The organism is Pseudolabrys taiwanensis (assembly GCF_003367395.1).
Taxonomy (GTDB): Bacteria; Pseudomonadota; Alphaproteobacteria; order Rhizobiales; family Xanthobacteraceae; genus Pseudolabrys; species Pseudolabrys taiwanensis.
This window is the reverse complement of sequence record NZ_CP031417.1, coordinates 1526471-1582445: the sequence shown is the minus strand read 5'-3', so window position 1 is coordinate 1582445 and position 55975 is coordinate 1526471. Positions and strand designations below refer to the sequence as shown.

Here is a 55975-nt window from a genome sequence, read left to right as displayed (position 1 = left end):
GCCAACGCGCCGGGGCGATCGGCGAGCATGATCGTCTACGAATACAAGCTCGATGAGCACAACACGCTCGCCGCCGGCCTGGAGGCGAACCTGCCGACCACGCCGCAGACCTACACCGGCATCCAAAGCTTCGACTTGTCCGATCCGGTCTACACCTTGCGCTGGCGCCATGAGCGCGACGACTTCACGCTCCACCTCTCCGGCGTCCTGCGCCGGGCGAATTTCACGCAGTCGCCGCTGGCGCCGTTCTTCCCCGACACGGCGACCGTGCGCACCGGCTGGGGCGTCAGCGCCGGTGTGAAGCTGCCGTTCAAGTTTGTCGGCGAGGACGATGAATTCAACACGCAGTGGACCTACACGTCCGACGCCTCGTCTTATCTCGGCATCAGTACCGATCTGACGATGTACCAACACACGGTGCGCAGCCTCGCGCCCACCACCGGTTGGAGCGCGGTGGGCGGCTATCATCACGTCTGGTCGGATCAGTTCGAGTCGAACGCCTTCGCCAGCTTCGTGTCGCTGGAGGCGAACCTGCTGCTCGCCAGCCCGCGGGCGCGCAGCCTGCGCACCGGCATCAACCTGTTCTGGAAGCCGATCGACCACCTCAAATTCGGTATCGAATTCGGCACCGTCGACATGCAGCTCGAGCCGAATGGCATCCGCGGCATTTTCGATGGCGGTGGCGGGCGGGCTTATATCGGCGTGTTTTCGGTCGCGGCCGAGCTGTAGCGCTCAGGCTACCTGGGCCGAGACCGCGCCGGCGACCTCGGGATCGGTCTCGCACATCACGCGGTTGCGGCCGTGCCGCTTGGCGGAATAGAGGCAGTTGTCGGTCCGTTCGATCAGCGACTGGATCGTGTCGCCTTTGCGCAAAGTGGCGACGCCGATCGAAATGGTGACGCGGCCGAGATGCTCGCCGGTCGAGCGCTTCATCAGTTCCTTGGTCATCACCGCGCGGCGGATGTGATCGGCGACGGTGATCGCCGAACGCAGCACCGTGTTGGGTAAGATGATGGCAAACTCCTCGCCGCCGTAACGGGCCGCGGTATCCTGGCCTTTGACGTTCTGCTTCACCGACATGGCCACGAGCCGCAGCACCTGGTCGCCGGTCAGATGGCCGAAGTTGTCGTTGAACGTCTTGAAGTGATCGATGTCCGTCATCATCAACGACAGCGGCTCGTTCTTGGTGTGCGCGTCGACAATGGCGCGATCGAGCGAGGTGTCGAAGAATTTGCGGTTGGCGAGCTGGGTGAGGGGGTCGGTCAGGCTCTCGGTGCGTACCGCCTCAAGATTCTCCTGCAACTCGTTGATTTCCTGCTTGGAAGCGTTGAGGCGCTCTTCCAGCTTCTGGTTGGAGACTTCCATCTCCTTCGCCGTCTGCACCAGGCTTTCCACGATCGCGCGCAGACCCTCGCGATCCTTGGAGTTGCCGATCTTCTCGCTCATGTCGACGAGGCTCTCGGTGTAGCTGTTGGCCGAGCCGGCGGCGGCGTCAATCATCGCCATCACTTGCTCGATCTCACCCATCACCTGATTGCCGACGGTATCGATCCGATCGGTGAGGCGCGTCGGCGACAAATAGTCGTTGTAAATGCGCTCGAGATCGGCGTCTGACAAAGCGCCGTTCTGCTGCAGCAGTTCGTTGATCTGATGGTTCAACGACGGGTGATAACCCGTGGCATAAGCATACCAAATTTCGTAATTGCGGGGTGTTGCCGCTTGCCGCAAGGCCTTGATCTGGCCGAGAGCAATATCAGCGAACGCCATCGTGCGCTCGTGCTCGTCGGCATGACCGGCCATTGCAGACCCCCAAAACTTAGGCGGCAGCTGGAAACGTGTTTAGGCGCGCGCCACCCCCGTTGGCAGCGTCGCGTCCAGCTACGTCAACGGTAGGTGAGGGAAGTGAACGACCGGTAAACTCGGAACCGGCTGCGCCCGAAACATTGTTCTTAGTTGCAAGCGCCCCGGTTTTCGGCGGTGTCGTCAGGCTTTGATCGACACCGGCCGCAGCAGGAAGGCCGGCAGATGGCTCATGTCCGGCTCGTCGTGATCGCGTTGCGGACGCGAGCGCGGTGCGCGCGCCGGATCCGGATGCTGACGTCGCGGTTGCGGCGTGCGGTCGCGCCGGTGTTCGCCGCGGGAGCGCTCTTCGCGCGGCGGGCGAGCTTCGACGGGCGCGTCCCCCTCGGTCGCGACGGTCGCACTCTTTTCCATCCAGGGGATGGTCATATTGGTCAGTTTTTCGATGGCGGCGACCGACTTGCTGTCGGCGGGAGCGACAATGGTGATCGCCGTGCCGAGCTTGCCGGCGCGACCGGTGCGGCCGATACGGTGAACGTAGTCGTCCGCATGATGCGGCACATCGAAGTTGAAGACGTGGCTCACGTCCGGAATGTCGAGGCCACGCGCGGCAACGTCGGACGCGATCAGGAGCTTGGCTTCGCCCTTGCGGAAGGCGTCGAGCGCGGCGGTGCGGGCGGATTGGTCCAGATCGCCGTGCAGTGCCACCGCGTTGAACTTGTGGCGGACCAAGGACTTGTGCAGCAGCGCGACCTCGCGCTTGCGATTGCAGAAAATGATCGCGTTCTTGAAGTTCTCGGCGCCACGGATCAGGCGGCGCAGCGTCTCGCGCTTTTCGTGCGGATCGCGGCCCGTGTGGCACAACAGCTGCGTGATGGTCGCCGCGGCGGTGGCCGGGCGGGACACTTCCACACGCACCGGATTGTGCAGGAAGGTGTCGGCGATACGTTGGATTTCCGGCGGCATGGTCGCCGTGAAGAACAAGGTCTGGCGCGTGAAAGGCACCAGCTTGCCGATGCGCTCGATGTCAGGGATGAAGCCCATGTCGAGCATGCGGTCGGCTTCGTCGATGATCAGCAATTCGCAGGCCGACAGCAAAAGGCGTCCACGCTCGAAATGATCGAGCAGGCGCCCGGGCGTTGCGATCAGCACGTCGACGCCGCGCAACAGCTTGGCATCCTGATCGTCGAAGGAGACGCCGCCGATGATGAGGGCGACGTTGAGCTTGCTGTTTTTGCCGTATTTTTCGAAGTTCTCGGCGACCTGCGCCGCGAGTTCGCGCGTCGGTTCGAGGATCAGCGTGCGCGGCATGCGGGCGCGGGCACGGCCCTGTTCGAGCTGCGTAAGCATCGGCAGGACGAACGCGGCGGTCTTGCCGGTGCCGGTCTGCGCAATGCCGAGCACATCGCGGCGCGCGAGAACGTGCGGGATGGCTTGTTCTTGGATCGGAGTGGGCTGCTTGTAGCCGGCCGCTTCGATGGCGGCGAGAACCTTGGCGGATAGGCCGAGTTGAGAAAAGGACATAAAGCCTCAGGGCGAGACCGTTCCGGGTCACCGCGCCGGACGAATGAAAACCAGTTGCTTTGCGCGGGGGACGGTCGAATCTTTGTCGTCTGACCGGTTGCCTGGAACATAGGCCCGATAGCTCCAAAGTCAACCTTCCGCAGTGCAATAAGCCGTATTAATTCTTAATCTTTTCGCGCGTGAGGAGAGAAAATGCCGCTTCCAGTACCACTTTTGCTCGTTCCCGGCCTGCTGTGCAGCGCGCGTCTCTATGCGCCGCAGGTCGCAGCCCTCTGGCCGCGCGGCCCGGTCATGGTCGCCGATCATCTGCGTGACGCCGATGTGACGGCGATCGCCGCGCGTATTCTCGCGCATGCGCCGCCGCGCTTCGCGCTCGCCGGGCTTTCGATGGGTGGCTACATCGCCTTCGCCATGATGCGGCAAGCGCCGGAGCGCATCGTCAAACTGGCGCTGCTCGACACCTCGGCGCGACCCGACACACCGGAGCAAAGCGCCGTGCGCGAGAAGTTCATCGCCATGGCGGAGGCGGGCAGACTATCCGAGGTCGTGGATACGCTGGCGCCGCGGCTCGTGCACAAGAGCCGGCACGGCGATGCGGCCTTGGTGCGCGTGATACGGGACATGGCGGATGACACCGGCGTGACGGCCTTCGTGCAGCAGGAGCGGGCGATCATCACGCGGCCTGACTCGCGGCCGCTGTTGGCGTCGATCGCGTGCGCGACCTTGGTGCTGGTCGGAGAGGGCGACGAACTGACGCCGCCGGCGCTGGCGCAAGAGATGGCCGCCGGCATCGGCGGCTCGCGGTTGGTCGTTGTTCCAGGCAGCGGCCATCTCTCGACGCTGGAACAGCCGGATGCGGTGAACGCGGCGCTGGGAGAGTGGCTCGACCAATAGGGCACTGCGGAGGGAATATCCGGCGCTTGCTGGTGCGAGGCTCACCTCGGCGCTTTCCGCCGCCTTTCAAAACGCTGCGCCGTTGTCGATAATGCGCCCATGAATCAGCCGATGAATCAGACGCGTGACACCGCCGGCGTTATTGCGCCGCCGCCGCTCTTGGCGCTTGCCGCCATTGTCCTTGGGCTCCTGCTCGATTGGATCGCGCCGGCCTATGTGCTGACCATCATGCTGTCGTGGGGCACGCGGCTGCTGCTCGGCCTTGAATTGATGGCCGCGGGTGTGGCGCTCATCTATGCCGCGCAGAAAGCCTTCCGCGCCGCGCATACCCATGTCGAGCCGTGGAAGCCGTCGACCGCGATCGTGACGACCGGCATTTTCGCCTGGCTGCGGAACCCGATGTATGTGGGGGGCCTGGCCGTGCTGCTCGGCCTCGCGGTGCTGCTCGCGTCGGACTGGATGGTGGTGATGACGGTCGTCACCGGGCTCATTCTGCATTTCGGCGTCGTTAAACGCGAAGAGCGCTATCTTGCGGCCAAATTTGGCGACGTCTATCGCCGTTACTGCGCCGCGGTGCCGCGTTACGGCTGGCCCGGCTGAAAACGTTCCAGGCTTTCCCGGCTTTGTCCCTTGGCTGCTTCCCGGGCTGCTCCCTATAGAGCGCAAAGAAACGTTCTGGGAGGAACATCGGATGCGCACGCAAGTCGGCATCGTCGGCGCGGGCCCGTCGGGCCTGATGCTGTCTCATCTTCTGAGTCTGGCGGGTATCGAGTCGATCGTCATCGAAGATCGTTCGCGCAGTTACTGCGAGAACCGCGTACGCGCCGGCCTGATGGAAAACTGGGTCGCGCAGATGCTGATCGATACCGGCGTCGGCGAGCGCCTCAAGCGCGAGGCGATGGTGCATGACGGCATTTTCCTCGCCTTCAACAACGAAGCGCACAAGCTCGATTTCACCAAGCTGATCGACAAGCACGTCTACATCTACGACCAGAAGGAAGTGGTGACCGACCTGATCGCGCATCGGCTGGCGCATGGCGGGCAGATCCTGTTCGAGGTGCAGAACGTCAGTGTGCACGATTTCGCCGGCGCGAGCGGCAAGCCGACGATCCGTTTCACGCATCAGGGCAAGGCCGAGACGATCGAGTGCGATTTCATCGCCGGCTGCGACGGCTTCCACGGCATCTGCCGCCCGAGCCTGCCGGAAGGCTCCTGGACTGGCTACGACCGCGTCTATCCGTTCGGCTGGCTCGGCATCCTGTCGGAATCGCCGCCGCCGGAGAAGGAACTGATCTACGCCTACCACGAGAACGGCTTCGCGCTGTTCTCGATGCGCGGACCCGACCTGTCGCGGCTCTATCTGCAGGTCAAGCCGGACGAGGACATCGAGGCTTGGTCCGAGGACCGCATCTGGGAGGAACTCGATACGCGGCTGCAGGGCGTACGGCCGCTCAAGCGCGGCAAGATCCTGCAGAAGGGCATCACGCCGATGCGCAGCTATGTCGCCGAGCCGATGCAATACGGCCGCATGTTCCTCGCGGGCGACGCCGCGCACATCGTGCCGCCGACCGGCGCCAAGGGCATGAACCTCGCGATGGCGGACGTGCGTGTTCTGGCGCGCGCCTTCGAGGCGTTCTTCCGCAAGCACGAGACGGCGCTGCTGGAGCGCTATTCCACCACGGTGCTCAAGCGCGTGTGGAAGGGACAGCGGTTCTCCTGGTGGATGACGCAGATGCTGCACCGGGTGCATGGCGGCGAGTACGCCGCCTTCGACATGAAGCGCCAACTCGCCGAGCTCGATTATGTGGCGAGCTCGGAGGCGGCTTCGACATCGCTCGCGGAAAACTACGCCGGCCTGCCGATCGATTGACTGCGCTTTTCAACGCTTGTTCGGAACGGTCGGCCGACGTTAAGTTGGCCGGCCGTTTTCGTTCCAGAGGTCGCATGCCCAAACGTTCCGCCCCCTTGCCCAAGCGTGCGCCGCGCCGCACGCAGGAAGAGCGCCGGCGCGAGACCCGCGAGGCCGTTCTCAAGGCCGCGATGACCGTGCTGATCGAGGACGGCTATGAGAAGTTCACGGCGACGCGCGTCGCCAAGGCCGCCGGCGTGTCGCGCGGCGCGCAGGAAAACTATTTCCGCACCAAGAACGATCTCATCGTCGCCGCCACGCGCTACACGCTGATGCAGGCGGCGGAGCAGGCGCGGGTGCTCGCCGCGCGCAAGGCGCGGTCCGCCGATCCGATCGCCGCGTTTCTCGCCAATTCGAAGTCATTCTGTTTCAGCCCGACCTATTTGGCGCTGATGGAGATGGTCACGGTGTCGCGGCGCAATCCGGCGCTGGCGAAGATGAACACGCCGGTGGTGCGCGAGTTCCGCAACGTCCTCGACACGATCTGGATCGATGCGCTGTGCGAGGCGGGATACGAGCGGCAGAGCGTCCAGTCCTTCGTCAAGGCGACGCACTATCTGCTGCGCGGCATGGCCTTCGCGTCGATGTGGCAGTCGCCGAAATCCGAATATCCCGCCATTCTCGAGGATTGGCACAGCATCGGCCGGCAGCAGCTGAAACGGGCCTAGCGGCGGGCTTTTCTGTCCATCTAACAAATAAGCATCGCTGCTTATTTCTGCCTTGCCTCGGGTGGACAGCGCGGCTAGTGTCCGCGGCCAAGAAACACCGGCCGCGCGATAACGGGCGAGAGCGCCGGCGGCCGCAGGGAGACGGATCATGGCGGCAGGCACCGAAGGCAAATTGCGCACGCAGGTGGGCATCATCGGGGCGGGGCCGGCCGGGCTCATGCTGGCGCGCCTGTTGCGCCTCGCCGGCATCGACTCGATCATCATCGAGAACCGCAGCGAAGAGTACATCTACAATCGCATCCGCGCCGGGCTCCTGGAGCACTGGTCGGCCGATGTGTTGACCGAGATCGGCGTCGGCGAGCGCATGGCGCGCGAGGGCGTGCTGCACTGGGGCAACTACATCGGCATCAACGGCGAGCTGCACCGGCTCGATTTCCAGAAGCTCGTCAACAAGCGCGTCACCATCTACGGCCAGCAGGAGGTGGTGAAGGATCTCGTGGCGCGCCGCCGCGCCGACGGCGGCGACCTGTTGTTCGAGGTCGACGATGTCAGCGTGCACGACATCACCTCGGAGCGGCCGACGATCCGCTTCACGCACGAGGGCAAGGCGAAGGAGATCGCATGCGATTTCATCGCCGGCTGCGACGGTTTCCACGGCATCTGCCGGCCGAGCTTCCCGGAAGGCGTGCTCAAGGTGTTCGAGCGGGAATATCCGTTCGGCTGGGTCGGCATCCTTACCGAGAGCCCGCCGCCGGACCACGAACTGATCTACAACTACACCGACCGCGGCTTCGCGCTTTACACCATGCGCTCGATGTCCGTGGCGCGGCTGTATCTGCAGTGCGACCACGACGACGACATCGCCAACTGGCCGGACAACCGCATCTGGGACGAACTGCACACGCGGCTCGGCGGCGCGCGCGAACTCAAGGAAGGCAAGATGCTGCAGAAGGGCATCACGCCGATGCGCAGCTTCGTCGCCGAACCGATGCAGTACGGCCGCCTGTTCCTGGCCGGCGACGCCGCGCATATCGTGCCGCCGACCGGCGCCAAGGGCATGAACCTCGCCTTCGCCGACGTCGTGTTCATGTCGCGCGCCTTGTCGGCCTTCTACAAGAACAAGCGCACCGATCTGATCGAGAATTATTCCGCGACGTGCCTGCGGCGCGTGTGGAAGGCGCAGCGCTTCTCCTGGTGGATGACGCAGATCATGCACCGCTTCCCGGACGAGACCGCGTTCGACCATCGCCGCCAATTGGCCGAGCTCGATTACCTGACGAGTTCGGAGGCCGCCTCGACGTCGCTGGCCGAGCAGTATGTCGGCCTGCCGATGGACTAAGAAGCCATCTGAATTGGAGTGTAGGCTTCTCCGCCGTCATGGCCGGGCTTGTCCCGGCCATCCACGTTCTTGTTCCGGCCTTAAGACGTGGATGCCCGGCACAAGGCCGGGCATGACGACAAGAGTGGCGATGGACTAACCCTTCAGCACGTCGCGCAGGGGGCGGGTAAGTAGGGCGATGACGAGGCCGGCGGCGCCGGAGAGCGCGGCGAGCAGCAGGAAAAAGCTGCCGTGGGTCATGCTCGACCACAACGTGCCGAGATAACCGGCGAGAAAATTGCCGGCGAAGCTGGTCGCCAGCCACACGCCCATCAGCATCGATAGCAGCGAAGTGGGCGCGACCTTGGTCACCAGCGACAGGCTGGTGGGCGAGAGATAGATCTCGCCGACGGTGAGGACCGCGAAGAAGCCCAGAAGCCAGAGCCAGCTCGCCTGGCCGCCGCCCGTATCGGTGGCCGCGGCGTACATGACCAGCCAGGACGCCGCGTTGAGCAGACAGCCGATGGCGAGCTTCGTCACCGTCGAGGGCTCGCGCGCGCCCTGGCGCCGCCAAAGAGCGAGGATGAACGGCGTGAACACGAAGATCATCAGCGGATTGAAGGATTGAAACCAGGTGACTGGAATGTCGAAAGCCAACAGCAGCAGATCGATGTGGCGGTCGGTCTGCTGGTCCGCCCACAAGGTGATCGTGTTGCCCTGCTGTTCGTAGGTCGCCCAGAAGAGGCTGACCGGCAGGAACAGGATGAGCAGCGCAATGATAGCCCGCCATGACTGCGCGTCCAGCGGCGGCGATGCATCGCGCTTGGCAAAGGCGTCGGGCGGCAGGTAGGGCGTGGCGAAGAGATAGATGACCAGCGAGAGCGTCATGCCGACGCCCGCGGCGGCGAAGCCGTAGTGCCAGCCGTAAAGCTCGCCGAGCGTGCCGCAGATGAAGGGCGTGAGGAATGCGCCGAGATTGATGCCGACGTAGAAGATGGAGAAGGCGCGGTCGCGGCGCGGATCGCCTTGCGCGTAGAGGGCGCCGACCTGCGTCGAGATGTTCGGCTTGAACGCGCCATTGCCGAGGATCAGCACGCCGAGCGCGAACAGAAACAGAGGCTCGAAGGCCATCATGAAATGGCCGACCGCCATCAAGGCCGCGCCGGCGAGCACCATGCGGCGCTGGCCGAAGACGCGGTCGGCCAAAAGCCCGCCGGCGATCGGCGTCAGGTAAACGAGGCCGGCGTAGAAGCCGTAGATCTGCGAGGCGAAAGGTTGGGCAGCGAGTGGGCCGAAGACGACTTCGAGCGCCTGCTTGAAGGCGGCCAGGCCCCAGACCTGCGCCATGCGCTCAGGATCGAGCAGATGCTTGAGCATGTAGAGTACGAGCAGCGAGCGCATCCCGTAATACGAGAACCGCTCCCACATCTCGGTGGCGAACAGGTAGGGCAGGGCACGCGGATGGCCCAGCACCTCTCGGGCAACCGCGGTCGGCTGATTTGCGCGCATTGAAAACGACGTCGGCAGCATGGGGCTAACCCGGCCCTGCGGCGAGATTAGCATTTCCGCCGGCTGCGTCATCGGTGTAGTCTCCCCGCCAAGTCCGACACAGGACGCAAAGGTGGAAACGACAATGACGAGACGACGTATTTTGGCCTGCGCGCTGGGTGGCCTGCTGCTGGCCGCCACGGGGGCTGCGGCGCAGGATTATCCGACCCGGCCGATTCGCTTTATCGTGGGGTTCGCCGCGGGCGGCGGCAACGACTTGTTCGCCCGGCTGGTCGTGGCCAAGTTTCAGGAACAGACCGGCTACACCGCCGTGGTCGAAAATAAGGCCGGCGCTGGCGGCCGCATTTCGTCCGAATACGTCGCCAAGCAGGCGCCGGATGGCTACACGGTGCTCGTCGGCGCCACAGGGCAGATGTCGATCGCCTCGGCGATTTATCCGAACCTCAATTATAACGCGGTCACGAGCTTCATCCCGCTCAACATGATCGCGTCATTCCCCCTGGTTATGACGGTGCCGGCCAATCATCCCGCCAAGACCGTGAAGGAACTGGTGGAGTGGGCGAAGGCGCATCCGGACAAGGCGAATTATGGTTCGTCGTCGCCGGCCTTCACGATCACCACCGAGTTGTTCAAGCTCAAGACCGGCGCGCCGGCGGTGGCGATTCCGTTCAAGAGCAGCAATGCCTCTGTGCTGTGCGTGATGGCAGGCGACTGTCTGCTGACCATCGGCGACGGCCCGCCGGCGATTCCGTTGATCACGAGCGGTAAGGTTCGTGCGCTCGCCGTGACCGGCAGCGAGCGTTCGCCGGAACTGCCCGACGTGCCGAGCATGGCGGAGGCGGGCTATCCGGACGTGAACATCAAGTTGTGGAGCGGCTTCTTCGTCCCGGCCGGGACGCCTGCGCCGATCGTGCAGAAGCTCACCGCCGATCTTGGTCGGGCGCTGGCGGATCCGGCGGTCCAGAACGGCCTCAAGAAAATGGCGACGACGCCCGGCGGACCGACCGGCGATGCGTTCAAGAAGGTCATCGAGGCCGACATCAAGTCGTTCTCCGATGTCGTGAAGGCGGCCAATCTGAAGTTCGACGAATAGTCTCATACAATTGTCTTAGGGACAGCGCCGCGTACCGATTGCCGGTACGCGGCGCGCTGCTATGGTGCTCCCCGTTCTTGCCGCAGGGGAGTAAGTGAGTGCGTCTGCTGGTTGCGGTATTGCTGTGTTGTGCTGCGTTCGTTTCGCCTGCCGCTGCCCAGACGGAGCAGCAAACCGAGTCCTCCGAAGCCGCCAAGGCCCAGCCGGAAACGCTGGAGGAACTCTATAAGCAGCTCGATTTGTTCGGTGCCTGGGCGGCCGATTGCACGCAGGCGCCATCGCCCGCCAATCCGCACGTCAACATCGCATCGCCTGCCGAAGGCCTCGTGATCGAGTTGCACGATCTCGGGCCGGGCTACGCCGCGAACCAATACAGCGTCCTTACCGCCAATCCGCAGAGCGGCAATCGTCTGACCGTCGAGATGTTGTTCCAGCCGGGCGCGCCGAACGAGGAGCGTCAGACGCTGGTCTTCCAGTTGGGCAACGGGACCCGCCGCACCATGTTCAACCAGCCGCAGGGTGGGGCACCGCGGGTGAAGGACGGTGTCGTCGTCGGCCGTAACATCAAGACGCCGACGCTGAAGAAGTGCCTGTAGGATATGCAAAGGCGCGCTAACGTGCGCCGCACTTGCTCCAGTTTTCCCCACGGTCATTGCCGGGCTCGACCCGGCAATCCACGACGCCGTGCATCGCGGCACAACCGAACGTACGGCTCCTATGCATGGAGACTCGTCATGGATGCCCGGGTCAAGCCCGGGCATGACACTGTGCGCGTGGTGTCGCCGAAGCCACGTGCTCGATCTCCGCGACGTGCCGGCGGGGACCCAGACGCTGCCGTCTAGCGAGAGGCCACGGCGTACGGTCCCGGGCGTGAAGCCTACACGTCCAGCAGTTCTTCCGCCGCGAACTCTGCCTTTTCCTGGATGAATTCGAAGCGCGCTTCGGCCTTGTTGCCCATCAGCCGCTCGACCGCGGTATCGGTCGGTTTGCGCTCTTCCTCGACGAGCTTGACGCGGAGCAGTGTGCGCTTGCTCGGATCCATGGTCGTCTCTTTGAGCTGCGCCGCCATCATCTCGCCGAGGCCTTTGAAGCGGGAGACCTCGACCTTGGCGTTGGCATTGAACTCGCTCTTGAGCAGCACGTCCTTGTGCGCGTCGTTGCGCGCATAGGCGATCTTGCCGCCGTGCTGCAGCCGATAGAGCGGCGGCACCGCGAGATAGAGCCGGCCAGAGTCGATCAGTTGCGGCATCTGCCGGTAGAAGAACGTGATCAGCAGCGAAGCGATGTGCGCGCCGTCGACGTCGGCGTCGGTCATGATGATGACCTTCTCGTAGCGCAGATCGTCGGTCTTGAAGTGGGAGCCGGTGCCGACGCCGAGCGCCTGGATCAGGTCGGCGAGCTGGGCATTCTGCGCCAGCTTGTCCTTGCCGGCCGACGCGACGTTGAGGATCTTGCCGCGCAGCGGCAGCACCGCCTGGGTGCGGCGATCGCGCGCCTGCTTGGCCGAGCCGCCGGCCGAGTCACCTTCGACGATGAAGATTTCCGAGCCTTCGGACGCCGAATTGGTGCAGTCGGCGAGCTTGCCGGGCAGGCGCAGCTTGCGCACCGCGGTCTTGCGGGCGATGTCCTTTTCCTGACGGCGGCGGATGCGTTCGTCGGCGCGCTCGATGATGAAGTCGAGCAGCTTGTTGGCCTGCATTGGATTGCCGGCGAGCCAATGGTCGAACGGATCCTTGATCGCCTGCTCGACGACGCGCTGCGCTTCGGCGGTCGCGAGGCGGTCCTTCGTCTGGCCCTGGAATTCCGGCTCGCGGACGAACACCGACAGCATGCAGCCGACGCCCGTCATCACGTCTTCGCTGGTGACCGGTCCGACCTGCTTCTCCTTGCCGACACGCGCGGCGTGGTCCTTCAGGCCGCGCAGCAGGGCGGAGCGCAGGCCGGACTCGTGCGTGCCGCCATCGGGCGTCGGCACCGTGTTGCAGTAGGAGTTGATGAAGCCGTCGGTGTCGGCGGACCAGGCGACCGCCCATTCGACGGCGCCGGCGCGGCCGGCCTTGCCGGACGAGCCGGTGAAGATATCCGGATGCACCAGCGTCGCGCCTTCGAAGCTGGTGGCGAGATAGTCCTTCAGGCCTTCGGCGAAGTGGAACGTCGCTTCCTCGGGCACGTCGCTGCCGTGCAGCAGCTCCGGCGCGCAATGCCAGCGGATCTCGACGCCGCCGAACAGATAGGCCTTCGAGCGCGACATCTTGAACAGGCGCTCGGGCTTGAAGTGCGCCTTGGCGCCGAAGATCTGCGGGTCGGGCTTGAAGCGCACGCGCGTGCCGCGCTTGTTCGGCGCGCGGCCGACTTTCTCGAGCTTGCCCTTGGGATGACCGCGCTCGAACGCCATGTGGTACTGCGTCTGCTCGCGCCAGACGTCGACCTCCAGCCGCTCCGAGAGCGCATTGGTGACCGACACGCCGACGCCGTGCAGACCGCCGGAGGTCTCGTAGACCTCAGAGTCGAATTTGCCGCCGGCGTGCAGCGTGCACATGATCACTTCCAGCGCCGACTTGTTCTTGAACTTCGGATGGTTGTCGACCGGCATGCCGCGGCCGTTGTCGGTCACCGAGACAAAGCCGTCCTTGTCGAGTTCGACGTCGATCCAGTCGGCATGGCCGGCGAGGGCCTCGTCCATGGCGTTGTCGATCACCTCGGCGAAGAGGTGGTGCATCGCCTTCTCGTCGGTGCCGCCGATATACATGCCGGGGCGCCGCCGCACCGGCTCGAGCCCCTCCAGCACCTCGATGTGCTTGGCCGAATAGCCGCCGTCTCCCGCTCCCCGCGCCGGCTTGTTCCGGGAGGCGGGGGTCGCCTTGTCCCCGCCAGCTGCGAACAGGTCGGGGTTTTGGGCGTTTTTCTTGTTGGTTGCAGACTTGGCCATTCCAAACCTTCAGATAGGAGCGTCGCGAATCACTTGCCACCCACTATGCCACGCCGCGCCGGGCGGGCGTTCATCGCGGGGAGGGGGTGTCTGCCCGGGGGCCAAGGCAAGAGCAAGGCAGCCCGTGGATAGCCGGCGGCCGCATGCTATAGGGGGCAGCGGGGGCCGTGCCCTCTTTCCGCCGCAACCAAAGCGGCCGGGCCGTGTTAATGCGGGGCCTCTCCCGAGGCGACCAAGGAACAGACGATGGATGCCCCCAGTGCGGTGAGAGGCCAGCGGTCGAATGGCCTGGATGACACGCCGTTGCGGCGCGATCCGTGGGCCTTTGCCACCCAGCTGGCGCTGATCGGTATTTTCATCCTGCTGTTCATCGGCTTCCTCCAGCTGGCCCGGTTTGTCTTCCTCCCGGTCGTCGCCGCCGCGGTCATCGGCATCCTGATGGGGCCGATTTCCGACCGGGCGGCCGCGCGCGGGGTGCCGCAGCCGCTGAGCGCGCTGCTTCTCGTCCTCCTGCTGGTCGGCATTCTGTCGCTTCTGATCCTGGTTCTCGCCGCCCCGGTATCGGACTGGGTCGGCAAGGCGCCGGAGATCGGCGCCCGGCTCAAGGACAAGCTGTGGCTGCTCGATTATCCGATCCAGGCCATGCGTGACCTGCGGGACGTGCTCAATCCCGGCGGCGACCATTCGGCGCCGCTCGATTTCGGCATTTCGAACCTGATCCAGCCGGCGCTCGGCCTGCTCACGCCGGCCATCGGTTTTGTGACGCCGGCCATCGGGCAACTGCTGATCTTCCTCGGCACGCTGTTCTTCTTCGTCTCCGCGCGCGTGCAATTGCGGCGCGGCATCGTGCTCTTGCTGCCCAACGGCGATGCGCGCCTGCGCGGCTTGCGGGTCATCCACGACGCCGAAGCAAATCTCACGGCCTATTTCGCAACCGTCAGCGTCATCTACTTCGCCGAAGGCGTGCTCGTCGCGTTGGCCTCGTCGATCATCGGCTTGCCCAATGCGGTGGCGTGGGGCGCGCTGACCTTCGTGCTCAGCTTCATCCCCTACCTTGGGCCGGGCGCCGTCATTATTATTCTGTTCAGCGTCGGGGTCATTCATTTCCCCTCGATCACGCACGCGCTGATCGCCCCGATCGTCTACATCGTGATGGCGACGGTCGAAGGCAACTTCATCACGCCCGCGGTGGTCGGGCGGCGGCTGACGCTGACACCGCTGGCGGTCTTTCTGTCGCTGGTGTTCTGGGCATGGCTGTGGGGACCGATCGGCGCATTTCTGGCGACGCCGCTGCTGACGATCGGCCTGGTGGTCGCCGGTCAGCTCTTTCCGAGCGACAAGCCGGTGCTGCCGGAGTGAGGGCTCGGACAAAATGCCGCCCGCGCTGGCACGCCCGACGGCGGCGCGTTAGATAGGCCTCCAGGCGCGGGACGCGACGCACGATTTCAATGGAAGCCATCCACCTCTACTTCGAACACGTCGTCGACTTTGCGCGCCAGAACGCAGCCTGGGCGCCGGCGGTGATGTTCGCGCTTGCCTTCGCGGAGTCGCTCGCCTTCATCTCGCTGCTGGTGCCGGCCTGGGGCGCCTTGGTGGCGATCGGCGCGCTCATCGGCACGAGCGGCATCAGCTTTTGGCCGGTGTGGATCGGCGCCGCGCTCGGCGCGGCATGCGGCGACTGGCTTTCCTACTGGATAGGCCAGAAGCTCGAATACTCCGTCGCGCATATGTGGCCGCTGTCGCGCCATCCCCAATTGATCCCGCGCGGCGAAGCTTTCGTGAAGAAGTGGGGCGCGCTCGGCATTTTCATCGGCCGCTTCTTCGGTCCGCTGCGCGCCGCGGTGCCGCTGGTCGCCGGCATTTTCGAGATGCCGTATTGGCGCTTCCAGTTGGCGAATTTCAGCTCGGCCTTCGTCTGGGCGGCCGTGCTTTTGACGCTCGGCGACGGCATTTCGAAAGTATGGGCCTGGGCGGCGAGCTGACGGCCACGGTGAAAAGCCCCGCCGACGGCATCGGCGGGGCGGGGTGTTGACACAGCAATCCGCTATTTCAGCGCTGCGGCACCGGCCTGTGAGATCGTGTCGTCCTGCGATCCGGTCCCACCGGAAACGCCGATCGCGCCGACGATCTTGCCGTTCACGATGAGCGGATTGCCGCCGCGCGAAGCGATCACATCATCCAGAGTCGCGAGGTAAGTGAAGTAGTTGCCCTTGGCCATGAGGCGTTCGAAGACCAAGGTCGGCCGGCGATATTTCGCGGCCGTGCGGGCCTTATGCGCCGACACCGTCACGGAAGCGTATTGGCAGTTATCGCCTTTCTGGAAATAGACGAGATCGCCGCTCGGGCTGACAATGGCGATGCAGAATGCGCCATTCCATTTGCGGTTGGTCTCTTCCGCCGCCGCGGCCGCCGCTACTTTCTTCGCGGTATCGAGATTGATCGGTTCGCCGTAAGGCATCGTGAACGGCACCGTATCGGGCACGTTTTCATTCGGGTTGTTCGGATCGGCCGGCACTTGAGCCAATGCCGTCGTGACGCAGATGGCGACGAGGCTGAGCGCAGCGGCCGGTGTGGTGAAACGACGCATCTATTCCTCCCCAAACTTTTTGTTATGCCGGTTGGTGTGACCGGCCTGTTCGTACCCGTTAGCGACGTGTCGCGGTCTCGGGCACGTGACGCTATCGCGTCGCTCTCTCGGGGCGCCGTAAAATCGTTGTAAAAGCTGTGGTCAGATACAGGTCTTAGTATCGACGTCTTCACGCCGATTTCAACGCGCGAAAGAGGAATAGGCAGTAAGCACGTTGTTGGCGGCGGGACGCGACGCGCGCCGTCGCCCGGCTATCGGAATCTCAAAACCCAGAAACGCTGGAGGATCTCATGCAGATCGATCGTCGTTCGGCCCTGTTGGGCACCGCCGCTGTCGCGGCGGCAGGTTTGCCATCCTTATCGCCGGCGCATGCACAGAGCGCTGATAACGGCATAACGGGCGTTTATCGGTACAAGTTCGGTGATGGCGAGATCGTGCAGGTGTTCGACGGTTCGCGCACCTTTCCGATGCCGGACAACTTCGTCGCCAACGTCGCGAAGGATCAGGCCGCGGCGGCCTATGAGGCGCTGTATATGCCAAAAGGGCAGGTGACGATCACCTTCAGTCCGTTGGTCGTGAAGTCCGGCGGTAAGACCATCGCAATCGATACCGGCAACGGGCTCGGCGCGTTTGCGGCCACCAAGGGCGCCGTCGGTAATATGCGTGCCAACATGGCGGCGGCCGGCATCGATCCGAAGTCCGTCGATATCGTGCTGATCTCGCATTTCCACGGCGATCACATCGGCGGCCTCAAGAATGCCGATGGCACACCGGCGTTTCCGAATGCCGAGATCAAAGTGCCCGCGGCCGAATGGGCGTTCTGGACGGATGAGGCCAACCAGAGCAAGGCCAACGCCGCCAACAAGGGCAACTTCGCCAATGTGAAGAAGACGTTCGACGGTCTCACGCCGACGCAATTCGAGGCCGGCAAGGAAGTCGCGCCCGGCATCGTCTCGGTTGCGACGCCCGGTCATACGCCGGGACATGTGTCCTTCATTCTCGGCGCCGGCTCAAAGCAACTGGCGGTGCAGGGCGACGTCACCAATCATCCGGGCGTGTTCATGCGCAATCCCGGCTGGCATCTGATGTTCGATAACGAAGCCGCCGTGGCGGAAGCGACGCGCCGCAAGCTCTACGACATGGCGCTCGCCGACAAGATGCCGGTCATCGGCTATCACTTCCCGTTCCCCTCGGCCGGCTATGTCGAGAAGGATGGCACCGGCTATCGGCTGGTGCAGGTGCACGCCCTGACCTGAGGGGCCTTTGAAAAAAATTTTGCGAAAGGCCGCCGGTCCCGGCGGCCTTTTTCATGTGGGACGGCCGCGCGCCGGCGCCGAAAATCCAGACAAGTCATGCGGTTCCATTATGCCGCCGATTTCCGGTAAATATTGTCCACAGGCACAACGTTAACGGGTTTATAGAAAAGTTATGTGATCGACGTAAGCATATTGAAATACCTCAATACTAACCTCCGAGTGTCAGGTTGATTGAGCACAACTGCTCTGGAGGTAAAAAACAATGTCTTCTGTCGCTCGTTTTCTGAAGTGCGAATCCGGCGCCACCGCGATCGAATACGGGCTGATCGCCGCCGGTATCGCCGTCGTCATCATCGGCACGCTGCAGGCGATCGGTACGAATCTGACCGCCAAGTTCGATCTCGTCAAAGACGGCCTCAAGTAAGAGAGGCTACCGTCGCGATGCGATGAGGGCCTGGAGGTTCGAATATCCAATCCTTTCATCTTGGACACATCGCGATCGGTGGGCCCTGGCAAGTGCACGCTCCCTGCCAGGGCCCATTTCTTTTTCCTGCGATCCTCGCAACGAGGCCGCTTCTATCGCGGCATTGAGCGCGCCTCTGCCCCTCATGCCGTTACTACTGCCGCTGCGCCGCGGCGTATTACGCTGACCCATCGCGCTTGAGCCTGTTGAGGTGAAGCATGGTCGCGGCAAGACACATTCTGCTCGCCTGCATTGTCGCGCTTGCTTTGGGCGGCGGCGGCTTACCCGTCCAGGCTCAGGCATTACCGCGTGTTGCTGTGCTGGCCACTGGCGGCACCATCGCTGGCAGCGGATCGGGCGGCGGCATCGGTTATCAAGCCGGCAAGGTAAGCGCGCAGGACCTGATCGCCGCGGTGCCCGGCATCGACAAGCTCGCGCAGATCTCGGCCGAACAGGTGTCCTCGATCGGCTCGCAGGACATGAACGATACCGTGTGGTTCACGCTGGCGCGCCGCATAGACGACCTCCTCGGTAAAGGCGAGGCCGATGCCGTCGTCGTCACCCATGGCACCGACACCATGGAGGAGACGGCCTTTTTCCTGGCCAACGTGCTCCGCACGGACAAACCGGTGGTGCTGGTTGGTTCGATGCGGCCGTCGACCGCGATCAGCGCTGACGGGCCGGCCAATCTCTATGAAGCGGTGAAGGTCGCGACATCCGACGGCGCCAAGGGCCGCGGCGTGCTGGTCGTGCTCAATGACACGATCCACGCGGCGCGTCTGGTGCAGAAGACCAACACCACCAGCGTCGAGACTTTCCAATCGCCGAACGGCGGACCGGCCGGTTACGTCGATCCGGCCTCGGTGCGGTTCGTTCAGCCGGTGGCGCCGCGCGCGACCAAGCTTTACACCTTGCCGGCGCAGCCACCGCTGCCGCGGGTCGAGATCGTCTATGCGCATGCCGGCATGGACGCCGCCGCCATCGACGACGCCGTCAAACGTGGCGCCAAGGGCATCGTGCTCGCCGGCGTCGGCGACGGCAATGCCAGCAAGGCGGCGATCGATGCCTTGGCCGCCGCCGCCCAACAGGGCGTCGTGGTGATCCGCGCCTCGCGCGTCGGCTCGGGCTTCGTCAATCGCAATGTCGAGGTCGATGACGACAAGCTCGGCTTTGCCGTCTCGCTCGATCTCAACCCGCAGAAGGCGCGGGTGCTCGCCCAGTTGCTCATCGCCAACGGCGTGACACAGCCGGCCGCTGTGCAGGAAGCGGTTGGGGCGGGCCGCTATTAAGGTGGCTCGTCCGCCGCGGCTCCGAGAGGGACCGTTGACCCGCCGCGGAACCCGCCCTATATCGCCGTCCATGACGACCGCGCTCCCAGCTCTGGCAGTCCGCCGCCGCCGTGCCACCCCGGCACGGGCGCGCCGCTAGTCGTCGTCACCCGTGCCGCCGGAGAGGGCGGTACTTGAACGTGACAGCCGTTTCCTTCATCCGGTAAGTCGAAATCGCTCCTTCGGGGGCAAGTGGGCCGGCTTTTGCCGGCGATGAAGGGAAGAAGACCATGGCCAGCAAAGCGAAAGTGGGCGTCCTCGGCGCCTCGGGTTACACCGGCTCCGAGCTGGTGCGCATGTTGCTGCGCCATCCGCGCGTCGAGATCGCGCTGCTGACCGCCGAGCGGAGCGCCGGCAAGCAGATGCGGGAGGTGTTCCCGCAGTTCTCGCCCTATGAGCTGCCGACTTTGGTCGCGCTCGAAAGCGTCGACTGGGCGGCGTCCGGCCTCGATCTGATCTTCTGCGCGCTGCCGCATGCGACCACCCAGAAGGTGATCAAGGCGATCTTCGCTGCGGCGCCGTCGGCGAAGATCGTCGACCTGTCGGCCGATTTCCGGCTCGCCGATACGGCTGCCTATGCCAAGTGGTACGGCCACGAGCACCTCGCGCCCGAGCTGCAGCAGCAGGCGGTGTACGGGCTGGTCGAGATCCACCGGCGCGACATCAAGAAAGCGCAGCTCATCGCCAATCCCGGCTGCTACACCAGCTGCGCCGAGTTGCCGCTGATCCCCTTGATCAAGGCCAAGGCCATCGAACTCGACGACATCGTCATCGACGCCAAGTCGGGCATGACCGGGGCAGGGCGCGCGGCCAAGGAAGCGATGCTGTTCTCGGAGGTGTCGGAAGGCTTCAACGCCTATGGCGTCGGCCATCACCGGCACATGGCCGAGCTCGACCAGGAATTCTCGCGCGCCGCCGGCAAGGAGGTGGTCGTCTCCTTCACGCCGCACCTGCTGCCGATGAACCGCGGCATCCTCTCGACCATCTACGTGCGTGGCCGGCGCGGCAAGACGCCGGAAGAACTTCACGAGATACTTTTGAAGTTCTACGCGAAGGAGCCGTTTGTCCACGTGCTGCCGTTCGGCGAGACGCCGCATACCCGGCACGTGCGCGGTTCCAACATGACTTTCATCGGCGTTGCCAAGGATCGCGTGCCGGGCAAGGCGATCATCATTGCGGCGTTGGACAACCTGGTGAAGGGCGCTTCCGGCCAGGCGATCCAGAACATGAACCTGGTCATGGGCTGGCCGGAGACGACCGGCATCGATCAGGTGGCGCTGTTTCCGTGAATCGGCGGCTGCACTAGGCTCCGTCTTTCCGGACTTCGCTTTCATATCTCTCCCCTGGCAGGGGGAGGGATAAGAAGCCCGGCACGACGGAGCATGTAATGTTCGACGTCCAGAACCAGCCGCCGCCGCTCGAGGGCTATAACCTGTTCGAGGGCGACGCCGTGTTGCGCGCGGCCGTGGCGCGCGAAGGAGCCGGTTGGGCGGAGCGCGATCTCGGCCAATTGGGCGCCACTTTCGGCAAGCCGACGACCCTAAACGCCGGCTTTGCTGCAAACAAATTTCCTCCACAACTCAATAGCTTCGACCGATTTGGTCATCGTCTCGATGAAGTTGAATTCCACCCGGCCTGGCACGAACTGCTGACGCTCGCGCTCGATGCCGGACTGCATTCGAGCCCCTGGGCTGACCCGAAGCCCGGCGCGCACGTCGCCCGCGCCGCCGGCACCTACATGCTGGCCCAGGTCGAGAGCGGCGTTTATTGCCCGATCGCCATGACCTACGGCTCGGTGCCGACCTTGCGCCAGTCGCCCGCCATCGCCGAGGCCTGGCTGCCGCTGATCTTTGGCCGCCGCTACGACAAGCGCTTCATGCCGGCGCGGGAGAAGAACGCCGTGCTGCTCGGCATGGGCATGACCGAGAACCAGGGCGGCTCGGACCTGCGCAGCAACGAGACCCGTGCCGAACCGGCGGGCGACGGCACCTTCCGTCTGCACGGCCACAAGTGGTTCATGTCGGCGCCGATGTGCGACGCCTTCCTGGTGCTGGCGCAAGCGCCGAAGGGGCTGAGCTGTTTCCTGATGCCGCGCTGGACCCCGGACGGCGTGCGCAACGCGGTGCACATCAACCGGCTCAAGGACAAGCTCGGCAACAAGTCCAATGCCTCGAGCGAGGTGGAGTTCTTCGGTGCCTATGCCGAGCTGATCGGCGAGGAGGGGCGCGGCATCCCGACCGTCATCGAGATGGCCAACTACACGCGCCTTGACTGCTGTATCGGTTCATCCGGCCTGATGCGGCAGGCGGTGGCGCAGGCCGTGCACCACGCGCGCTATCGCTCGGCCTTCCAGAAGAAGCTGATCGACCAGCCGCTGATGACCAACGTCCTTGCCGACATGGCGCTCGAATGCGAGGCGGCGACCGTGCTGACCATGCGCCTCGCGCGGGCCTATGACGAGAGCGACGAGGCTTCGCTCGCCTTGCGCCGCGTGGTGACGCCGGCGGCGAAGTTCTGGATCTGCAAGCGCACGCCTTCTCTCACAGTCGAGGCGATGGAGGTGCTCGGCGGCTCCGGCTACATCGAGGAAAGCATCATGCCGCGGCTCTACCGCGAGGCGCCGGTGAACTCGATCTGGGAAGGGTCCGGCAACGTCATGTGCCTCGATGTGTTGCGCGCGCTCGGCCGCACGCCGACCATCGGCGACGTGCTCAAGCGCGAATTGGACGACGGTGGCGACGCGCGGCTGAAGGCGTTCAATGCGCGGCTGTTCGCGCGGCTGACCGGCGCCGAGCGTAATGACGAGGCGCAGGCGCGCGCGCTGGTGCGCGCGCTGGTGCTGGCGTTGCAGGCGGCGCTGCTGGTCAAGCATGCACCGGCCGCTGTGGCCGATGCCTTCTGTGCCTCGCGGCTGTCGGGCGAGGAGGGGGGCGCCTTTGGCCTGCTGCCACGCGGTCTCGATATGCGGGCGATCGCCGAGCGCGCGGCGCCAGGTCTCGGCCCCGCCGCTTAAGATCGGCGCGCTCAGACGATCCCGAACACCGCCAGCGCCAGCACCGCCTGGCAGACGAAGCCGACGGCGAAGGCGAGCGTGCGCACGACCGGAATGCCGAGCGCGTAGACGATCGCGTGCGCCAGCCGCGCCCAGAAATAGACAGCGCAGGCAATCACCGTCGCCGGGGTCGAGTGGCCGATATTATCGAGGATCAGCACCAGCGGCGCGAAGATCACGAGATTGTCGACCGCATTCGTGTGCGCGAAGTACAGCCGCTGCGCCCAGGCCGACTGCGGTTTGTCGTCGCGCGAGGGGTTGGCCATACATCCCATCACGCCGCGTACCTTCATGCGGTCGAGAACATAGGGAAGCCACAACAGCCCGGTCAGGACGACCGTCAGCGTCAGCCACAGCAGTTCCTTCGTCATCTCCGGCGACTCCTTGCGCTCAAGCGAGACGGGCAACTCTAGGGGAAGCCTCCGCCGTTGCAAGCTGCGGACTTGTTGCCGACGTTCGCGGTGTCATACTCGCCTTCAAGACAGAAGAACCGCATTTCAGGGATAGGAAACACGGGAGGAGGCCATGAGCAACCGCGGCAATGCGGAGGCGTTCGCCGCCGCGCCGACCACCACGGGCAATGTCGCCGTCAGCCGGCCGCAGAACGGCGCGGAATACCTCGAGTCGTTGGACGACGGCCGCGAGGTCTTCATTTATGGCGAGCGGGTAAAGAAAGTCACCGCGCATCCCGCCTTCCGCAACACCTCGCGTATGGTCGCCCGTCTCTACGACGCGCTGCACGACGACAAGCACAAAGACAAGATCCTGGTGCCGACCGACACCGGCAACGGTGGCATGACCCATGCCTTCTTCAAGGCGCCGAAGACGCCCGAAGAGTTGCTCGCCGGCCGCACCGCCATCGCCGAATGGGCGAAGCTCACTTACGGCTGGCTCGGCCGCGCGCCCGACTATAAGGCGGCTTTCCTCGCGACGCTCGGCGCCAATGCCGACTTCTACGATCCGTACCAGGCGAACGCCAAGCGTTGGTACAAGTACAGCCAGGAGCGCGTGCCCTTCGTCAATCACGCCATCATCCATCCGCCGGTCGATCGCGACAAACCGCCGAACGAAGTCGCCGATGTCTGCTGTCACGTCGAGAAGGAGACCGACAAAGGCATCATCGTCTCCGGCGCCAAGGTGGTGGCGACCGGCTCGGTGCTGACCAACTACACCTTCGTGGCGCATCACGGCTTGATTCCGGTGCAGGACAAGAACTTCGCCGTCGTGTTCATGGTGCCGACCAATACGCCGGGCGTGAAGTTCATCTGTCGCACGTCGTACGAGATGCAGGCGACGGTGATGGGCTCGCCCTTCGACTATCCCTTGTCGAGCCGGGTCGACGAGAACGACGCCGTCTTCATCATGGACAAGGTGCTGGTGCCTTGGGAGAACGTGTTCGTGTACGGGGACGTCGAGAAGGCCAACAACTTCTTCCCGCGCACCGGCTTCCTGCCGCGCTTCGTCGTGCATGGCTGCACGCGGCTGGCCGTCAAGCTCGACTTCATCGCGGGACTGCTGCTCAAGGCCACGGAAGCCGCCGGCACCAAGGATTACCGTGGCGTGCAGGCCAATGTCGGCGAGGTGATCGCCTGGCGCAATCTGTTCTGGGCGCTGTCGGACGCCATGGTGCGCGATCCCAAACCCTGGATCGGCGGCTATCTGCTGCCCAACATGGACCCAGGCAACGCCTACGCCATCATCGCCACCATCGCTTATTCCAAGATCAAGTACATCATCGAGCAGACGGTGGCGTCCGGGCTCATCTACCTCAACTCGCATGCGAGCGACTTCAAGAATCCCGAGATCAGACCCTATCTCGATCGCTATATGCGCGGCTCCAACGGCTACAACGCCGAGGAGCGCGTCAAGCTCATGAAGCTCTTGTGGGACACTCTCGGCACCGAGTTCGGCGGGCGGCACGAGCTTTACGAGATCAATTACGGCGGCTCAACCGAGGAAATCAGGCGTTATTGCCTGTTCGGCGCCCAAGCCTCCGGCAATGCCGACCGGTTCAAGGGCTTCGCCGAGCAGTGCATGGCCGAATACGACCTGGACGGCTGGCGGGTGCCGGACCTTACGGATCCGGGCGAACTGAGCTATCACGTGGGCAGAGGCCCATAGTGGTGCGTGCGACCGGCGACCAGGACAGGACAGCATGAACGTACAGGGCGAGACCGCCTTCGACAGCAAATTGTTCCGGCGGGTGATGGGACGCTTCGCGTCGGGCGTGACGGTCATCACCACGGAGGTCGAGGGGGCGGTGCGCGGCATGACCGCCAACGCCTTCATGTCGGGCTCGCTGACGCCGCCTTTGTGCATCATCTCGGTCGCCAAGAAGGCGCGCATGCACGACGCGCTGCAGAACTCCGGCCATTTCGGCGTCAGCATCCTGGCGCAGGGGCAGGAGTCCGTCAGTCAGCATTTCGCCGGTCAGGGCGCGGCCGATCCCGATCTGTTGTTCGAGCACATGCACGGCATTCCGGTGCTGGCGCATGTGAGCGCGGCGATCGCGTCGAAGGTCGCTGCCGTTCACGACTGCGGCGACCACACGATCTTCATCGGCCATATCGTCGGCCTGCGCGACGACGAGCGCACGCCGCTTCTCTATTACGCGGGCAAGTACGCGGTGGTTCATCCCAAGAAGGAACTGCCGGCCGACCCGTCGATCGATTTTTGGGAACTGCCGCCGGAATAGGTAAGGGCGCCGGCAACGACCGGCGCTCCTCTACTGAATGGTGATATGCCGGCTCTTGATCACGCCGGCCCAGAGTTCGGTCTCGCGCTTGATGCGAGCCGCGAACACGTCCGGGCCCTCGATCATGACGCTCAGGCCTTGCGTCAGCAACTTTTCCTGCAAGGCGGGCGCGGTCAGCACGTCCTTGGTCACGGCAAAGAGCGCATCGCGCACGTCGGTCGGAATCGCCTTCGGCGCGAGCATGCCGTACCACGACGTCACGTCGATGCCCGCCACACCGGCTTCGGCCAAGGTCGGCACGTCGGGCACCAGCGGGCTGCGCGCCGCGGTGGTCATCGCCAGCGCCACGACGGTGTTGGCCTTGATGGAGGAGAGCGCCGCCGGCAGATTGGTGGCGAGCACGTCGATATGGCCGCCGAGCAGATCGCCGAGCGCTTGCGACGAACCACGATAAGGCACGTGGATCATGTCGACGCCGGTCTTCTCCTTGAGCAACTCCATTGCGAGGTGAAGCTGGCTGCCGACGCCCGGCGAGCCGTAGGTGATGCGGCCGCTCTTGGCTTTGGCGATGAGCTCCTGGATCGACTTAACGCCGAGCTGCGGCGCGACCACGATCACGTTCGGCGCGCTTGCCAGCATGGTGACCGGCGCGAAATCGCGTTCGACGTCGAACGGCAGATTGCTCATCAACGTCGGATTGATCGTGAGATTGCCCGCGGGGATCAGCAGCAGCGTCGTGCCATCCGGGGCGGCCTTGCGGACGGCCTCGATGCCGATATTGCCGGCGCCGCCGGTCTTGTTCTCGACGATGACCGTCACACCGCTGCGGGCCTGATATTCATGCGCCAGAAGCCGTCCGAGCACGTCGACCGGACCGCCGGCGCTGAACGGCACGATCAGCGTGATCGGCCGTTGCGGGAACGCCGCCGGCGTCGTCTCGGCGCCGGCCGGCAAGATCGGCAGCAGGGTGGTGGAGGCCAACAGGCCGAGCGCGGTACGGCGGCTCAGACGAGCCGCCGCCGAGGTATTCCCAGTCACGTTCAGAGTTTCCCTGCCTGCTGCAACTCGGTGAGCTGCATGCGCGCCTGCTGCGCCAGATAGCGCCGCATGCGGATGATGCCGGCATCGTGCTGGTAGAGCATCTCGTGCTTCTCGAGGCCCGGCTTCAGGCCGTCGAGGATTTCACGGTCTTGCTCGAGGACGTGCCAATGGCGCTCCTCGATGTTGGTCTTGTAGAGGAAGCGCCACACGTCGCGCTGCCAGCCCGAGACCTTGCGCACGCGCCAGAAGAACACGCACATCTTGTCCGTATCGATCGGCGTGCCGAAGCCGATGATGGCGAAGTTGCCGCCGGGACCGCCGGCCGGCGGGTAGGGGATTTCAAGGCGCACATAGAGCGCGTTGTCGTCGACGAGTTCGCTCCAGTCGAAGTTGACGTCGCGCTGGCCGGTCTTCTCGAAGAAGAAGCCTTTCGGCGTGTCGCGCGTGGCGAACTGCGCCTTGGTGTCGCCCTGGTACATGGTGTGCGAGACGGCGTGGAGATAGGTGCCGTGCATCGGGTCCATGAGGTTGTCGAAGGCATAGCGCCACGGCGTGCCCCAGTCCGCGTAGCACAGGAAGTTCGAGTATTCCGGCGAGGAGAGCTGCTCCGGCGGCGTGAACGGCGGCGCCTCTTCATGCAGGGCATCGCCGAACCAGACGAAGATCGCGTTGGCAAGCTCGAAGCTCGGATAGGTCTTCACCGCCTTCTTGCCTTCGAGCGGGCAGCCGGGCTGTCCCGGCACCGCCAGCACCTTGCCGTCGGGACCGACTTCGACGCCGTGGTAGTTACAGCGTAGGCGGTCACCCTCGTTGATGCCGCGCGACAGCGGCACCGCGCGGTGCGGACAGCGATCGGCTTGCACGCGGATGGTGCCCGTGGCGTCGCGCCAGAGCACGAGCTTCTCGCCGAGGCGGGTGATGCCGAGCGGCTTGCCGCCGGTCTCGACGAAGCGCGACGGCAAGATCGGATACCAGCGATTGCGCAGGCCGGTGCTGAGATAAGCCTGCACCTGCTGGTCGGTCGGCGCCGGCTTGGCCGGGGTGGTCGCGGCGGGGCGTTCGAGCGTGGTCGTGGCCATCGGATCAGGCTCCCAGTTCGCGCATCAGCGCGGTGAAATTCTCAGGCGTCCAGTCGGCGCCATTGGGCGGACGCACGCGCGTGCCGTTGAGACCGGCGACGACTTCGTCGAGTTCGCGCGCGCCTTTGACGAAGACGCTCTCGATCGCATTGGCGAGTTCCTTCTGCCACTGCGTCGGCTCGTGCGTGCGCGTCTGGTGCGGATCGAGAGAGGGATATTGATAGTCAGGCATGCGTGGCTCCTAACGTGCTCTTATTGTGTGGCGCCGTCCGAGGGCGTGCGCCGCGCGCCGATCACAGCGATCGCGTCGACCTCTACCAGAAGGTCCGGCGCGACCAGTTCATTGACGCCGATCAAAGTCGAACACGGCATCGGCTCGGCAAAGACCTCGCGCCGCGCTGCGCTGACCTCGGCCTTGCGGCTCATGTCGCGCAGATAAACCGTCAGCTTCACGACGCCTGCGGCGTCGCCACCGGCCGCCCGGATCAAAGCGAGCACACGCTTGAGCGCTTCGCGCGTCTGCTCCAGCACCGAGGCGCCGCCGACCGGACCTTGCGGCGAGCCGGCGTGCTGACCGGAAATATGAATTGTATCGCCGGCCAGCAAGCAGTTCGAGAATAGCCCCGGCGGCGGCTCGGGCACAGCCGGGGCCGTCACGTGGCGGATGGTCGGCGCGGTCACGGCTGCCCCCCGACCGTCGGCGTGTCGCCGACCGTGATCGTCATCAGATCGCGGCCGACCTGCAACGGACCGTCGTAGACGGTGCGCGTGCGGGCGATCAGATCGTCGACACGCGCGTCGCCGTTGAGGCCGATGTGGCTGTAGACGGCGAGCTTCGGCCGCGCCTCGGCGAACACCTGGCCGGCGGCCTCAGGCGAGGCGAGATGCTTGTAGATCGCCTGATAGGCAGGGACCTTCTGCAGCAGCGCATTGGGGATCACAGTCACGCAATGCACGAGCACGTCGGCGCCTTTGGCCTGGCGGACGACCTCCGCGCTGTAGCGGGTGTCGCCCGACAGGACGACGGCATGGCCGCCATATTCGATCTTGTAGCCGTAGGACGGCGTGACGAGCGGGCCGTGGTCGTTGAGGAAGGACGTCACCTTCACGCCATCGGCCTCGTACATCAGGCCCGGCGGCTTCTCATGCACGTCGAAGGCGATGCCGGCCTCGGGATCCTTTTCGTCTTCCTTGCGGATCTCGATGTCGCGCGTGAAGGCTTCGGTCAGACCTTTGGTCAGCTTGAGCAGACCCGGCGGCCCATAGATCGCCATTGCATGATTGCGCTGGCCGTAAGGCGGGCGCAGCCAGCCCGTCAGCCACAAATCGGGCAATCCGTTGAGATGGTCCGAATGAAAGTGCGTGAGGAAGTGGGCGTTGATGCTGCCGAAGGGGATGTGCAGCTGCGCGAGGCGGATGGTGACGCCGCGGCCGAAATCGAACACTAGTCTTTGGCTGCCGGCTTCGATCAAGGTGCTGTTGCCGAAGCGCTCCGGCGAGGGCACGGGCGTTCCGGTGCCGAGCAGCGTCACGCGGAAGACGCCGTCGGCCGCCATCGCCGGCGCGGCGCCGAAGAGCAGCGCCGCCAATAAGACGACCGACTTGACCTGCATCTTTCGCGTGAAGTCGAGCATTGCGGGTGTCCTGCCTTACAGTTTGCCCGCCGCCTGCAGGGCGGCGAGTTGCTTGCGTGTCTCCTGCGCCAGATGGCGGCGCAGGCGGATCAGGCCGGCGTCGTGCTGGTACAGCATCTCGTTCTTCTCGATGCCGGGCTTGCAGCCCTCCAGCATCTCGCGGTCCTGCTCGAGCACCGCCCAGTGCCGCGCCTCGATCTTGGTCCTGTAGAGGAAGCGCCAGGTATCGCGCTCCCAGCCCGACACCTTGCGCACGCGCCAGAAGAAGCAGGCGGTGTGGCTGTCGTCGATCGGCGTACCGAAGGAGATGATGGCGAAGTTGCCGCCGGGACCGGCCGAGGGCGGGTAGGGGATTTCGAGGCGCACGAACAGCGCGTTGTCGTCGACCAGTTCGCTCCAGTCGAAGTTGACGTCGCGCTGGCCTTCCTTCTCGAAGAAGAAGCCGGTCGGTGTGTCGCGGGTGACGAAGTGCGCCTTGGTGTCGCCCTGGTACATGGTGTGCGAGACGGCATGCAGAAACGTGCCGTGCATCGGGTCCATGTTGTTGTCGTAGAGGAAGCGCCAGTGCGTCTCCCAGTCGGCGTAGCACAGCATCTGCGAATATTCGGGCGCGACGAGCTGCGGCGGCGACACGAATTCGGCCGGTGTTTCGTTGAGCGCATCGCCGAACCACACGAAGATCGCGCCGGCGATCTCCTGCGACGGATAGGTCTTGACCGCCTTCTTGCCTTCGAGCGGGCAGCCCGGCTGGCCCGGCACCGCCAATACGGTGCCGTCGGGACCGACCTCGACGCCGTGATAGTTGCAGCGCAGGCGGTCGCCCTCGTTGATGCCGCGCGACAGCGGCACGGCGCGATGCGGGCAGCGGTCGGTCTGCACGCGGATGATGCCCTTGCCGTCGCGCCAGACGACCAGCGGCTCGCCGAGACGGGTCAGGCCGAGCGGCTTGTCGCCTATAGCGACCAGACGCGACGGCAGGATCGGCCACCAGCGGTTCCGGACGCCAGTGAGTAGTGCGCCCTGGATCTGCTGATCGGTCAGCGTGGGGGCGGTGGCCGGCGGCTTGGTGACGACGTTCATGATCTTGCTCCCGTCACGCCCCGAGTTCGCGCATCAGCGCCGTATACTTCTCCGCCGTCCAGTCGCCGCCGCCCGGCGGCCGCACGCGCGAGCCGTTGAGCCCCGCGATGAGTTCATCGAGCGACTGGCCGCCCTTGGCGAAGATGCCTTCGATCGCGGCGGCCAACTCCATCTGCCACGCGGTCGGCTCGGCCTCGCGCGTCTGATGCGCGCTCAGATAGGGATATTGATAGCGGCTCATGACTTGTCACCCCGCTGGTCGTCCCGCTTGGCTTGCCATTCGCGCTTCAGGCGCTCGCGCACCGGCACGAAGTCGTAGGTAGGGAAGAACTCTGTCGTGAACACGCCCCAGGCGCTGCGCTCGATTTCGATGTTGATCTTGTTGAGCAGGTGGGGCGGGAAGCGCAACGTCACGATCTGGCCGATGCCCATCGCCACGGTCCAGCTCACGACCTCGCAGCCTTCCGGCGGGAAGCGGTCCCACCAAGCCCGCTCGGCGAGCTTGCTTTGGATCTGATCGATGTTCTGCGACTGATCATGCTTGAGAAAGATCGTCAGCATGATCTTTTCTTCGTCGGCCATCGGATCGTCCTTTTTCGTCCTGCGTCAGATGTCGAGCACCAGCCGTCCGCTCTTCGCGCGCGACACGCAGGTCATCATCGTCTGATTGGCGGCGCGCTCGGACGACGACAGGATGCTGTCGCGGTGGTCGATGTCGCCGGAGATCACGCGCACCTCGCAGGTGCCGCAAATGCCTTGCTCGCAGGAGCGCGGGATATCGATGCCGGCTTCGGTGAGCACGTCGAGGATCGACTTATCGGGCGGCACCGTCACGGTCAGGCCGGAGCGCTCGCATACGACCTCGAACGCGCCGCTGACTTCGTCTTCCGGCCGCGCGCGCGGCGCGAACCACTCGAAATGCACGGTGCCTTCCGGCCACGCGGCGGTTGCTTCCTCGACCGCGAGCATCAGCTTCTCGGGGCCGCAACAGTAGATGACCGCGTCCTTCTCCACCGCGGTCAGCCGCTGCGCGACGTCGAGCCGCGTGCCGGCTTCGGACGCGTGCAGGGAGAGTTCGCCGCCGAGCTTCTTGATCTCGTTGAGGAACGGCGCGTCTTCGTTACGCTTGTTGCAGTAGAGCAGGGTGAAGGAGCCGTGCTTGGCGCTCACTTCGCGCATCATCGGGATGAAGGGCGTGACGCCGATGCCGCCCGCGACGAAGATGTAGTGCTTGGCCTCGACGAGCGGGAAATTGTTGCGCGGCGCGCTGACGGTGACGAGATCGCCGGGGCGGAGCTTGCGATGGACATAGCCCGACGACATGCCGCCCGAGACCGCGCGGATGCCGAGCCGGTAATGCGACAGGTCGTTGGGATCGCCGCACAGCGAATATTGCCGCAACGTGCCGTCGGGCAGCTTCAGATCGATATGCGCGCCGGGCTCGAACGCCGGCAATGCGCCGCCATCGGGCGCGGCGAGCTCGAGCGACAGCACGCCCGGCGCCTCCCAGATCAGCGCGCGTACGCGCGCCTCGAAGGTCTGTTCGCCCGCACGTGGTGCCGTCATGGTCACAGGCTCAGTCAACTCCGCCACGTCCGCCATCCTCGATCCTCACAACGCGCTTTTGGCCCAAGGATGGGGTGCTTCGCTCAGATCGCAATACAGCGACTTCTGCGCCATCCAGGCCCGGATGCCTTCGCGGCCCTTCTCGCGGCCGAGACCGGAATCCTTGGTGCCGCCGAACGGCGTCGAAATCGAGAACTGCTTGTAGGTGTTGATCCACACCGTGCCGGTGTCGATCGCGCGCGCGATCCGCCACGCCTTGGGGAAGTCGCGGGTGTAGATGCCGCAGGCGAGGCCGTAGCTGTTGTCGTTCGATTGGGCGACGAGATCGTCCTCGTTGTCGAACGGCAGCACAGCAAGCACCGGACCGAACACTTCCTCACGGCATAACCGGCTGTCGTTGCCGAGACCGGCGATGATGGTCGGACGATAATAGGTACCGTCGGCATAGCCGGTGCCGGTGGGGCGCTCGCCGCCGGTCAGCACCTTGCCGCCGTCTTCGCGGGCGCGCTTGACGTGGCCCTCGACCTCGTCGCGATGCTTCGGCCGGATCAGCGGGGCGACTTGTGTCGTCGCTTCGAACGGATGGCCGACGCGCAGCCGCTCGGTCGCCGCGACCAGCTTGGCAACGAACGCATCGTAGATCGATCGCTCGACGAACAGGCGCGAGCCGGCGATGCAGGACTGCCCGGTCGAGGAGAACACGCCGAACATCACGCCGGCGACGGCAAGATCGAGATCGGCGTCGGCGAAGACGATGGTCGGCGACTTGCCGCCCAGTTCGAGCGACACCGGCATCAGCTTGTCGGCGGCCTTGCGCGCAATATCGCGGCCCGTCTCGGTGCCGCCGGTGAAGGACACCTTGCGGATGGCCGGATGCGTCACCAGCCGTTCGCCGACGATTGCGCCCGCGCCGGGCAAGGTCGAGAATAGGCCTTTCGGCAGGCCGGCCTCGTCGATGATGCGCGCGAGTTCGAGACAGACCAGCGGGCTCCAGGACGACGGCTTGAGCAGGATGGCGTTGCCGGCGGCGAGCGCGGGCGCGACCTTCTGCGCGTCGGAGGCGATCGGCGAATTCCACGGCGTGATGCCGGCGGTGACGCCGAGCGGCTCGTAGACCGACATGGTCAGGTAGTTGCCGCGCGCGGGGGTGAGGGCGTCTTCCGCCGTCTCGAGCGCCGCCGCCATATAGCGGAAGGTGCCGGCGGCGCTGAGCGCCAGGGCGCGCGTTTCGGTCAGGGTCTTGCCGGTGTCGCGCGACTGCACATGCGAGATGCGGTCGGCGTTGCGGGCGATGCCTTCCGAGATCTTGTAAAGGAACGTCGCGCGTTCATGCGGCAGCAGCTTGCGCCACTTGGGATCGTTGACCGCTTCCTGTGCGCGCGCGATGGCGAGGTCGGTGTCCTCCAGCGAGGCGCCGGCCAGCTTGGTGTTGACCGAGCCGTCGGCCGGGAAGTTGGACGCGATCTCGGCGCCACCGCCGCGACGCCATTCGCCGCCGATATACAGCTTGTCCTGGAAGGTGACGGCCTGGTCCATCAGGAATTCCCCGCGGCGCCGGCCGGCGGGCCGGCAAAGCTCTGGCTGAACGGGCCGATCGCGACCATGTCGATTTCGATCAGGCGCGGGCCCTTGGTGGCGAGCGCGCGGTCGAAGGCGGCCTCGAACTGCGCAATGTCGGCGATGCGTTCGTGCGGCAGGCCGACCGCCTGGGCGATGAGCGCGAAGTCCGGCGTCAGGATGTTGGAATAGACGTGACGGCTGCCGTACTGCGCGTCCTGGATGTTGCGGATGACGCCGTAGCCTTTGTCGTTCATCAGCACGAACACCATGTCGGCCTGCATCTCGACCGCGGTGGCGAACTCGCCGATCATCAATTGCGCGCCGCCGTCGCCGAGCAGCGTCACGGTCTTGGCAGGCCCACCGGCCAAAGCCGCACCGATGCCCATGGCGATGCCTTGGCCGATGCCGCCGCCGAGCGCATGCACGCCCAAGTGGGGCGCGGCGATGCGCACATAACGGTTGCCGAAGGTGCTGTTGGAGATGGTGACGTCGCGCACCCAAGGGTGGCCGTTCTTGAACACACGATCGCGGATCGTGTCGGCGAGCGCGCTATAGGGGCCGAGGCCGTTGCGCAGCGTCGCTTCGGCGCGGGCGCGCGCGGCGCCGATATCGGCAAGGAAGGTCGCGTCGGCGTCGAGCTTGGCGGGCAGCCGCGCGAGAAGGCCCTCGAGCGCGAGCTCCGCGTCGGCGTCGATGAACATGTCGACCGGATAATTGCGCGCGGCCTGCGTCGGATCGGCGTCGATCTGGACGATCGGCGGCAGCGGCATGCGGTTGTTCTGGGTTTCGTTGCCGCGCAGGCGCGAGCCGACCACGATCAGAAGATCGGTGCGGGCATAGATCTCCATCGCCTCGCGCGTCATGTTGAAAGCGCCGAGGCTGTGCGGATGATCCTCCGGCACGACGGCGCGGCCGTTGGTCGAGGTGACGATGCCGAAGCCGCGATCGGCGAGGGCGGTCGCCGCTTCCGCCGCGCCCCGCGCGCCGCCGCCGAGCCACAGCATCGGCCGCTTGGCCTTGCGCACGCGTTCGGCCAGAACATCGAGCTGCGCGCTGTCGGCGTCGCGGCGTACCGCTGGCGGCATGCCATTCAGCGTGCGCAGCGGCACCATGCTGCGTTGGACGTCGACCGGAATCTCCAGGGTCACGGGCCCGCTCGGCGCGCTGATGGCTTCGCGCGCCGCGGCGACGAGCGTGTCGATGGCGGCGGCCGGCTCCCAGACGCGCAGATAGCACTTGCTGATCGCCTTCAGCATGTCCGGCTGACGCGGCACGTCATGGATGGCGGCGCGATCGCGGTCGGCGAATTCGCGGTCGACCTGCGTGGTGATATGCAGCACCGGCGAACCGGCGGTGAGGGCTTCGACCTGCGAGCCGGCGGCGTTACCCGCCGCGGTGCCGGTCGAGGTGATGGCGACGCCGAGCGAGCGCGACACACGGGCGTAAGCGTCGGCCATGTTCATGGCGCCGGCTTCGCCGCGCGCTGGCACGAAGCGGATGCGGCCATGGCGCGCGATCGCGTCGAGGATCGGCATGTTATGAATCGAGATCACCCCGAACACGGTGGTGACGCCCATGTCGGCGAGGGCGCGTGCGATGGCGTCGCCGACCGGTTCGCTCTGAAGCGCATGGGTCGGTGGTGAGGCGCGCTCGGCGGTGATGACGGAGAATTTCATGGCCTTCGTTGCCCGGTCCTAGATAAAGCGCGAAACGCCGCCCGAGATTTCGAGGCTGGCGCCGGTGATGTAGCTGGCGGCTTGTGAGCCGAGGAAGACGATGGCGCGGGCGGGCTCTTCAGGTTCGCCCAGCCGCTGCAACGGGATCTTCTTGTCGCGCGCAAGCGCGCCGTACCACGCTTCGCGCGTCTGCGTTTTGTCGGTGCGCGCTTCGAAGCGGCGCTGCCACTGACCGCTATCGACGAGGCCGATCAGGATCGTGTTGACGCGGATGTGCGGTGCGAACTCGGTCGCGAGCGACTTGAGCAGGTTCTGCACGCCCGCGCGCGCCGCCGAGGTGCAGACCATGTGCGCCTCGGGCTGCAGCGACAGCAGCGAATTGACCGCGACGATGGCCGGCGCCGGCGCCGCGTCGAGCAGCGGCTTGAAGGCGCGGATCGGCAGGATCTGGCTGAAGAACTTGAGATCGAGCTCCTCGCGCCATTGCGCGTCGGTGGTGTTGGCGAAGGTCGAGACGCGGCCCTGACCGGCATTGTTGACAAGCAAATCGAGCTTGCTGCCGCCCCAGGCCGCGACTTTGTCGGCGAAGGCTTTCACCGCGTCGGCGTTCAGCACATCGCAGACTTCGGCGAGGGCCGCGCCCGGCTTAATGGCGTCGAGCTTTTCCTTGGCGGCGGCGAGGCGCGCGGCATCGCGGCCGCAGATGGCGACGCGGGCGCCTTCGGCGATGAGGATTTTCGCCGTGGCCAAGCCGATGCCCGAGCTTCCGCCCGTGACCACCGCGACGCTGTTGCTCAGTCCCAAGTCCAAAGCCGTACCCTCAATTTGCGACGGGCGACGATGTACGCCGCGAACGATCGACCGCTCTCGCTTCGGCGCGCGCGGCGGTCGCGCCGTGCCAGCCGAGCCGTTGCGAAATCTCGGCCGCCGCGGTTTGCACCTGCGCGCCAATCTGCGTGTGGCGCGCGGTGCCGGCGAAGTCGGCGGCATGGCCGCTCACATTGAGCGCGGCAATCGGCGTGCCGGTCGCGTCGAAGATCGCGGCCGCGACCGAACTGATGCCGGCTTCGTAGTTGCCGTCGCTCCAGGCGAGGCCGGCGATGCGGTCGGCGTCGAGTTGGGCGTGCAGCTGCGCCAAGGTTACCGAGGTATGCGGCGTCACTGCCTTGAGCACCGCGCCGGCATACATGCGATCGACGCGGTCGGGCGGCATATGCGCGAGCATGATGCGGCCCATATTGGCGGCGTGCGCGGGCAGGCGGCTGCCGATGCGGATATTGCTGGCGAAAGCGTGGTTCGGTACGCGGCGCACGATGTAGACGATCTCGAGGCCATCGAGCACGCCGAGATGGGCGGAGAGGCTCAGGTTCTCGGCGAGCCGCGTCAGCACCGGCACCGAGATCTGCACCAGGTCCTCGGAGAAGAAGGCCTGCGCCGTGATGCCGATGAGGCCGACGCCGATGCGCCAACCCTGGCCCTCGGGCCGCGGCTCGATGAAGCGTTCGGCTTCCAGCGTGTGCAACAGGCGTAGCAATGTGGTGCGGTTGATGCCGAGCTCGCGCGCCGTGCGCGACATGTTGGTGACGCGATCGCCCTCGGCGATATGGCGCAGCAGACGCGCGGCACGTTGCACCGGCGGCGAAATGTAAAGGCCGTCGTCGCGCTCTTCCGTTTCGGCGGCGTGCTTTTCAGCCATGGCCGGCCTCGATCAGTTCGGCAAGCAGCGCCGCGACGGCCGCCGGATTTTCTTGCGGCATGGCGTGACCGGTGCCCGCGATCTCGTGATAGCCGGCGCCGTTCGGCAGTGCATCGTAGGTCGCGCGGGCGTTGGCGGGCGGCGTGATGACGTCCTCGGCACCGACGGCGACGAGTGTGGGCGCGGTGATCTGTGCCGCGTCGGCCAGCAAATCGCCGGCGCCGAGCGCGCGCACGGCCTGTGCGTAACCGGGCGGATTGACCGCCGCCATGGCCTCGCGCACGGAGGCGAGCACCTGCGGCTTGCGTTCGGGCTCGAACACGAGGCGCGCCGCACGCTGCGCGGCGAACGCTTCGGGGCCGAGCGTCTCGATCTCGTCGATGCGGGCCTGCACCTTGGGCGGCAGCGTTTCGCCCGGGGCGATCTTGTAGCCGAGCGCGGGCGACAACAGCGCGAGCGACGCAACGCGCGAGGGATAGAGCGTCGCAAAGCTCGCCGCGAACAGGCAGCCGAGCGAGTGACCGGCCAGCACGATCCGCGTCAGGCCGAGCCCATCGAGCAGCTTGGCGAGGGCCTGGGCATAATCGCGCGGGGTGGGGGCGGCAACGGTCAGCGGCTGCGACGTCGCGTAGCCTGGCGCATTCCAGGCGATGACGTCGAGCGCCGGCGGCAGCGCCGCCATCAACCCGGTGTAGCTCTTGGCGTTGCTGCCGATGCCGTGCAGCAGCACCAGCGGCAAGCCCGCGCCACCCCGGGCGGGGCGACGCAGGAAGCCGATGCCGGCGACATAGCCGGGCGTCGCGCGCGCGATGTCGGCGGCGATCGTCATGGCTGCGGACGGCTCTCCGATGCGCGCGGCACATAGTGCAGCACGCGGGTTTCGATGGCGGTGACGGCCCAGTACATGACGATGCCGATCACGGTGAGCAGACCGATGGCATCGAACACCATCGCCGTGTTGGCCTGGCCCTGACCGAAGCTGATGAGATAGCCGAGGCCGATCTCGCCGCCGACCAGCTCACCGACCGTGATGCCGATGACGGCGAGCGTCGCGCCGATGCGCAGGCCGGCCATCAGGTTCGGCATCGAGTAGGGCAGCATGACCTTCATGAATATCTTTGCCTTGCTCATGTTGTAGGCGCGGGCGAGGTTGACCAGATCGCGGTCCATCACCCGCATCGCCTGCAGCACGTTCACCAGGATCGGGAAGAACACGACCAGGATCGTCACGATCAGCTTGGGCCAGGCGTTGTAGCCGAACCACAAGATGAACAGCGGCGCGAAGGCGACCTTCGGCGCGATCTGCAGCGCCAGGATATAAGGCGACAGCACCTTCTCCCAGGTCGGCAGCAGGCCGAGCGCGTAGCCGACAACGGCGCCGAGCAGGCCACCGAGCACGAAGCCGAGGATCGACATCGACGCGGTCGAGATGAAGTGCTTGAGCAGGTTCTCCTGGAACCACATGCGCACCATCTCGCTCGACAAATCGGTGACGCGCGGGATGATGTATTTCGGCACGCCGAGCGCCGGCGGTAGATATTGCCACGCGACCAGAACGATGATCGCGACGGCGAGGCTGGCGAGCGGCACCGCGGCGCCGCGCCGCCAGAGACCCCGCGCCAGTATGGCGCGGGGCGAGAGGCGGTCTTGGACCGAGGGCGTCGCCTCGTTGGACATCGCGGTGCTCATGGTTCTTACTTGACGAAGTCGTTGGTGTAGAGATCTTCCACCGGCACGGCCTTCTGGATGATCTGGTTCTCGACGTAGAACTTCTGCACGGTCGCGAGACGCTTCGGATCGAAGGTGCCGAGCGCGGAGGCGGGCTCCGTGGCGTAGACGTCCTTCACGTAGCGGCCGAGAATTTCCTTGAGATAGGCTTCCTTGCCGGCGTGCTGCGGCACCGCGGCGACGTAGTCCTTCACCGCGGAATCCTGGTCGGCCATGCAATCGCGCACCGCCTGCAGCACCGCATGCACGAAGCCGCGCACCGCTTCCGGACGCTCCTTAATGAATTTGTCGGAGGAGAGGATGGCCTGCGCCATGGCGGGGAAGGTCTTCTCGACGTCGAAGTAGTCGAGGGCGACGCCGCCCTTCTCGATGTCGATCGCCCATTCCGGCGTCGCCATGATGCCGTCGAGTGACTTGGCAATCATGAGCTGCGTGACCCCGGCCGGACCGACGGCCTGGATCTCGAGCTGGTCGCGCTTGATGCCGTTGGCGGCGAGCACCGCGAGCAGGGCGTAGTAGCCGGTGTCCTGATAGCCGATGACGCCGAGCTTCTTGCCGACGAGGTCCTTCGGCGACTTGACGTTGCTCTCCTTGCGCGTGACCAGCTTGAACAAGGGATGCGAGCCGAGCTGCGCCACCGCGCGCACCGGCAGATCGTTCGGGCGCACGATCATCGATGTCTCGCCAAGGCCGCCGCCGAGATCGGCGTTGCCGACGCCGACCTGCTTGGCGACGTCAGCGCCGCCGCGGCCGGTCTGGAAGGTCACTTCGAGGTTGTTCTTGGTGAAATAGCCGCGCTTGAGCGCGAGCTGGAAGGGCAGGAAGGCGGGCAGGAAGCCCGGCGCCGGAAAGAGATAGGTGACCTTTTCCGGCGCGGCAAAAGCCGGACGAATAGCGGCAGCGGCAACAAGACCGCCGAGGGCGGTACGACGCGTGATCAGCATATCAATTAACTCCCCTGGTGCTGTGAGGCCGGACGTCAGTCACGCCGAGCATCGGTTGTAATAGATCGTTCTCGAAGCGGTTCACGGCGGCCATCAGATCGGCTCCGCCATGCGTGCGTAGAAATCGTCGACGTCTTTCTGCGCGCCGGCCTGCATCCGCGTGTTTCGGATTTGCGACGCCGCGGCGTCTTCGATCGCGCCGGCTTCGCCGACGCGGCGCGAGGCGTCCTGCACGAACTTGCAGCGTTCGAAACGGCGCTGGCCGAAAGCATCGAGCGTCGCCGGAATGTCGGAAGCGTCGCCCAACATGTCGGCGAGCACGATGGCGTCCTCGAGCGCCATGGCGCCGCCCTGACCCATGAACGGCGAGGACGAGTGCGCGGCATCGCCGATCAGAACGGCGCGGCCGCGGCTCCAGGGCAGGGGCAGGTGCACTTCCTCGACCGAGGTGTAGAAGACCTGCGCGGCATCGGTGATTTCGGCGAGCAGCGCTTCGGCCGGGCCTTTGAATGCCGCGAACTTCACGCGCATCTCCTGCGCCCAGGTGTCGCGCGCATAGAACGGCTTGCCGGGCTCGCGCGTCGTGCCGAACATATAGAGCTGGTCGCGGCTGATCGGCATGATGCCGAGGCGGATGCCAACGCCCATCATCATAATCTTCTGATCGATGCTCGCCGGCTTCTTGTGCATCGAGCGCCAGACGCCGAAGCCGGTGTAGGTCGGCTCCAGCGCGCCGAACAAGAGCGTGCGAATCTGCGAGCGGATGCCGTCGGCGCCGACGAGGACGTCGCAGGTCATGGTGCTGCCGTCCGACAAGGTAACGCTGGCGGCGCGCGTCGCATCGCCGGTTTCGACAGCCGTCACCGTGGTGCCGAGCCGGACGTCGACGCCGAGCGCCGCGACGGCGCCTGCCAGAATGCGGTGCAGCTCGGCGCGACGCATGCCGACGATGGCCGGAATGCGGTCGCCGATGCCGGGATAAAGCGTGCGCGTGATGGCCTTGCCGTCGGCCGCGAGATAGAGATTGCCGCCGTCGGGGCTCACCCAGCCGCTGGCGCAGATGTCGTCGAGCACGCCGAGCCCGTCGAGCGCGGCAAGGCCGTTGCTGTAGATGAACAGGCCCGAGCTCAGCGGCGCCCACTGCGCCTCGCGCTCGATCAACGTCGTCGTCATGCCACGGCGGGCGAGTGCGATCGCGAGCGCCGAGCCCGCAATGCCGCCACCGATGATGACGACGCGTCGGTTCATGCGTCTTCCCGCGTGTCGATGTGCAGCGAGTGGAAGAGATGCTTGACGATCTCGCCGGCGCGCGGCGTCGCGACGCGCGCGATCGGGTTGTCGCGGTCGGGCAGACCGACCTCGATTTCCTCGACGATGCGGCCCGGCCGGTCGCTCATCACCAGGATGCGGTCGGACATCGCCACGGCTTCCGAGAGGTCGTGCGTGATCAGCAGCGTGGTCAGGCCCGAACTGGCGATGGTGCCGGCAAAACTCTTTTGCAGCACCAGCTTGGTCTGGGCGTCGAGCGCGGAGAAGGGCTCGTCAAGCAGCACCACATCGGGGTCGATGGCGAGTGTGCGGGCGAGGGCCGCGCGCTGCCGCTGGCCGCCGGAGATTTGATAGGGGTAACGGTCGGCGAATTCGGTCAGCCGGCAGCGCTCCAATTCGCGCATCGCGCGCTGGCGCCGCTCGGACCCGCTCATCTTGCGCGCCTCGAGGCCGAACTCGACGTTGTGCAGCACCGTGCGCCAGGGCAGCAGCAGATCCTTCTGCAGCATGAAGCCGACGCTGGAATTCGGGCCGGAGACCTCGACGCCGTTGAGCGCGACGCGGCCCTCGCTCGGCCGGTCGAGACCGGCGACGAGATTGAGCAGCGTGCTCTTGCCGCAGCCGGACGGTCCGACGATGGAGACGAATTCGCTCCGGCGGACGTCGAAGGAAAGATTGCGGACCGCGGTGAAGGGCGGTGCGCCAACGGTGCGCCCCGGAAAGCGGCGGGCGACGTCCTGTAACTCCAATACCTGCGTAGCTGTAGACGCCACCGCGGAGCTCCCCGTCGAATTGTTCGTATATGAACTATGAGTTCGTACTTTCGACAGTTCAATCCTGAACAAGCGTCAGAGTCAATCCTTCATCAGCGCCAAATTTTGTGCAGTGCATGCATGCGGAGAGAGCAAAATGCCGCAGTGCGTATGGATTATTGGAAGAGCGTTATCGAAGGAGGGGGCGACCGGAAACGATATATCCCTGGGCTGCGCGCGCTTTTCGCTTTTCGACGGATGTTTTATTTGATATATTGTGTTTAGCATATAAAACATCGGCGAGCGTCCGTAGCTTCATGGTCAAGAGCCGCGACAAAGTGACCGCGTCGAAGGGGGCAAAATCGGCCCCCGCCGCGGACCTGTCCGACCGCTATCTCGTGCCGGCGCTGATCCGCGGTCTGAATATCCTGCAGGAGCTGTCCGGCGAGCGGCGGCGGTTGACGCTGTCGGAAGTGGCGGCGGCGCTGGGCGTCACACGCTCATCGGCCTATCGGCTGCTGTTTACGCTCGGCCATATGGGCTTTGTCGCCTTCGACGCCGACACCAAGACCTACGCGCTGGGACCGCAGGTGCTGCAGCTCGGCTACGGTTATCTCGCCTCGCGCGACCTGGTCGAGGTCGCCATGCCGCATCTCGTGCGCTTGCGGGACCGCACCGGCTGGTCGGCGCATCTCGGCGAACTGCACGGCCGCGACGTCGTTTATCTTGCCCGCGTCGCGACGCGCCGCTCGATCGCCTCCACGGTCCATGTCGGCACACGCCTGCCGGCGCGGTCGACGACCATGGGCCGCATTCTGCTGTCCGGCTTGTCGGCGGATGAGGTGAGGGAGCTTTACCGCGACGAGCCTTTCGCCGGCGGTGGCGTCTCGCTCGAGAGCTTCATTCAGCAACTGGCCGGCGATCAGGAAGCCGGCGCGGTGGTGCAGAACTCGGCCTATGAACCCGGTGTTGCCAGCATCGCGGCGCCGATCCGCGACATGACCGGGCACATCATCGCCGCCATCAACATTTCCGCAGTCGCGCTGCTCACCAACGATGGCGAGCTCAACGGCCCGTTGCGGGCCGAAGTGCTCGCGGCGGCGGACGCCATTTCACGCGACCTCGGCCATCAGGCCGACGGTTCGGAAACCAAGGACCTCAGCCGCAGGTCCGCACGATAAGACAGGCACAAACGAGAGGAGTTGAGACATGGACGACGTGACCCGCCCGAACCAGCGTTCCTGGGACCGCCCGGAAGGCGCGAGCTTCGAAGACTGGATGAAGACCCGCATCGCCCGCGTGAGCGACCGGCCTTATGACTGGAACGCGCTCAAGTTTCAGGCCGACTTCGATCCGAAGTATCGCCGCGCGCAGAAGCGCTTCATCGGCACCGGCGGCACCGGCGTGAAGAGCGACACCAACGTCATTCCGGCCGAGCACTTTACGCTCTCCAACATGATCATCCCCGCCGGCGGCGAGGGCCCGATGCATCTGCACGTCGACGCCGAAGAGGTGTTCTTCGTGTTGCGCGGCAAGATCAAGGTCATGGTCGAGAAGGACGGCGAGTACTTCGAGGCCATCCTCGGCGAGCGCGATTGCATCTCGGTGCCGCCGGGTGTCTATCGCGGCGAGATCAATATCGGCGAAGAGGACGCGATCATGATGGTCATGATCGGTTCGCCCAAGCCGATCACGCCGACGTATCCGGCGGATCATCCGCTGGCGAAGATCAAGCGCTGATCTAGCACCGGCGCGCCGGACCAGGGAGTTGTAATCCGGCCCGGCGCGCCGTCGATTGTTTAAGTTGATCGGCCTGCGACTATTATCCGCGCGCCGACTGCAGGGGAGAATTCGATGTCGCTGATGGGTATCGATGCCGTCGTGTTCGGCGTCGCCGACATGGCCGAATCCAAACGCTTTCTCGAGGACTGGGGCCTGACACAGGTCTCGGCGACCGCGGACAAGCTGATTTACCGCACGCGCGACGGCGCCGAGGCGATCGTGCGGCCGATGGAGGCCGCCGATCTGCCGCCGGCGATCGAGGCCGGCAAGACGGTGCGCGAAGTCATCTGGGGCGCGGCCAACGAGCAGGAGCTCGAGGCGACGCTGAAGAATTTGCGCGGGCTCGACAGCTTTCAGGTCGGCGCCGACGGTCTGCCGCGGGTGAAAGATCCGAACGGCATGAGCCTTGCGTTCCGGGTGTCGAAGCGCACGCCGGTCACCGTGCAGCCGACCATGCCGAACGCGCCGGGCTCGCATAACCGCGTCAATTCGCGCTCGCCGATCCACACGCAAGCGCATCCGATCAACATCGGTCACGTCGTGCTGTTCGCCAACGACTTCGCGGCGATGCGGGCCTTCTACACCGAGAAGCTCGGCTTCCACATCAGCGACGAATATCCGGGCCATGGCGTGTTCATGCGCTGCCAGAAGGTCGGCGATCACCACAACACCTTCGTGCTCAACCGTCCCGGCAAGCCGGGCATCAACCACGTCGCCTTCACCGTCACCGACATTCACGAGGTGATCGGCGGCGGCATCGCGATGAGCAAGAAGGGCTGGAAGACGGAGATCGGCCCCGGCCGGCATCCGATCTCCTCGGCCTATTTCTGGTACTTCGAAAATCCGCTGGCGGCGCCGCTCGAATATTACGCCGACGAGGACTACTGCACCGAAGACTGGAAGCCGCAGACCTTCGAGCGCAAGCCGGAACTGTTCGCCGAATGGGCGATCGCCGGCGGCATCGACGGCAACACGCGCCGCCAGGCGCAGGGCATCGACAAGAGCGGCCGCGGCCACGCCTAAGGAGCAATGTCGTGACCCCGGACGTGCGGCGCATCGTGGCGGTTGAGGCGCATCGGCGGCGGTCCGGCCGCTGTCCGGTGCGCGTGCATTCGCTCGGCACCGGCGAGACCTTCGAGATCAAGCCGACGGCGGACGGCTTCGTCGACGTGACGACGGGGCTCTCGGTGCGCTCGAACGGCAACGACATTGTCGTGCCGACCGGCGCGATCGAGCTCAAACTGGTCGGCGACGTGTTCTTCGAAGGCGTCGAGCGGGCGAGCGGCGAGCCGTTCTCCGGCCGCGCCGGCGGCGGTTCGTCGGTCACGCTCTATGACCGCGATCGCAACGATTATTTCCAATACGCGGTGGTCGCCGAAGGCGATGCCACCTGAAGGACGACCATGACGCAGCGCTTTAGCGGCAAACGCATTGTGATCACCGGGGCGGGGCGCGGCTTGGGCTTCGCCTTCGCCGAACGTCTGGCGCGGGAAGGCGCCAGCGTGATCATCGCCGAGATCGACGAGGCTCTGGGCCATGAGGCCGAGAAGGCGCTGAAGGCGCAAGGCCTCGATGCCCGCTTCGTGCAGACGGATATCTCATCGGAAGCCTCGGTTGCCGCGCTGGCGAAGGCATCGGTGGAAGGTGTCGACGGCATTCATGGCGTCGTTGCCAATGCCGGCTGGGCCAACAATGTCGGCGGCAAGCTCTATGACGAGATCACGCCGGACGTCTGGGATCGTATGATGGCGATCAACGTGCGCGGCACCTGGCTCACCATTCGCGCGCTCGGACCTTTGGTGAAGAACGGCGGCGCGATCGTCACGTTGTCGTCCGACACGATCTATTGGGGCGCGCCCAAGCTGTTGCACTACGTCACCAGCAAGTCGGCGATCGTCGGCATGACGCGCTCGCTCGCGCGCGAGTTCGGCGAGCGCATGATCCGCGTCAACTGCCTGTTGCCCGGCCTGACGAAGGTCGAGGCAACGAAGGACATCCCCGAGACGCGCTGGAACGACTACGCCGAGCGCACCATTCTCAAGCGCACGCAGCAGCCCGACGATCTCGACGGCGTCGTGGCGTTCCTATTGTCCGACGATTCCAAATTCATCACCGGCCAGACGCTCGCCGTCGACGGTGGTTTCTCGATGCACTGATATCGGAGGGGAAGTCATGGCGAAGTTGAAGATCGGCATCAATGGTGGCGGCATCGGCGGCCTCGCGGCGGCGATCGCGCTGCGCAAGGCGGGCCACGACGTCGAGGTCTACGAGCAGGCGACGAACTACAGCCGCATCGGCGCCGACATCAATCTGACGCCGAACGCGGTCCGGGCGGCCAAGAGCCTCGGCGTGTTCGAGGCGCTGAGCGAGACGGCGGCGCGGCCGACGCATCGCATCAGCCGCATGTGGGATACCGGCGAGGAGACGTCGCGCCTCGCCATGGCGGAAGAGGCCGAGCAGAAGTATGGCGCGCCGCAACTCACCATCCATCGCGCCGACATCCTCGATGCCTTGCGCCGGGAAGTGCCGGAGGAATGTGTGTTGCTCGGCCACCGCGTCACGGCGGTCGACACCTCGGGCGACAAGCCGATCGTTCGGTTCGAGAACGGCACCTCGCGCGTCGTCGACGTGCTGGTGGGCGCTGACGGCATCCATTCGATGACGCGCACGGCGCTGTTCGGTCCGGAGAAGCCGAGCTTCACCGGGCTCGTCTCGTATCGCGCGGTGTTCGACCGCGCGAAGGTGGCCGACCTGCCGAACTTGGACGCCTTCACCAAATGGTGGGGCCCGACGCCCGATCTGCAGATCGTCACGTTCCCGCTGAACAAGGGCAAGGAGATCTTCGTCTTCGCCACCACGGCGCAGGACGACTGGCGCCACGAGTCCTGGACCATGCCGGGCGATGTCGCGGAGCTGCGCAAGGCCTACGCCAACTTCCATCCGCAAGCGCGGGCGCTGCTCGATGCCGCCGAGAGCGTCACCAAATCGGCGCTCTATATCCGCGATCCGCTGCCCGTCTGGTCGGTCGGCCGCGTTACGCTGCTGGGCGATGCCTGCCATCCGATGGTGCCGTTCATGGCGCAGGGCGCCTGCATGGCGATCGAGGATGCGGTGGTGCTCGGCCGCGCGCTGACGGGTGTGACCGATGCCGGTGTGCCGGATGCGCTCAAGCGCTACGAAGAGGCGCGCAAGGAGCGCACCGCGCGCGTGCAGATCGGCTCGCGCGGCAACGAGTGGCTCAAGCAGGGCGGCAATGCCGACTGGGTCTACGCCTACGACGCGACCGCGGTGCCGCTCGACAAGGCGGCGTAACGCACAAACCGTTCGTCCCCGCGAAAGCGGGGAGCCGGCGCAAAAAAGCAGCTCTCATAGAGGCGCCCTGGATTCCCGCTTGCGCGGGGATCGACGGAGATTAGGACTGCGACCGACGCACTCAGGCCGCCTCGATGCGGAAGGATTGCGCGCCTTCCCACAACACCTTCTTGCCGAGCCTGGGTAGGTCGTCGTGGTTGCCGGTGATGGTGATGAAGTGATTGCCGGCGAGCTGGCCGACCTTGCTGGCGAAATGCACGCCGCCGTAACCGAGCAGGATCTCGGTCTCGCTGATGCCGCCCGGATAAACGATGAGATGCCCGGGCGCCGGATAGCTCGTCTGGTTCTCGGCCGGAATCTTGAAATCGGTATCGCCGAGCGGGATCCAGACCGCTTCACCGCTCCAGCGCACGTGGATCACGCGCTCGCTGTAGGGCAGGAGCTTGCGGAAGATCTCGCAGGTCTTGGGCGCGAGCGCCGTTTCGAAACGGGCAGGGAAGGTGAACGGGCCGGCGATGATGCGCAGGTCGGACATTTCAGGCTCCTTGGCTGACCCAAGGCTGTAGAGGGCTGCGCGGCAAACTGCAACGGCTGCCTCTCCCCGCGGTCATTGCCGGGCATAGCCCGTCGAAGACAGGCGTGAACGCCTTTACGACCCGGCAATCCATGAGGCCGCGCATCACGGCATAACCGAACGTACGGTCCTCATGCGTGGAGGCTCATCGTGGATGCCCGGGTCGAGCCCGGGCATGACGCCGCAAAATGTGAGCAGTCCGCGCCTATTCCAGGAGCTACTGCAGGAACGAGAAGAAGCCGCGCTCAGTGCCGGTCCCGGTGACTTCGGCCTTCTCGGCGGTTTGCGGTTTGCTCTTTTTCTTGGCGAGCTTGTCGGCGAGCGCCTGGTCGCGATCCTTGCGCGCGGCGTGCTTGCGGTGGAGCGGGGCCTTCGGCGCGTCTTCCTTCGCGGCCGCCGCCGACCCTTCGACCACGCGCGGCCAGCCTTGGCCGGCCTGCGCCACCGCCGTGTCCGGCTTGGGCGGGAGCGCTTTGGGCCGCTCCCCCGGCGGCACGGCCTGAACGATCTTGTAGCCGCGCTCCTTGAGCTCCTTCAGCAGCATCGGCACCGCCATCGCCGTGGCCGGATGGATGTCGTGCAGCAGCAGCACGCCGCGATGGTCGCGCGCCTCGATGCGCTGAAGCGCCAAGCGCACGATATCCTTGGCCGTGACGCCGCGACGCCAGTCGTCGGCGACTTCGTCGGCGCTCCACACCGCGACGGACCGTTCGGCGAGGTAGCTCTCGGCGGTGTTGCTGCGGGAAAGACCGGGGATACGGAAGAACGGCGCAACCGCATTGGGATTGCCGAGCGCCGCCGTCACACGAGCGATGCCGCCATTCACCTCGTCGGCCACTTGCTCCTCGCTCATGTTGCGGAAGCTGAAGGGGTGACTGAGGCTGTGCGTGCCGATGACGTGGCCTTCATTGAAAATGCGGCGCACCGTGTCCGGATAGGTCTGCGCCATGCGCCCCACCAGGAAATACGTGGCCTTCACGCAGTTCTGGGCGAGGACGTCGAGAATGCGATTGGTGTAGGTCGGCAGCGGGCCGTCGTCGAAGGTGATGACCACCTCATGGTCTTCGAGCGGCAACGTCGTGCGGTATTGGATTCTGCCGATGCGCGGCAGTTCGGCCGGGTCGACGGTGATGGTGCGGCTGGTGCCGATCGCGTCGGGATTGCCGGGGCACACCTCGGTTGCTTCCGCCGGCAGCATTCCGCCTGCCAGGCAAACTAAAGCGACCGCCAAATAGCGCATGAATCCCCGCCTTCTCCGCGCCCCCGCGCGACGCCGTCCTTGAGAGAACCAGTGGTAGGGAAGACCATATAAACCAAAGATGAACGGCCGCACCCGATCCACAAATATTTGGATCTCTCCACAATCTCACAGTGTTAAGCCGGAAAATAAAAGGCTCAGTTGAGCGCGTTGGTATGCGCCGGCGGCACCACATGAACGATGCTGAAGCCGCGGCGCTTCAACTCGCGCAGGAAGGCCGGCAGCATATGGGCGGTCTGCGCTTTGGTGTCGTGAAACAGCACGATGCCGCGGCCGATCTTCTCGACGCGGGCGACGATCAGCGCAAGTTCCTGCTCGGGCGTCATGGCCACCCAGTCGCTCGCCCAAGCATCGGCACCGAACACGACGATGCCTCGATCGTTCAGACGGTCGAGCAGGGCATCGGTGGCGGCAAAGCCCGGGAACCGGAAGAATGGCGTCGTCGGCCGGTTGCGGCGTTCGCCGTAGATCGCAAATTCGTCGGCGGCAATGCCGCGGTTGATCTCGGCCTCGGCCTTGTCGATTGGCATGCGATCGAGCAGGGGATGCGCATAGGTGTGATGACCGACGCTGTGCCCCTCCGCGATTTCGCGCCTTGCGAGCGCGGGGTGGGCTTCGGCGTTGCGGCCGACCAGGAAGAAGGTGGCGCGCACGCATTCGCGCTTGAGGGCGTCCAGAACCTTGGGCGTGGTGCCGGGCCAGGGGCCGTCGTCGAAGGTGAGCACCAACTCCTTCGCCTGCAACGGCAAGGTCTGCGGGAAATGCTTGCGGCCGACGCGCGGCCAACTCTTGGCGTCGACCTCGATGGTGCGCGCGGTGCCGAGCGCCTGCGGGTTGCCTGGACACGGCTCCGCGGCTGCCGTCCATGGCATGAGGATGATCGCGAAGGCGAGGGCGATGAAGCGGGTCATGAGACGCGCAATTGACCGCAACGGATAGCGTGTCGCAAGCGACGATTTCGTGACGCAGCATTGTCTTTATCGTTTGCGGGCACGGGAGTCGCAGCGTACAAGCGGCGCAATTCCCCTCCCGCACGCGTCAAGGCAGATCGGCATGCTCGACAATCAGACCGACACGCCGGCCTTGCGCGACGAAGAGGGCGGCGTCCGGCCCGACTTCATCGAAGCTGTCTCCGAAGCCATCGATGGCGGCAATGTGCAGGCCCTGCGCGACCTTGTCGGCGACCTGCACGAGGCCGATCTCGGCGCCGTCATCGAGGCGATCGAGCCCGACAAACGGCCGCGGCTCGTCGAACTGCTCGGTATCGATTTCGACTTCACGGCGCTGACCGAAGTCGACGATACCGTGCGCGAGGAAATCCTCGAGGAACTGCAGCCGCGCACCGTGGCGGAAGGCGTACGCGAGCTCGAGGCCGACGACGCGGTTGCCATTCTCCAGGATCTGCCGAGCGAGGACCGCGCCGAAATTCTCGATCAACTGCCGGTCATGGAGCGCGTCGCGCTCGCCCGCAGCCTTGAATATCCGGAAGCGTCCGCCGGCCGGCGGATGCAGACCGATTTCATCGCCGTGCCGCACAGTTGGAACGTCGGTCGGACGATTGACTACATGCGCGAGACGGCCGAACTGCCCGAGCGCTTCTACGAGGTCTATGTCGTCGACGATGCCCGTAAGTTCGTCGGCGCCGTGCCGCTCGACCGATTGCTGCGCTCGAAACGCCCGGTGCCGATCGCCGACCTGATGGAGGATGAGCGGCCGCTCATCAAAGCCGATCAGGAGCAGGAGGAGGTCGCCCGGCTATTCCAGCGCTACAACTGGGTCGCGGCCCCGGTGCTGGACACGGAAGGGCGTCTTGTCGGCGTGATCACCTTCGACGACGTCGCGGACGTCATCCAGGAGGAGGCCGAAGAGGTCATCAAGGCGCTCGGCGGCGTACGGCCCGACGAAGAGTTGTCGGATCGCGTTTGGTACATCGCGCGCAGCCGCTTCAACTGGCTGCTGGTCAATCTGGCGACGGCGTTCCTGGCGTCCTCGGTGCTGGGCTTGTTCGAGGAGCAATTGCAGCAGATGGTGGCTTTGGCCGTGCTGGCGCCGATCGTGGCAAGCCAAGGCGGCAATGCCACGACCCAGACCATGACCGTCGCCGTACGCGCATTGGCCACGCGCGAACTGGTCGACGCCAATGCCAAGCGGGTCATCCTGCGTGAGTTGCTGGTCGGGTTCCTCAACGGCATCGCCTTTGCGGCGATCACGGGTGTTGCCGCCTATGTCTGGTTCAAGGTGCCGGGGCTCGGCATCGTCATCGGCCTGGCCATGATCTGCAACCTGGTCGCGGCCGCGCTCGGCGGCATCCTCATCCCGCTGGCGCTGCATCGGATGAAGCTCGATCCGGCGGTCGCTTCCAGTCCCTTCGTGACCACGGTCACCGACGTGGTCGGGTTCTTCTCCTTCTTGGCCATCGCCACGGTCTGGTTCGGGCTTCGCTGACCCGTTTTGGTTACCGTTCGTTCACCGTGTTTCCTGACCCGGCATTAATGCTAAATGTCTAACTCTGGAACCTGTGTATCCGCGTGCGTGGAATGGTTCCGTGGAAGGCGAGGCTAAACGGCAAGCGGCAGGCGCAAAGCGCGGACGACCGGCGAATTTTCGCCTCGTCGTGCTTTTTGCATGTCTTTCCCTTGGATTGGGCGCGGTGGCCATGGCTGCCGGGTACGGCTTCGCGCGCCAGAGCGATGACCGACTGTTGGCCGAGCAGCGGGCGTCGCTCCGGGCGGCGACGGCGGAATTCCGGGCCGTGTTCGGGCAAGGCGGCGAGATCGACCCGCGCTTTGTGCGCATGGTCGAGCAGGGCGCCGGCATCCGCGGGCTGAAATTCGAGAGCGATCCGCCCCCGGGGCCGTTCGAGTCGCAGCCCGTGATGGATACGCAGGGGCGCATCGCCGGCTTCTTCACCTGGCAGCGCTCGCGGCCGATGACGCAAATGATGAACCGGCTGATGCCGGGCATCGGCGCCATCACTTTGCTTCTGCTGACCTTCGCCGGCGTCTTCATGTTCCAACTCGTACGCGCGCGCCGCGCGCTGGCGGTCAGCGAGGAAGTGGCCCGTCGGGCCGGCGACGTAGATAAGCTGACCGGTCTGCCGAACCACGCCAAGACGCTCGAGCTGCTCGACCTGGCGCTGGCTGAACGGGAAGAGGGCGAGGTGACGACCTTCGCGCTGATCCAGCTCGACGGCATGGAAGACATCACCGCGCATCTCGGCGTGCTGGGCAGCGATGAACTGATCGACGCGGTGGCAAAGCGGCTGAAGGACTCGCTGCCGCCGCAGGCGACCTGCGGCCGGATCGGCAGCAACGAATTCGCCGTGGCCTTGACCGCCGCCGAGGTGATCGACGCCGAATACATCGTACGCGGCGCGCTCGAAGCGGTCATGCGTCCGCATTGGATCGACACGGTGGTCCGCGTCAGCGCGCATGCCGGCTTTGCGCAGGCGCCGGCGCATGCCGGGACGCGCGGCGAACTCGTGCGCCGCGCCGAACTTGCCGTCCGTGCCGCCGCCAAGAAGGGGCCGGGCGCGCTAGTCGCGTTCGAGCCGGCGATCGACACGATCTCCAACGACCAGCGCTTCATCCATCGCGAGTTGCCCCGCGCGCTCAGCGCCAACGAGCTGGAGCTGCATTACCAGCCGATCGTCACCGCGAGTGGGGGCAAAATCGTCGGCGTCGAGGCGCTGTTGCGCTGGACCCATGCGACGCGCGGGCCGATCCCGCCGGCGACGTTCATCCCGGTGGCCGAGCAGATGGGCCTGATGGATACGTTGGGCGCCTTCGTGCTGCGCCGCGCGCTGCAGGAGACCAAGCGCTGGCCCGACCTCTATGTCGCCGTCAACCTGTCGCCATTGCAGGTGCGCGACCGCGCCATCATCGATCTCGTGCGCACCTCTCTCGAGGAGAGCGGCGTGCCGCCGCAGCGGCTGATGCTGGAGATCACCGAGGGCGTGCTGATCGACAACCCGGACGAGATGGTCAAGCGCATCGAGGACTTGCACGGCCTCGGCGTGCGCATCGCGCTCGACGATTTCGGCTCCGGCTATTCCAATCTCGGCTACCTGCAGCGCTTCCCGCTCGACAAGCTGAAGATCGACCGCAGCTTCGTCCTTGCCCTCGGCACGTCGGCGAATGGCGGCGTGCTCATCCAGGCCATCGTCGCGCTCGGACGTGCCCTCGGCCTCTCGACCACGGTCGAGGGCGTCGAAACCGAGCAGCAGCGTGTGCTGCTGCGGCTTGCCGGCTGCGATGAGATGCAGGGCTATCTGTTCGCCAAGCCGGCACCGGCCAAAGCCATCGACAAGCTCCTTGCGCAGGCCAAGCAGGCGGGCGAGCCGCCCGCCGCGAAGTCGCTGACAGCCTGAAGCGCCGCCGGCGCTCAGGTCAGAAACGCGTTGCTGTAGAGGTCCTCGACCGGGGCTGCCGACGCGATGATGTTGTTCTTCAAATAGAATGCCTGCACCTTCGCGAGCCGCGCGGGATCGAAGCGGCCGAGCGCGGATGCCGGCTCGGTCCGATAGACGTCGGTGACATAGCGGCGCAAAACCCGCTCCATTTCCGCCCCTTTGCCTTGGTGCTGCGGCACGGCGGCGACGAAGTCGCGCGCGCAGGATGCCGGATCGGCGATGCAGTCGCGCAAAGCCTGCATCATGGCCTTGACGACGCCGCCGACCAAAGCGGGGCGCTCCTTGATAATCTTGTCCGACGCGACGATGGCCTGGGCCATCGCCGGAAAGACGTTGTCGATCCTGAAGTAATCGAGCGCGACGCCGGCCGTCTCGATGGCGTCCGACCATTCGGCGACCGCCACGATGCCGTCCAGCGACTGCGCGATCATCAACTGGGTGACACCGGCCGGGCCGACCGACTGAACCTCGACGTCGTCGCGTTTGATGCCATTCGCCGCCAGCACCGCGAGCAGGGCATAGTAGCCGGTGTCCTGATAGCCGATAACGCCGAGCTTCTTGCCGCGCAGGTCGGCTAGGGTCTTCACGCCGGCGGCCTTGCGCGTCACGATCTGGAACAACGGCTGCTGGCCGAGAAGCGCCACGCCGCGCACGGCAAGCCCGTTCGGGCGCACGATCATCGAGGTCTCGCCGAGCCCGCCGCCGATATCGGCATTGCCGACCGCGACCTGCTTGGCGACTTCGACCGCGCCACGCGCGGTCTGCACTTCGAGTTCGATGTTCTGCGCGGCGAAGTAGCCGCGCTTCTGCGCAACGTGGAACGGGATGAAGGCGGGCAGCGAGCTCGGCGCGGGAAACAGATAGCGCGCTTTTTCCGGCGCCGACCACGCGGGGCGTATGGCCGTTGCGGCGATCAGTGCACCGAGTGCGGTTCTTCTCGTCAAACGGACGGACATGTCATGCTCCTTGGTCGTCTGGAGATGGACCGGCGAATGCGTTTCAGGCGGCGAGCAGCGCTTTGACCTGCGGCCACACGTCGATGCCGCGCTTTTTCAATTCGTCGTCATAGGCGTTCGAGCGGAAAGCCGTGATCGCAGTCTCGAAGCTCGGCCGCGCCTGCATGGCCGCGAACCATCGGGCGACCGCCGGACTGTCCGCCCACATGCCGTCGAGGCCAAGCCGATCGAGCCGCGTGATGTAGGGAATGATGGCGATGTCGGCCAAAGAGAACGTCTCGCCGGCGAGCCATGCCGATTGCGACAAGGCCTTTTCCATCTCGGTGATGACCTTCTTGTGCAGCAGCACGGCATCCTTCACGAACGGCGCTTCGAATTCCTGCTCGATGATCTGCCGCTGTCTTGCCGCGCGCGCCCGGTCGGGAAGCTTCTTGAGCCGCTCTTCCCATTCGTGCGGGTCGTGGTTCTGCCGAAGCTGATGCACGAAGGCCGAGGCATAGGTGACGGAGGCACAGGCGATGTGGAGACCTTCGTCCGGGACCTTGGTCCAAGTGCGCATCTTGGCGCGGGCGAGCGCCGCTTGCGGGCGGAGCGGCCGATCGGGGAAAACATCTTCGATGTATTCGAGGATCACCGTCGATTCCGCGATCGGCACGCCGTCGTGCACCAAGACAGGCACCAGTCCGCGCGGATTGATCTTCAGAAACTCCGGCGACAGATGTTCCTGCTTCATCAGGTCGACTTCGCGACCGTCCCAGGCGATGCCTTTCTCGTCGAGCGCGACACGGATCTTTTGGGCGCAGACCGAGATATTATGGTGATAGAGGACGAGCATGGGGTCACCCGCGCGGAAAGTTTGTTGCCATCTGGTCGACGCTAGCGCCGGGCCGGCGCTTCCAATAGCCAAGGCGGCGGCCTATGATTAATTCCAGACTGGAATAGATCGGCGAGAGGTCTGGGCGATGAATCTGCTGGAAAGCCTGCGGGCGTTCATGCGCGTCGCCGAATACGGCAACTTCTCGCGCGCCGCCAAGCAGATCGGCGTCACGCAATCGAACCTGAGCAAACAGGTCGCCGCGCTCGAGGAGCATCTCGACGTGCGGCTTCTGAGCCGCACCACGCGGCGGCTGAAATTGACGGCGGAGGGCGTGACCTATCTGCGTTACGCCCGCCGCATCCTCGATTACGTCGAGGAGGCCGAAGGCCAGGTCGGCCGGTCCAAGAGCACGGCATCGGGTCTCGTGCGCGTCGGCAGCCCTTACGCCTTCGCGCAACGCCATCTCGTCGAGCGCGTGGGGCGGTTGCTGGACCGCTATCCGCGCATGAAGATCGAGATCGCGGTAAGCGATCTGACGCCGAGCCTCATCGAGCAGGAGATCGACATCGCGGTGCGGCTCGGCGAGTTGTCCGGCGATCTTGTCGGCAAACGGATCGGCACCGCCTCGCGCGTCGCGGTCGCGTCACCGGGCTACCTCAAGCGTTGCGGCACGCCGAAGACGCCGGACGACCTCGCGCGCCATGAATGTCTGGTCTTCACCAATCCGACCATCGACCGCGGCTGGACCTTCGATTGGCCGGACGGCCGCACGACCATCAATGTCTCCGGCAGCTTCCGCTCGAATAGCGCTCAGCTCATCAAGGAGGCGTGTCTGGCCGGCCGGGGCATCGCCGTGATGCCGGAATGGCTGTTCGATCAGCCGCTGCGGAGCGGCGAACTGGTCCGGGTGCTGCGCAAGTTCGAGCCGCAAGGCATCCCGGTATCGCTCGTCCACACGTCGCGGCGCTATGTGCCGTTCAAGACGCGCGTCGTCTTCGATTTTCTGTTTGCCGAGCTGCGCAAGGAATTGAATCGCGCCGCCGTGGAGGCGGCGGGCTAGGGCGGCGGCGGCTGCCGCCCAAGAAAATTTGCATTTGCCGGCGGCTTGATATGATCGCGCCACGGCCCGGCCGGGCGCAGTCCAGTGAGGCAGGAATGATTCCGAATACGTGGTCAGGCTTTGATTTCGGGCTCGGCGAGGACGCCGACATGTTGCGCAAGACCGTTGCGGATTTCGCGCGCGACACCATCGCGCAGCGTGCCGACGAGATCGACCGCAGCAACATGTTTCCCCGCGAGCTGTGGCCGCAGATGGGCGCGTTGGGTCTCCACGGCATCACGGTGGAGGAGGAGTACGGCGGTTCGGGGCTCGGCTATCTCAGCCATTGCGTGGCGATGGAGGAAGTCTCGCGTGCCTCCGCCGCGGTCGGGCTGTCTTATGGCGCGCATTCCAATCTCTGCGTCAATCAGTTGCGCCGCAATGGCACCGAGGCGCAGAAGCGCAAATATCTGCCCAAGCTCGTCTCCGGCGAGCATGTCGGCGCGCTGGCGATGTCGGAGCCGGGCGCCGGCTCTGACGTCGTGTCGATGCGAACGCGCGCCGACAAGGTCGGCGACCGCTACGTGCTCAACGGCTCGAAGATGTGGATCACCAACGGTCCGGTCGCCGACACCTTGGTGATCTACGCCAAGACCGACCGCACCGCGGGCGCGCGCGGCATCACCGCCTTCATCGTCGAGAAGGGCTTCAAGGGCTTCGAACCGGCGCAGAAGCTCGACAAGCTCGGCATGCGCGGCTCCGATACATCGGAACTC

Annotated in this window: 56 protein-coding genes (2 of these 56 cut by a window edge); 27 read left to right on the top strand and 29 right to left on the bottom strand. The window is 65.3% G+C overall.

What is annotated here, in order from left to right; genetic code table 11:
- Window positions 1–729, top strand: partial view of a DcaP family trimeric outer membrane transporter gene (locus DW352_RS07585; RefSeq protein ID WP_115689990.1) — the 3' portion only. Its footprint begins 561 nt before the window's first position; only the last 729 of its 1290 coding nucleotides appear in the window; its start codon lies beyond the left edge, outside the window; it ends in the stop codon at window positions 727–729.
- 3 nt (window positions 730–732) lie between these two features.
- On the opposite strand, the gene DW352_RS07580 is transcribed toward DW352_RS07585, so the two are convergent.
- Both DW352_RS07580 and DW352_RS07575 read right to left on the bottom strand, forming a co-directional pair.
- Window positions 733–1800, bottom strand: a complete 1068-nt coding sequence (locus DW352_RS07580) for a diguanylate cyclase (RefSeq protein ID WP_115689988.1) — start codon at window positions 1798–1800, stop codon at window positions 733–735.
- A gap of 183 nt (window positions 1801–1983) precedes the next feature.
- The gene (locus DW352_RS07575; protein ID WP_115689986.1) at window positions 1984–3324 is read right to left on the bottom strand and encodes a DEAD/DEAH box helicase; all 1341 of its coding nucleotides are present in this window, start codon (window positions 3322–3324) and stop codon (window positions 1984–1986) included.
- A 192-nt stretch (window positions 3325–3516) separates the two neighbouring features.
- Here DW352_RS07575 and DW352_RS07570 point away from each other — a divergent pair, with 192 nt between their 5' ends.
- From DW352_RS07570 to pobA, 5 genes are all read left to right on the top strand, one after another.
- On the top strand, window positions 3517–4218 hold the full coding sequence (locus DW352_RS07570; protein WP_115689984.1) for an alpha/beta fold hydrolase: 702 nt from the start codon (window positions 3517–3519) through the stop codon (window positions 4216–4218).
- Window positions 4219–4329: 111 nt separating this feature from the next.
- Window positions 4330–4818, top strand: a complete 489-nt coding sequence (locus DW352_RS07565) for a methyltransferase family protein (RefSeq protein ID WP_162826839.1) — start codon at window positions 4330–4332, stop codon at window positions 4816–4818.
- Window positions 4819–4909: 91 nt separating this feature from the next.
- Window positions 4910–6088 (top strand): 4-hydroxybenzoate 3-monooxygenase, encoded by a 1179-nt coding sequence (locus DW352_RS07560; RefSeq protein ID WP_115689980.1) that lies wholly within the window; start codon window positions 4910–4912, stop codon window positions 6086–6088.
- Between the two features lie 74 nt (window positions 6089–6162).
- Complete coding sequence (locus tag DW352_RS07555) at window positions 6163–6795, top strand: TetR/AcrR family transcriptional regulator (RefSeq protein WP_115689978.1); 633 nt, start codon at window positions 6163–6165, stop codon at window positions 6793–6795.
- A 172-nt stretch (window positions 6796–6967) separates the two neighbouring features.
- The gene (gene pobA, locus DW352_RS07550; RefSeq protein WP_115694288.1) at window positions 6968–8134 is read left to right on the top strand and encodes a 4-hydroxybenzoate 3-monooxygenase; all 1167 of its coding nucleotides are present in this window, start codon (window positions 6968–6970) and stop codon (window positions 8132–8134) included.
- Window positions 8135–8269: 135 nt separating this feature from the next.
- On the opposite strand, the gene DW352_RS07545 is transcribed toward pobA, so the two are convergent.
- Window positions 8270–9622: a peptide MFS transporter gene (locus tag DW352_RS07545; protein ID WP_115694287.1), complete on the bottom strand. Its 1353-nt coding sequence runs from the start codon at window positions 9620–9622 to the stop codon at window positions 8270–8272.
- A gap of 124 nt (window positions 9623–9746) precedes the next feature.
- Between DW352_RS07545 and DW352_RS07540 the strand changes: the two genes are divergently transcribed.
- Together DW352_RS07540 and DW352_RS07535 are read left to right on the top strand one after the other, a co-directional pair.
- Window positions 9747–10715, top strand: a complete 969-nt coding sequence (locus DW352_RS07540) for a Bug family tripartite tricarboxylate transporter substrate binding protein (RefSeq protein WP_162826838.1) — start codon at window positions 9747–9749, stop codon at window positions 10713–10715.
- 98 nt (window positions 10716–10813) lie between these two features.
- Entirely contained in the window at window positions 10814–11311 is a 498-nt protein-coding gene (locus DW352_RS07535; RefSeq protein WP_115689974.1) for a hypothetical protein, read from the top strand.
- Window positions 11312–11592: 281 nt separating this feature from the next.
- On the opposite strand, the gene parE is transcribed toward DW352_RS07535, so the two are convergent.
- On the bottom strand, window positions 11593–13644 hold the full coding sequence (parE, locus tag DW352_RS07530; protein ID WP_115689972.1) for a DNA topoisomerase IV subunit B: 2052 nt from the start codon (window positions 13642–13644) through the stop codon (window positions 11593–11595).
- A 246-nt stretch (window positions 13645–13890) separates the two neighbouring features.
- On the opposite strand from parE, the gene DW352_RS07525 reads away from it, so the two are divergent.
- Together DW352_RS07525 and DW352_RS07520 are read left to right on the top strand one after the other, a co-directional pair.
- Window positions 13891–15003: an AI-2E family transporter gene (locus DW352_RS07525; RefSeq protein ID WP_115689970.1), complete on the top strand. Its 1113-nt coding sequence runs from the start codon at window positions 13891–13893 to the stop codon at window positions 15001–15003.
- Window positions 15004–15092: 89 nt separating this feature from the next.
- A complete protein-coding gene (locus DW352_RS07520) occupies window positions 15093–15626 on the top strand; it encodes a DedA family protein (RefSeq protein WP_115689968.1) in 534 nt (177 codons plus the stop codon).
- 62 nt (window positions 15627–15688) lie between these two features.
- On the opposite strand, the gene DW352_RS07515 is transcribed toward DW352_RS07520, so the two are convergent.
- Window positions 15689–16231, bottom strand: a complete 543-nt coding sequence (locus DW352_RS07515; protein ID WP_115689966.1) for a GlcG/HbpS family heme-binding protein — start codon at window positions 16229–16231, stop codon at window positions 15689–15691.
- Between the two features lie 290 nt (window positions 16232–16521).
- Here DW352_RS07515 and DW352_RS07510 point away from each other — a divergent pair, with 290 nt between their 5' ends.
- The 5 genes from DW352_RS07510 (at window position 16522) to DW352_RS07490 (ending at window position 22291) form a co-directional block, all read left to right on the top strand.
- Window positions 16522–17487 carry an MBL fold metallo-hydrolase gene (locus DW352_RS07510; protein WP_115689964.1) on the top strand — a complete coding sequence of 322 codons (966 nt, stop codon included), beginning with the start codon at window positions 16522–16524 and terminating at the stop codon, window positions 17485–17487.
- A gap of 262 nt (window positions 17488–17749) precedes the next feature.
- Window positions 17750–17911: a Flp family type IVb pilin gene (locus DW352_RS07505; RefSeq protein WP_115689962.1), complete on the top strand. Its 162-nt coding sequence runs from the start codon at window positions 17750–17752 to the stop codon at window positions 17909–17911.
- 257 nt (window positions 17912–18168) lie between these two features.
- On the top strand, window positions 18169–19239 hold the full coding sequence (locus tag DW352_RS07500) for an asparaginase (RefSeq protein ID WP_115689960.1): 1071 nt from the start codon (window positions 18169–18171) through the stop codon (window positions 19237–19239).
- 269 nt (window positions 19240–19508) lie between these two features.
- Complete coding sequence (gene argC / locus DW352_RS07495; protein ID WP_115689958.1) at window positions 19509–20567, top strand: N-acetyl-gamma-glutamyl-phosphate reductase; 1059 nt, start codon at window positions 19509–19511, stop codon at window positions 20565–20567.
- A 98-nt stretch (window positions 20568–20665) separates the two neighbouring features.
- Entirely contained in the window at window positions 20666–22291 is a 1626-nt protein-coding gene (locus tag DW352_RS07490; protein ID WP_115689956.1) for an isovaleryl-CoA dehydrogenase, read from the top strand.
- Between the two features lie 11 nt (window positions 22292–22302).
- Here the strand turns inward: DW352_RS07490 and DW352_RS07485 are convergent, their stop codons facing one another.
- Window positions 22303–22701, bottom strand: coding sequence for an MAPEG family protein (locus tag DW352_RS07485; protein ID WP_115694286.1), 399 nt, complete (start codon window positions 22699–22701; stop codon window positions 22303–22305).
- A gap of 154 nt (window positions 22702–22855) precedes the next feature.
- Between DW352_RS07485 and DW352_RS07480 the strand changes: the two genes are divergently transcribed.
- Window positions 22856–24451 carry a 4-hydroxyphenylacetate 3-hydroxylase family protein gene (locus DW352_RS07480; RefSeq protein WP_115689954.1) on the top strand — a complete coding sequence of 532 codons (1596 nt, stop codon included), beginning with the start codon at window positions 22856–22858 and terminating at the stop codon, window positions 24449–24451.
- A gap of 34 nt (window positions 24452–24485) precedes the next feature.
- The gene (locus DW352_RS07475; protein ID WP_115689952.1) at window positions 24486–25025 is read left to right on the top strand and encodes a flavin reductase family protein; all 540 of its coding nucleotides are present in this window, start codon (window positions 24486–24488) and stop codon (window positions 25023–25025) included.
- A 30-nt stretch (window positions 25026–25055) separates the two neighbouring features.
- On the opposite strand, the gene DW352_RS07470 is transcribed toward DW352_RS07475, so the two are convergent.
- From DW352_RS07470 to DW352_RS07385, 18 genes are all read right to left on the bottom strand, one after another.
- A complete protein-coding gene (locus tag DW352_RS07470; RefSeq protein WP_210209945.1) occupies window positions 25056–26063 on the bottom strand; it encodes a Bug family tripartite tricarboxylate transporter substrate binding protein in 1008 nt (335 codons plus the stop codon).
- A gap of 2 nt (window positions 26064–26065) precedes the next feature.
- Window positions 26066–27145 (bottom strand): aromatic ring-hydroxylating oxygenase subunit alpha, encoded by a 1080-nt coding sequence (locus tag DW352_RS07465; protein ID WP_115689950.1) that lies wholly within the window; start codon window positions 27143–27145, stop codon window positions 26066–26068.
- Between the two features lie 4 nt (window positions 27146–27149).
- Entirely contained in the window at window positions 27150–27377 is a 228-nt protein-coding gene (locus DW352_RS07460; RefSeq protein WP_115689948.1) for a recombinase-like helix-turn-helix domain-containing protein, read from the bottom strand.
- A 20-nt stretch (window positions 27378–27397) separates the two neighbouring features.
- A complete protein-coding gene (locus DW352_RS07455) occupies window positions 27398–27826 on the bottom strand; it encodes a RidA family protein (protein WP_210209944.1) in 429 nt (142 codons plus the stop codon).
- Window positions 27823–28779: an MBL fold metallo-hydrolase gene (locus tag DW352_RS07450; protein ID WP_210209943.1), complete on the bottom strand. Its 957-nt coding sequence runs from the start codon at window positions 28777–28779 to the stop codon at window positions 27823–27825. Before DW352_RS07450 ends, DW352_RS07455 begins: the two co-directional genes overlap by 4 nt.
- 15 nt (window positions 28780–28794) lie before the next feature.
- The gene (locus tag DW352_RS07445; protein WP_115689946.1) at window positions 28795–29859 is read right to left on the bottom strand and encodes an aromatic ring-hydroxylating oxygenase subunit alpha; all 1065 of its coding nucleotides are present in this window, start codon (window positions 29857–29859) and stop codon (window positions 28795–28797) included.
- A gap of 13 nt (window positions 29860–29872) precedes the next feature.
- Window positions 29873–30100 (bottom strand): recombinase-like helix-turn-helix domain-containing protein, encoded by a 228-nt coding sequence (locus DW352_RS07440; RefSeq protein WP_115689944.1) that lies wholly within the window; start codon window positions 30098–30100, stop codon window positions 29873–29875.
- Window positions 30097–30441: a hypothetical protein gene (locus DW352_RS07435; RefSeq protein WP_115689942.1), complete on the bottom strand. Its 345-nt coding sequence runs from the start codon at window positions 30439–30441 to the stop codon at window positions 30097–30099. The genes DW352_RS07440 and DW352_RS07435 overlap by 4 nt, the downstream gene beginning before the upstream one ends.
- Before the next feature lie 24 nt (window positions 30442–30465).
- On the bottom strand, window positions 30466–31452 hold the full coding sequence (locus DW352_RS07430; protein ID WP_210209942.1) for a PDR/VanB family oxidoreductase: 987 nt from the start codon (window positions 31450–31452) through the stop codon (window positions 30466–30468).
- Between the two features lie 18 nt (window positions 31453–31470).
- Window positions 31471–32961 (bottom strand): aldehyde dehydrogenase, encoded by a 1491-nt coding sequence (locus DW352_RS07425; protein ID WP_115689940.1) that lies wholly within the window; start codon window positions 32959–32961, stop codon window positions 31471–31473.
- Window positions 32961–34661 (bottom strand): thiamine pyrophosphate-binding protein, encoded by a 1701-nt coding sequence (locus DW352_RS07420; RefSeq protein ID WP_115689938.1) that lies wholly within the window; start codon window positions 34659–34661, stop codon window positions 32961–32963. The genes DW352_RS07425 and DW352_RS07420 overlap by 1 nt, the downstream gene beginning before the upstream one ends.
- 18 nt (window positions 34662–34679) lie before the next feature.
- Window positions 34680–35471, bottom strand: coding sequence for an SDR family oxidoreductase (locus tag DW352_RS07415; RefSeq protein ID WP_170153510.1), 792 nt, complete (start codon window positions 35469–35471; stop codon window positions 34680–34682).
- Between the two features lie 10 nt (window positions 35472–35481).
- A complete protein-coding gene (locus DW352_RS07410) occupies window positions 35482–36357 on the bottom strand; it encodes an IclR family transcriptional regulator (RefSeq protein WP_115689934.1) in 876 nt (291 codons plus the stop codon).
- On the bottom strand, window positions 36350–37186 hold the full coding sequence (locus DW352_RS07405) for an alpha/beta fold hydrolase (protein ID WP_115689932.1): 837 nt from the start codon (window positions 37184–37186) through the stop codon (window positions 36350–36352). Before DW352_RS07405 ends, DW352_RS07410 begins: the two co-directional genes overlap by 8 nt.
- Window positions 37183–38046, bottom strand: a complete 864-nt coding sequence (locus tag DW352_RS07400; RefSeq protein WP_115689930.1) for an ABC transporter permease — start codon at window positions 38044–38046, stop codon at window positions 37183–37185. The genes DW352_RS07405 and DW352_RS07400 overlap by 4 nt, the downstream gene beginning before the upstream one ends.
- A 5-nt stretch (window positions 38047–38051) precedes the next feature.
- Window positions 38052–39029 (bottom strand): ABC transporter substrate-binding protein, encoded by a 978-nt coding sequence (locus tag DW352_RS07395; RefSeq protein WP_115689928.1) that lies wholly within the window; start codon window positions 39027–39029, stop codon window positions 38052–38054.
- Between the two features lie 93 nt (window positions 39030–39122).
- Window positions 39123–40277 carry an FAD-dependent oxidoreductase gene (locus DW352_RS07390; RefSeq protein ID WP_115689926.1) on the bottom strand — a complete coding sequence of 385 codons (1155 nt, stop codon included), beginning with the start codon at window positions 40275–40277 and terminating at the stop codon, window positions 39123–39125.
- A complete protein-coding gene (locus tag DW352_RS07385) occupies window positions 40274–41071 on the bottom strand; it encodes an ABC transporter ATP-binding protein (RefSeq protein ID WP_170153515.1) in 798 nt (265 codons plus the stop codon). The genes DW352_RS07390 and DW352_RS07385 overlap by 4 nt, the downstream gene beginning before the upstream one ends.
- Window positions 41072–41367: 296 nt before the next feature.
- Here DW352_RS07385 and DW352_RS07380 point away from each other — a divergent pair, with 296 nt between their 5' ends.
- The 6 genes from DW352_RS07380 (at window position 41368) to DW352_RS07355 (ending at window position 46144) form a co-directional block, all read left to right on the top strand.
- Window positions 41368–42231 (top strand): IclR family transcriptional regulator, encoded by an 864-nt coding sequence (locus DW352_RS07380; protein WP_115689922.1) that lies wholly within the window; start codon window positions 41368–41370, stop codon window positions 42229–42231.
- A gap of 28 nt (window positions 42232–42259) precedes the next feature.
- Window positions 42260–42790, top strand: coding sequence for a cupin domain-containing protein (locus DW352_RS07375; protein ID WP_115689920.1), 531 nt, complete (start codon window positions 42260–42262; stop codon window positions 42788–42790).
- A gap of 114 nt (window positions 42791–42904) precedes the next feature.
- A complete protein-coding gene (locus tag DW352_RS07370) occupies window positions 42905–43855 on the top strand; it encodes a VOC family protein (RefSeq protein WP_115689918.1) in 951 nt (316 codons plus the stop codon).
- An 11-nt stretch (window positions 43856–43866) separates the two neighbouring features.
- Window positions 43867–44226: a hypothetical protein gene (locus DW352_RS07365; protein ID WP_115689916.1), complete on the top strand. Its 360-nt coding sequence runs from the start codon at window positions 43867–43869 to the stop codon at window positions 44224–44226.
- Window positions 44227–44235: 9 nt separating this feature from the next.
- Window positions 44236–44988, top strand: a complete 753-nt coding sequence (locus DW352_RS07360; RefSeq protein ID WP_115689914.1) for an SDR family oxidoreductase — start codon at window positions 44236–44238, stop codon at window positions 44986–44988.
- A 16-nt stretch (window positions 44989–45004) separates the two neighbouring features.
- Window positions 45005–46144 carry an FAD-dependent monooxygenase gene (locus DW352_RS07355; protein ID WP_115689912.1) on the top strand — a complete coding sequence of 380 codons (1140 nt, stop codon included), beginning with the start codon at window positions 45005–45007 and terminating at the stop codon, window positions 46142–46144.
- A 121-nt stretch (window positions 46145–46265) separates the two neighbouring features.
- Here the strand turns inward: DW352_RS07355 and DW352_RS07350 are convergent, their stop codons facing one another.
- From DW352_RS07350 to DW352_RS07340, 3 genes are all read right to left on the bottom strand, one after another.
- Window positions 46266–46679: a DUF3830 family protein gene (locus DW352_RS07350; RefSeq protein ID WP_115689910.1), complete on the bottom strand. Its 414-nt coding sequence runs from the start codon at window positions 46677–46679 to the stop codon at window positions 46266–46268.
- Between the two features lie 256 nt (window positions 46680–46935).
- On the bottom strand, window positions 46936–47958 hold the full coding sequence (locus DW352_RS07345) for a polysaccharide deacetylase family protein (protein WP_115689908.1): 1023 nt from the start codon (window positions 47956–47958) through the stop codon (window positions 46936–46938).
- 155 nt (window positions 47959–48113) lie between these two features.
- Window positions 48114–48887 (bottom strand): polysaccharide deacetylase family protein, encoded by a 774-nt coding sequence (locus DW352_RS07340; RefSeq protein ID WP_115689906.1) that lies wholly within the window; start codon window positions 48885–48887, stop codon window positions 48114–48116.
- 142 nt (window positions 48888–49029) lie between these two features.
- Between DW352_RS07340 and mgtE the strand changes: the two genes are divergently transcribed.
- Both mgtE and DW352_RS07330 read left to right on the top strand, forming a co-directional pair.
- Window positions 49030–50421: a magnesium transporter gene (gene mgtE / locus DW352_RS07335; RefSeq protein WP_115689904.1), complete on the top strand. Its 1392-nt coding sequence runs from the start codon at window positions 49030–49032 to the stop codon at window positions 50419–50421.
- A gap of 211 nt (window positions 50422–50632) precedes the next feature.
- Window positions 50633–52345 (top strand): putative bifunctional diguanylate cyclase/phosphodiesterase, encoded by a 1713-nt coding sequence (locus DW352_RS07330; protein WP_162826837.1) that lies wholly within the window; start codon window positions 50633–50635, stop codon window positions 52343–52345.
- 14 nt (window positions 52346–52359) lie between these two features.
- Here DW352_RS07330 and DW352_RS07325 read toward each other — a convergent pair whose 3' ends face one another.
- Together DW352_RS07325 and DW352_RS07320 are read right to left on the bottom strand one after the other, a co-directional pair.
- Entirely contained in the window at window positions 52360–53343 is a 984-nt protein-coding gene (locus DW352_RS07325) for an ABC transporter substrate-binding protein (protein ID WP_115689900.1), read from the bottom strand.
- Between the two features lie 43 nt (window positions 53344–53386).
- Window positions 53387–54178 (bottom strand): glutathione S-transferase family protein, encoded by a 792-nt coding sequence (locus DW352_RS07320; RefSeq protein ID WP_115689898.1) that lies wholly within the window; start codon window positions 54176–54178, stop codon window positions 53387–53389.
- Window positions 54179–54305: 127 nt separating this feature from the next.
- Between DW352_RS07320 and DW352_RS07315 the strand changes: the two genes are divergently transcribed.
- Together DW352_RS07315 and DW352_RS07310 are read left to right on the top strand one after the other, a co-directional pair.
- The gene (locus DW352_RS07315; protein WP_115689896.1) at window positions 54306–55220 is read left to right on the top strand and encodes a LysR family transcriptional regulator; all 915 of its coding nucleotides are present in this window, start codon (window positions 54306–54308) and stop codon (window positions 55218–55220) included.
- A 95-nt stretch (window positions 55221–55315) separates the two neighbouring features.
- Window positions 55316–55975, top strand: partial view of an isovaleryl-CoA dehydrogenase gene (locus tag DW352_RS07310; protein ID WP_115689894.1) — the 5' portion only. The gene runs 513 nt beyond the window's last position; the window shows 660 of its 1173 coding nt (coding positions 1–660); the start codon lies at window positions 55316–55318; its stop codon lies beyond the right edge, outside the window.

Bases quoted from the DNA above. Each gene is read 5' to 3' on its own strand.
- DW352_RS07325 (WP_115689900.1), bottom strand. From the start codon at position 53,343: ATGTCCGTCCGTTTGACGAGAAGAACCGCACTCGGTGCACTGATCGCC.
- DW352_RS07575 (WP_115689986.1), bottom strand. From the start codon at position 3,324: ATGTCCTTTTCTCAACTCGGCCTATCCGCCAAGGTTCTCGCCGCCATC.
- DW352_RS07460 (WP_115689948.1), bottom strand. From the start codon at position 27,377: ATGCCTGACTATCAATATCCCTCTCTCGATCCGCACCAGACGCGCACG.
- DW352_RS07320 (WP_115689898.1), bottom strand. From the start codon at position 54,178: ATGCTCGTCCTCTATCACCATAATATCTCGGTCTGCGCCCAAAAGATC.
- DW352_RS07355 (WP_115689912.1), top strand. From the start codon at position 45,005: ATGGCGAAGTTGAAGATCGGCATCAATGGTGGCGGCATCGGCGGCCTC.
- DW352_RS07350 (WP_115689910.1), bottom strand. From the start codon at position 46,679: ATGTCCGACCTGCGCATCATCGCCGGCCCGTTCACCTTCCCTGCCCGT.
- DW352_RS07380 (WP_115689922.1), top strand. From the start codon at position 41,368: ATGGTCAAGAGCCGCGACAAAGTGACCGCGTCGAAGGGGGCAAAATCG.
- DW352_RS07560 (WP_115689980.1), top strand. From the start codon at position 4,910: ATGCGCACGCAAGTCGGCATCGTCGGCGCGGGCCCGTCGGGCCTGATG.
- DW352_RS07395 (WP_115689928.1), bottom strand. From the start codon at position 39,029: ATGCTGATCACGCGTCGTACCGCCCTCGGCGGTCTTGTTGCCGCTGCC.
- DW352_RS07425 (WP_115689940.1), bottom strand. From the start codon at position 32,961: ATGGACCAGGCCGTCACCTTCCAGGACAAGCTGTATATCGGCGGCGAA.
- DW352_RS07515 (WP_115689966.1), bottom strand. From the start codon at position 16,231: ATGCGTCGTTTCACCACACCGGCCGCTGCGCTCAGCCTCGTCGCCATC.
- DW352_RS07445 (WP_115689946.1), bottom strand. From the start codon at position 29,859: ATGAACGTCGTCACCAAGCCGCCGGCCACCGCCCCCACGCTGACCGAT.
- DW352_RS07315 (WP_115689896.1), top strand. From the start codon at position 54,306: ATGAATCTGCTGGAAAGCCTGCGGGCGTTCATGCGCGTCGCCGAATAC.
- DW352_RS07565 (WP_162826839.1), top strand. From the start codon at position 4,330: ATGAATCAGACGCGTGACACCGCCGGCGTTATTGCGCCGCCGCCGCTC.
- DW352_RS07420 (WP_115689938.1), bottom strand. From the start codon at position 34,661: ATGAAATTCTCCGTCATCACCGCCGAGCGCGCCTCACCACCGACCCAT.
- DW352_RS07485 (WP_115694286.1), bottom strand. From the start codon at position 22,701: ATGACGAAGGAACTGCTGTGGCTGACGCTGACGGTCGTCCTGACCGGG.
- DW352_RS07410 (WP_115689934.1), bottom strand. From the start codon at position 36,357: ATGGCTGAAAAGCACGCCGCCGAAACGGAAGAGCGCGACGACGGCCTT.
- DW352_RS07370 (WP_115689918.1), top strand. From the start codon at position 42,905: ATGTCGCTGATGGGTATCGATGCCGTCGTGTTCGGCGTCGCCGACATG.
- DW352_RS07490 (WP_115689956.1), top strand. From the start codon at position 20,666: ATGTTCGACGTCCAGAACCAGCCGCCGCCGCTCGAGGGCTATAACCTG.
- DW352_RS07500 (WP_115689960.1), top strand. From the start codon at position 18,169: ATGGTCGCGGCAAGACACATTCTGCTCGCCTGCATTGTCGCGCTTGCT.
- DW352_RS07465 (WP_115689950.1), bottom strand. From the start codon at position 27,145: ATGGCCACGACCACGCTCGAACGCCCCGCCGCGACCACCCCGGCCAAG.
- DW352_RS07580 (WP_115689988.1), bottom strand. From the start codon at position 1,800: ATGGCCGGTCATGCCGACGAGCACGAGCGCACGATGGCGTTCGCTGAT.
- DW352_RS07450 (WP_210209943.1), bottom strand. From the start codon at position 28,779: ATGCTCGACTTCACGCGAAAGATGCAGGTCAAGTCGGTCGTCTTATTG.
- DW352_RS07555 (WP_115689978.1), top strand. From the start codon at position 6,163: ATGCCCAAACGTTCCGCCCCCTTGCCCAAGCGTGCGCCGCGCCGCACG.
- DW352_RS07545 (WP_115694287.1), bottom strand. From the start codon at position 9,622: ATGCGCGCAAATCAGCCGACCGCGGTTGCCCGAGAGGTGCTGGGCCAT.
- DW352_RS07505 (WP_115689962.1), top strand. From the start codon at position 17,750: ATGTCTTCTGTCGCTCGTTTTCTGAAGTGCGAATCCGGCGCCACCGCG.
- parE (WP_115689972.1), bottom strand. From the start codon at position 13,644: ATGGCCAAGTCTGCAACCAACAAGAAAAACGCCCAAAACCCCGACCTG.
- DW352_RS07440 (WP_115689944.1), bottom strand. From the start codon at position 30,100: ATGAGCCGCTATCAATATCCCTATCTGAGCGCGCATCAGACGCGCGAG.
- DW352_RS07340 (WP_115689906.1), bottom strand. From the start codon at position 48,887: ATGACCCGCTTCATCGCCCTCGCCTTCGCGATCATCCTCATGCCATGG.
- DW352_RS07520 (WP_115689968.1), top strand. From the start codon at position 15,093: ATGGAAGCCATCCACCTCTACTTCGAACACGTCGTCGACTTTGCGCGC.
- DW352_RS07435 (WP_115689942.1), bottom strand. From the start codon at position 30,441: ATGGCCGACGAAGAAAAGATCATGCTGACGATCTTTCTCAAGCATGAT.
- DW352_RS07525 (WP_115689970.1), top strand. From the start codon at position 13,891: ATGGATGCCCCCAGTGCGGTGAGAGGCCAGCGGTCGAATGGCCTGGAT.
- DW352_RS07360 (WP_115689914.1), top strand. From the start codon at position 44,236: ATGACGCAGCGCTTTAGCGGCAAACGCATTGTGATCACCGGGGCGGGG.
- DW352_RS07510 (WP_115689964.1), top strand. From the start codon at position 16,522: ATGCAGATCGATCGTCGTTCGGCCCTGTTGGGCACCGCCGCTGTCGCG.
- mgtE (WP_115689904.1), top strand. From the start codon at position 49,030: ATGCTCGACAATCAGACCGACACGCCGGCCTTGCGCGACGAAGAGGGC.
- DW352_RS07405 (WP_115689932.1), bottom strand. From the start codon at position 37,186: ATGACGATCGCCGCCGACATCGCGCGCGCGACGCCCGGCTATGTCGCC.
- DW352_RS07475 (WP_115689952.1), top strand. From the start codon at position 24,486: ATGAACGTACAGGGCGAGACCGCCTTCGACAGCAAATTGTTCCGGCGG.
- DW352_RS07400 (WP_115689930.1), bottom strand. From the start codon at position 38,046: ATGAGCACCGCGATGTCCAACGAGGCGACGCCCTCGGTCCAAGACCGC.
- DW352_RS07540 (WP_162826838.1), top strand. From the start codon at position 9,747: ATGACGAGACGACGTATTTTGGCCTGCGCGCTGGGTGGCCTGCTGCTG.
- DW352_RS07570 (WP_115689984.1), top strand. From the start codon at position 3,517: ATGCCGCTTCCAGTACCACTTTTGCTCGTTCCCGGCCTGCTGTGCAGC.
- DW352_RS07480 (WP_115689954.1), top strand. From the start codon at position 22,856: ATGAGCAACCGCGGCAATGCGGAGGCGTTCGCCGCCGCGCCGACCACC.
- DW352_RS07330 (WP_162826837.1), top strand. From the start codon at position 50,633: ATGGCTGCCGGGTACGGCTTCGCGCGCCAGAGCGATGACCGACTGTTG.
- DW352_RS07345 (WP_115689908.1), bottom strand. From the start codon at position 47,958: ATGCGCTATTTGGCGGTCGCTTTAGTTTGCCTGGCAGGCGGAATGCTG.
- DW352_RS07390 (WP_115689926.1), bottom strand. From the start codon at position 40,277: ATGAACCGACGCGTCGTCATCATCGGTGGCGGCATTGCGGGCTCGGCG.
- argC (WP_115689958.1), top strand. From the start codon at position 19,509: ATGGCCAGCAAAGCGAAAGTGGGCGTCCTCGGCGCCTCGGGTTACACC.
- DW352_RS07375 (WP_115689920.1), top strand. From the start codon at position 42,260: ATGGACGACGTGACCCGCCCGAACCAGCGTTCCTGGGACCGCCCGGAA.